Raw genomic sequence first — 55,385 nt, 5'->3', positions numbered from 1 at the left:
CTTCGTCGAGACGGTGGTGCTCAACGGCGGCCCACTCTCCGACCGCAAGGGCGTCAACGTGCCCGGCGTGGTGCTGCCGCTCTCCGCCCTGACCGAGAAGGACCACCGCGACCTGGAGTTCGGCCTGACCCTGGGCGTGGACTGGATCGCGCTGTCCTTCGTGCAGCGTGCCGAGGACATCGTGGAGATCAAGCGCATCGTCCAGGACCGCGCGGGCATCGTGGCCAAGATCGAGAAGCCTGCAGCCGTGGACCGGCTCGACGCCATCCTGGCCGAAACCGACGCGGTGATGGTGGCGCGCGGCGACCTGGGGGTGGAACTGCCGGCGGAGGCCGTGCCCGCGATCCAGAAGCGCATCGTGCGGGCCTGCCGCCGCCTGGGCAAGCCGGTGATCGTGGCCACGCAGATGCTGGAATCGATGGTGAGCGCGCCGGTGCCCACGCGCGCGGAAGCCTCCGACGTAGCCACCGCCATCTACGACGGCGCCGATGCCGTGATGCTGTCCGCGGAGTCGGCCTCGGGCCGCTACCCCGTGGAATCCGTGGCGATGATGGACCGCATCATCGCGCGCACCGAGGCCGATCCGCAGTACCGCGACCTCATCGAGGCCTCGCACACGCAGCCCCAGCCCAACACCGCCGACGCCATCGGCTGGGCGGCGCGCTCGGTGGCCGGGCTGCTGGACGTGGCGGCGATGGTGGCCTACACCAGCTCCGGCGCTTCGGCGCAGCGCATGGCTCGCGAGCGGCCGCGTGCGCGCATCATCGGCATGACCCCGCGGCGTGCCACCGCGCGGCGGCTTTCGCTGGTGTGGGGCGTCAACGCCGTGCTGTGCCATGACGTGGCCGACGTGCCGGAGATGACCGAGGAGGCCGTGGCCACGGCACGCAGGATCGGCCTGGCCCAGGCCGGGCAGACCGTCGTCATCGCCGCCGGCATGCCGTTCGGCACGCCCGGCAGCACGAACCTGCTGCACATCGCGCAGATTGATTGAGCTTTACGCTGCCAGCTTGGGACGGACAGATGGATGAACGTTGAGCGCACGGCACCAGACGGGTTGCCACGGCGTGCACAGGCCGGCACGCTGGTTGTCCGCGTTCACGCCCTCATGGTGCAAGCCATCCTGGGCGGCGAGCTGACGCCGGGCATGCGTCTGCCTGGCCGGCATCCATGCCCCGGCATGCCTGGACCTGGGCTACGTGTAGGTGTTCAGCATGCTGGTCGGTTTCGTGTTCTGGTACCGAGGCTTGGCGCAGGGTGGCGTGGCTGCCGTGTCCCAACTGCAATTGCTGCAGCCCTTGTTCAAGCTGCTGCTGGCATCGCTGCTACTGCACGAGCCGGTGATGTGGCTGATACGGCTGGCCGCGGTGGCCGTCATCGGGTGCGTGGCCGGAGCGCGCCGGTTCACACGCGGAGCGCGGGCCGAGTGCAACCGACTGGACATAATTGGATTGGTGCGCAGATGCATGTGTGGGCGCTGTATGCAGGCCTGTACCTACTCGAACACACAATTCCCATTATGTGAAGTTGCTTCAGCAACTTTTTTGTAGGTCTCCCGACGGTCTGCCAGTGCAACCGCGGCAGTGCTGGCTGATTCATGGGTCAGTTCCTGTCGTGGACAGGCCGTCAGCGCGTGTCGGGCAGTACCTGAGCCACATCCCATACGGGCAGCACGACCACTTTTTCGGAAAGCGGGTATGGCCTGGGCACAGGTGCCAGCACGAAGGCACGCTCCAGTTGCAGGTCCTCGATGGCCTGCCAGAAGCCCCGGCTGGGCTTGGGCGAGGATGAGAACTTGATCTCGATGCCCGTGCGCCTGCCGCGGTGCTCGACAACCAGGTCAAGCTCGGCGCCGGCGGCCGTACGATAGAAGCCCAGTTGCGCATCCATGGGCAGCGCGGACGCCACCTGCTCCACGACGAACCCTTCCCAGGATGCGCCGGCCACCGGGTGCCCCTGCAGGTCGCGCACCGTGGCCAGGCCCAGCAGTGCGTGCAGGATGCCGCTGTCGCGCAGGTAGACCTTCGGCGACTTCACCAGGCGCTTGCCGACGTTGGCCAGGAACGGCTCCAGGCGGCGCACCATCAGCGTGTCCACGAGCAAGTCGAGGTAGCGTGCCACGGTGGTGTGCGCGGCGCCGCCCAGCGCCACGCCAAGCTGCGAGGCATTGAAGAGCTGGCCCTGCACGTGCGCGAGCATCGTCCAGAACCGTCGCAAGGTTTCCGCCGGCACGCGCACACCCATGCCGGGCAAGTCGCGCTGCAGGAAGGTGCGGATGAAGTCCTGGCGCCACGCGTATGCCGCCTCGTCGTCGGCGGCCAGGTGGCTCAGCGGAAAGCCGCCTCGCAGCCACAGCGACTGCAGCGCAGCCAGGTCCGGAGTCGCCGCGTCCAGGACTTCGGCCACGCCCAGCGGCGCCAGCTCCAGGTAGGCGATGCGGCCCGCCAGCGATTCGCTCGTCTGCCGCAGCAACTCGCCGGACGCCGAGCCCAGCAGCAGGAAGCGGCCTGGCCGGCGATCGGCGTCGATCTCCGGACGCAGCGCCGAGAACAGCTCCGGTGCGAACTGCACCTCGTCGATGACGACGAACCGGTCGCGGTGCGCTGCCAGGAACAACTGCGGCTGCGCCAGCGCCGCGCGGTCCGATGTCAGCTCCATGTCGAGTACCAGTGCGTCGGGCCTGTGGGCGGCAAGCGTGCGGGCCAGGGTGGTCTTGCCGACCTGCCGTGGTCCCAGCAGTGCCACGGCTGGCGACTGCTCCAGGCGACGTTCGGCGAGCGCCTGCAGTTTGCGTTCGATCATCCTTGCATTTTGAGCAGACCATGCACAATTTACAAGGTAAAAGGTTTCCGTGCGTGGCTGCCGGCACCAGCTCCGGCACCGGAAAATCCATCTTCAGCCGTAAGGTCGATGGTGAAAGCCGTAGTGGCCCGGCTCCCGCAAGCCCTCTTCGTCCACCGACAGCAGCCGCACGCGCTTGACGAGGGCTGGCATGCGCTGCACGGCCTGCCGTGGACGCTGTCGTTGCACGCCACACGGTACGCGCGCACGTGCAGGCCCCGGGGTCGCGACCTGCTCGACGAAGCGCGGGCTGGCAGCGTGGAACACTGGGTCACCAAGTGACGAAGCGAAGATTGCCTCGCACATCGGTGCGCTACGGCCTCGGCTCGTCGTCGGCGGTCCTCGAGAGCAGCGCCTGCATGGCTGGCATCCAATCCAGACTTGCCGCCGTTGACCCTGGCGGCCGGTACTCCAGCCCCAGCCAGGAAACGGAGTTCCAGGAGACAAGGCGTTGGAGCGCCTGACGCAGACCGGCGTCGGCAAGATCGGGTTGAGTCCGGTGCGGTGCTTGCGCCAATTGAACGTGGTGGATGGCGGCGCGGCATTCATCCAGGACGACAAGCCAGTCCAGACGCTCCCGGGCTGCGTGAAAGAAGTCAAACTGCAACCGGAGATTGGACGCGCCTGCTTGCGTGATCACGTTCAGCGCTTCGCTGGGCAGGTGGTAGGCATAGCCCGGCATGTCGATACGGTTGAGTGCCTCCAGGGTGAGCGTGATGCCATACCCCAGCGCGCGCGAGCTGGCCCATCGCAGGTTGTCCACCAGCACGCGTCTCACATCCTCAGTGCGGAGCAAGGGATCGGGACGGCCGGCCATCACGTGGATGGTGGGACAGCTCGTCTCGCATGCCACATCCAATGCACGCTCCATCGCATCGCGAAAGCCTGGCTGCGCACCATCCACCGCAGCCAACCCCGGTTCTCCTAGCGGACCCAATGGCGTGTTGATGAGCGCCAGCTGCAAGCCGCTGTCTGCCATCAGTCGGCGCAGCGCGGACGCTGGACGGTCGTAAGGAAACAGGATCTCCGCGCCCTCGAATCCCGCTTGGCGCGCTGCAGCAGGACGCTCCTCGAAGGGCAGCTCCGTGAACAGCAGCGAAAGATTGGCAGCAAGTTTCATAAGCAACCCAAGGGCGGTGCATCAGGCGCCCGCCAATGAAAGTTTCCCCCTATTGCCTTCTCGCGGCGGCCAGTCTACGCTGAGTTTTGATCAATGATCAAAAGCCATGAGCGTCGTCGAACATGTATCCATCCACGAGGCGGTCTACCGCAACCTGCGGGATCGCCTCATGCGGGGTGACTTCCTTGCCGGCCAAACGCTGGAACTGCAGGCGTTGGCCGACGAGCTTGGCACCAGCACCATGCCTGTGCGGGAGGCGCTGCGCCGGTTGGCCGAACAGCGTGCGATCGAGCGCACGCGCAGTCGCTCCATGTGCGTGCCGCACCTGTCCCTGGAGCGGCTGGAGGACATCTGCCGCTGCCGCAAGTTGATGGAAGGCGCTCTCACCGAATGGGCAACACCGCACCTGGCGCAGGCCGACATCGCGGAGCTGCGAACCCTGTCGCGCCAGATCACCGCTGCACTGCAGACACCGGCCACGGTGGCCGAGGGCCTGCAGCACAACCAGGCCTTTCACTTCCGGATCTACGGCGCGGCTCGGTCACCCAGCCTGTTGGCGATGGTGGAAGCGCTGTGGCTTCAATCGGGGCCCTACCTGCGCGCCGCACGTGCCCTGATGCATTCCGACTCGCGCCCTGACTCGGATCTGCATGGGGACATCGTGGACGCACTGGCGCTGGGTGACGGCGTTCGCGCCCGCGAGGCCTTGGTCCGCGACGTCTCCTGGGCTTTCGATCGTTTGCGCGCCACACCCCAGGCCTTGTCAGTCGCTGCCTGATTCCTATCGCCGTATCCAAGCCAGCCATGTCCAAGTCATCCTCGTTGCACCGCCACCGATCGCGGGTCGTTACCCAGGGCGTTACCCGCGCGCCGCACCGCGCCTTCCTGCGCGCGACCGGCTTCGACGAGGCTGCCCTGGCCAAGTCCATCGTGGGCATTGTCAGCACCCAGGGCGAGAACACGCCCTGCTCGATGTCGCTGGGCCCGCAGGCCGACCGGGCGCGGCTTGGCGTGAGCGCCGGTGGCGGCGTGCCGGTGCCGTTCAGTACGGTGTCGGTGTCCGATGGCACGTCCATGAACCACGCGGGCATGCGCATGAGCCTGGTGTCGCGCGAGGTGATCGCCGACAGCATCGAGCTTGTCGTGCGCGGCCATGGCTACGACGCCCTGGTGGGCTTCGCGGGCTGCGACAAGACGTTGCCGGCGGTCATGATGGCCATGGTGCGGCTCAACGTTCCCTCGGTCTTCATCTACGGCGGCGCCACGCTGCCAGGCCATGCCCTGGGCAGCGAGGCCACCATCCTGACAACCATCGAGGCGGTCGGCCGGGTACAGACGGGACAGATGTCATCGGAGCAATTGCACCAGTTGGAAAGCACCTGCACGCCCAGCGTCGGCTCCTGTCCTGGCCAGTTCACGGCCAACACCATGGCCATGGTCGGTGAGACGCTGGGGCTGTCGCCACTGGGCTCGGCCATGATGCCGGCCGTCTACAGTGCCCGCCTTGCCCTTGCCCAGCGAGCTGGCGAGACCGTCATGCGACTGATCGAGAATGGCGGGCCCTTGCCGCGCGACCTCGTCACCCGCAAGAGCCTGGAGAACGCCTGTGCCGCGGTGGCCGCCACTGGCGGTTCGACCAACGCGGCGCTGCACATCCCGGCCATTGCCCACGAAGCCGGAGTGCGCTTCACGCTCGCCGACGTGGCCGCCGTTTTCGAGCGCACGCCGCTCATCGCTGACTTGCAGCCAGGAGGCCGCTACCTGGCGCTGGATCTCCACCGCATCGGCGGCGTGCCGGTCGTGCTCAAGGCGCTGCTCGAAGGCGGCCACCTGCACGGCGACACGTTGACCCTCGACGGCCGCACGCTGGCCGAGGCACTGGCCGAAGCACCGGATGCGGACGGCGTCATCGTGCGCACCGCTGACAAGCCGCTGCATCCGACCGGCGGCGTCACGGTGCTGCGCGGAAATTTGGCGCCGGATGGCGCGCTGCTCAAGATTGCCGGGTTGAAGTCCCTGCAATTCGTTGGTCCGGCGCGCGTCTTCGAAAACGAGGAGTCCTGCATGCAGGCCGTCCGTGAGCAGCGCTACGAGGCCGGCGACGTGCTCGTCATCCGCAACGAGGGCCCCAAGGGCGGCCCCGGCATGCGTGAGATGCTCAGCGTGACGGCCGCCCTCTACGGACAAGGCATGGGCGAGCGTGTCGCGCTGCTGACGGACGGCCGATTTTCCGGCGCGACACGCGGGCTGTGCATCGGCTACGTCGGCCCGGAAGCGGCCGAGGGCGGTCCCATCGGCCTGCTGCGCTCGGGTGACGTCATCCGGATCGACGCGCAGGCAGGCGTGCTCTCGGTGGACCTTGACGAGGCAGAACTGGCCGCGCGCCGGCTCGCCTGGCAGCCGCCCCCGGTCCGCCGCCTCGGCGGCGTGCTGGAGAAATATGCGCTGACCGTGCGCGCTGCGAGCCTGGGCGCCGTGACCCATTCCGGTCAGGTGGAGTGGCCTTATGAGCCGCCGGAGGCCGAATGATGACGAGCGATGCGGTCGGCTTTTGCGGCCTGGGCCTGATGGGATCGGCCATGGTGCGGCGCCTGCTGCGGGCCGGCCATGAGGTGGTGGTATGGAACCGCAGTCCAGGCAAATCCGCGGGGCTGGCAGCCGAGGGCGCAACGGTCGCTGCCTCCCCTCAGGACGTGGCCGATCGGTGCGAGCGGGTGCTGCTGTGCCTGACCGACCAGGACGCGGTGGAAGCAACCGTCTTTGGTGAGCGCGGCCTGACTGGCGGCCGTGCGTTGCGGCTGCTGGTTGACCACTCCAGCATCCTGCCCGCTGCCGCACGTGACTTCGCCACCCGGCTGCAGGCCGCCAATGGCGCGCGCTGGATCGACGCGCCGGTGTCCGGCGGCACGGCCGGGGTCGAACAGGGCCGGGCGGTGGTGATGGCGGGGGGCGAACCGCAGGACTTGGAAGGGGTGGTGCAGCTGCTCGCAGCCTATGCGCAGCGCGTGACGCACCTGGGTCCGGTGGGCAGCGGACAAGCGGCCAAGCTGTGCAACCAGACCATCGTCGCCACCACGCTGGCCGGCATTGCCGAGGCCCTGGCGATGGCGCACGCCGCCGGACTGGAGCCCGCGCGTCTGCAGGCCGCACTCAGCGGTGGCTGGGCCGATTCGGTGCTGCTGCAGGTTTTCGTGCCCCGCATGGCCCAGGTACCCAGCGACCGGGTTGGCACCGTGGCCACCATGGCCAAGGACGTGGCCAACGTGCAGACCGCCGCACATGCTGCGGGAGCAAAGATGCCGGTCTTCGAGGCTGTTCACCGGCGCTTCGAAGCAGCGCTGGCGCGTGGACTGGCGCAGCAGGACTTGTCGCAGCTGGTCCACGCCGTGGAACACCTCGATTTCGCAGGGATGGCTTCCGATCGTTCGACCACGAGTGCGTCATGACACACGTCTTGATCACCGGCGCCGACGGCTTCATCGGTCGTGCGCTGACGCGCCGGCTGGCTGCCGCCGGGGTCGCCCTGCACGGCCGCACCGTGCAGCGCCTCACCTTGTGCGATCTGCGGTTGTCAGAGGCACCGTCGGCGCCGCACGTCACCCACGTGGCAGGCAGCGTCGCCGACCCGGAGGTGGTCCGGCGGGCCACGGCCGATCAGCCAGACATCGTGTTCCACCTCGCCAGCGTGCCGAGCGGCCAATCGGAGGCCGACTTCGAGCAGGGACTGAGTGTGAACGTGCAGGGCCTGATCGGCCTGCTGGACACGCTCAGGCGCCAGGGGCACCGGCCGACGGTGGTTTTCACCAGTTCCATCGCCGTCTTCGGCGCGCCGCTGCCTGAACACATCGATGACGACACGCCCTTGCGCCCCACCCTGAGCTACGGCGCTCACAAGCAGATGGCGGAGATCTTCATCGCCGATCTGACACGACGCGGCGCGCTGAGCGGCCGTAGCGTGCGGCTGCCCGGGATAGTGGCGCGCCCGCCGTCCCCCACCGGAGCCTTGTCAGCGTTTTCCAGCGAACTCATCCGAGCGCTCGCCGCTGGGCAGCCGTACACCTGCCCGGTGTCTGCCGATGCAACCCTGTGGCTGCTGTCGCTGCAGGGCTGCGTCGACAACCTCCTGCACGCCGCGGCGCCGCAGCTGGCGCTACCGCCCGGGCTGACGGCCTGGACGCTGCCTGCGCAGCGGCTGCGTGTGGGCCAACTGGTGCAGGCCTTCGAGCAGCGCCGTCCCGGCTGCAGCCAACAACTGACTTTCGCACCCGACGCCACACTCGAAGCTCAGTTCGGACGGCTGCCGCCGCTGGACACCACGGCAGCGCAAGCAGCCGGCTTCTGCCACGACGGTGATGTCGGCACCCTCGTCGAGCGTGCCGTGCAAGCTATCGCCACCTGATCCCGTACTTTCATCCCGGCGCTCAATGCGCCGTGCCTCCACTCAGGAGAACGCCCCATGGCCCTCACCCGCCGCGCCCTCGTAAAGGGCGGAACCGCGAGCATCCTGCTGCCGCCCATCCTGTCGCACGAAGCGATGGCGCAAGCTGTCGTCGACACGCTGAAGATCGTTACCGGCTTCGCCGCCGGCGGCACGTCAGACACGGTGTGCCGGCGCCTGGCCGATGCCCTGCGCAACCAGTACGCACGCACCGCGCTGGTGGAGAACAAGACCGGCGCCGGCGGGCAGATCGCCATCGTTTCCATGAAGACGGCGCCTGCCGATGGCACGGTGCTGCTGCAAACGCCAGCGTCCATGCTGACCATCTACCCGCACATCTACAAGTCGCTGCAGTACGACCCCTTCAAGGACCTGATGCCGGTGTCCCTGGCCTGCAACTTCGAGTTCGCGCTGGGCGTGGGAGCCAAGGTGCCCGCCACGATCAGGACGGTGCCCGAGTTCCTCGCCTGGGCCAAGGATCGGCCGGCGGACGCGAACTTCGGCTCGCCCGCCGCCGGATCGACTCCTCACTTCACCGGCGAGATGATCAGCCGCGCTGGTAACGCCAAACTGCAGCATGTGGCCTACCGGGGCACGCAACCGGCCATCCTGGACCTCATCGGCGGCCAGATCAGCTCGGTGTGCGGACCCATCGGGGACTTCATGCCGCACTTGTCAGGAGGCAAGGTGCGCCTGCTCGGCGTCTCCGGCGCCAAGCGCAGCCGTTTCGTTCCCGATGTCCCTACCTTCGTGGAACAGGGCCTGAAGAACGTCGCGACGGAGGAGTGGTTCGGCCTCTACCTGCCGGCGGGAAGCAGCGCCGAGCGGGTGCAGCAGATGAACGCTGCTGCGCGGACCGCTCTGGCCCGCCAGGACGTGGTCGACGCATTTGCAGTGATGGGACTCGAGGCGAAGTCGTCATCTCCTGCCGAGCTTGCCGAGTTGCAGCGTCGGGATACCTCGCGCTGGGGGCCCATCGTCAAGGCCGTCGGCTTCACGGCGGAGTGAGCGGTTGCGCGGCGAACCCGGTGGCTCACGATACGCCGGTTTCGCTGCTCGTGGCGCCGTGCCTTGCCGTGAAACGCCGGCACCTGTTGACGGCCCAACAAGCAGCCACGCACGCTTTCGTCGGCCGTGACCGGAGCCAGGATGGGGTCCTTCTCGTCTGCGGCGTGAATGATCGCTCCTGGCCGGTCGCTCTCGGCAAACCAGCGCGCTGGCAGCGCAACGGTCAGCCTTGATGTCGTCATGCGAAACCGCGGCTTCAGTCGCCCCAGACCTGTTGCAGTTCAGCCATTGTGCTTCTGGGTTGGACTTGCTGGCCACGTCGGCAAAGCCAGGCAGTGCAGACCGGCCGCGGTGGCGTCGCTCAGGCGCCATGCAGGTGCCACCCGCACCGAGGGAGTCTTGCCTCAAGTTGTCTCATGAGCTTGGCAACTCGGAAATCAGCTGGCCCAGGATCCGGATGCCCGGCTCGATGGCCTTGGGTGCAATGGCCGACCACCCCAGGCGCATGAAGTGGTGCGGTGCGGGTTGAGCTGTGAAGAACACCTCGCCTGGCTCGATGAGCACGCCGTGCTCGCGGGCTCGCGCGGCCAGCGTCGTGGCGTCCAGCCCCCTGGGCAGCGATACCCAGCAGGAACTGCCACCGGATACCGGCGTCACACGGCATTCCGGCGCATGCCGTGCAAGCGCCTCCAGCACGGCGGCGCCTCGCTCGCGCCAGGCGCCGGCCGTACGGCGCAGCAGGGAGTCATGGTGGCCCAGCGACAGAAACAGCGCGAAGGCGCGCTGCACCATGGCGGAAGGATGGCGCAGCTCCAGCCGGCGCAGTGCACGCAGCTCCGAGACGAGCTCGGCAGGCCCGACGACGTAACCCATGCGCAAGCCAGGCGCCACGGTCTTGGAGAGGCTGCCGATGTAGATCACCCGGTCGGCGCGGTCCAGGCTCTTGAGCGCCGGGAAGGGATCTGCATCGAAGCGGTTCTCACTCTCGTAGTCGTCTTCGATGACCACGAAGTCCCGTTCCTGTGCCATGCGCAGCAGCGCCTGCCGGCGCTGCAGCGGCATCGTCACCGTCGTTGGGCACTGATGGCTGGGCGTGGTGTAGACGTAGTCGCAGTCGGCCAGGGCGTCACTCACCGGAAGGCCCTGCTCGTCCACCGGCACCTCCTTTAGCGCGCTGGTGCGGCTGGCGAATATGTTGCGGGCGTCCGGATAGCCGGGTTCTTCCATCGCCACGCGGGTGCCTTCGCGCATGAGCAGGTCGGCAGTCAGGTAGAGAGCGTGCTGCGCTCCCACGGTGACGACGACCTCGTCGGGTGTGGCCCACACGCCGCGGCGCGGCAGCACGCGCGAGCAGATCTGCTGCACCAGCCGCTCGTCGTCGCGCATGATCTGGTCGGGCGCCCAGTCGCGGATGTCCATCACGCTGAGCGCCTTGATGCAGCACTCGCGCCAGTCGGCCGTGGGAAACAGCGCCGCATCAAACTGGCCGTAGAGGAAGGGGTACGGATAGCGTTGCCAGTCCACCGGCTTGACGATGCTGCGCTGGTGCGACGGACGCAGCCGAAACCGGGAGCTCCAGTCCGGTGTCTGCGGTGTCTGGGGTTGCGCAGGCAACCCGAGGCCGTCGCGCACGCGACCGGCCAGGACATCCTGGCTGACGAAGTAGCCGCTGCGCTGGCGCGGCAGGATGAAGCCTTCGTCAGCCAGCTGCTGGTACGCCAGCACGACGGTATTGCGCGCCACGCCCAGCTCATGGGCCAGCTCACGGCTCGACGGCAGCGAATCGCCGGGTGCGAGCTGGCCGCCCAGGATGGCGTCCACGACCATGCTGCGCACGCGCGCCTGCAGACTCTGGTGCTGCTGGGTGCTGCGCTCGAGCAGCTGCTTCCACATGGCGGCGCTGTAGCGCTGGGACATCATGACTCCGCGGGAACGACTGGCCTCAACGATCGTGCCGATCTGGTCCTAACGGCAGCCGCGGCGGCGGCCCACACTGCGACGCCTGCAAGTGTGGACCATTCCGGGACTGCCTCATGAAACCGCTTCTACGCATCATCGAACAGGCGCGCAGCGCGCCGCAGCGCATCGTCCTTTGCGAGGGCGAAGATCCGCGCGTGCTCGACGCCGCCGCGCGCGCGCGCCGCGAAGGCCTCGCGCAGTTGACGTTGGTGGGAGACTCCCGTCGCATCATCGACGCTGCGCGTCGTTGTGGGGTCGATCTCGATGGCATCGACCTCGCCGAGCCGGCGCGCTCGCCGCACGCGCACGCCTTCGCGGCCGAGCTGCACACGCTGCGTGCGGCCAAGGGCATGAGCGCGGAACAGGCGCGCCAGGAGGTGTGCAAGCCGCTGGTCTACGCCAACCTGATGGTGCGCCTGGGCCAGGCGCAGGGCAGCGTTGCCGGCGCCGTGCACACCACCGCCGACGTGGTGCGCAGCGCCATCCAGATCATCGGCACCGATCCGGCGTTCAGTCTGGTGTCGAGCTTCTTTCTGATGATGCTGTGCGAGCCCTTCCACCACCTCAAGGGCGGACTGATCTTCTCGGACTGCGCGCTGGTGGTGGAGCCGGACGCGGCGGGCCTGGCGGACATCGCCGTTGCCGCGGCCGACAGCGCGCGGGCGCTGCTGGGAGTGGATCCGCGGGTGGCGATGCTGTCCTTCTCCACCAACCACAGCGCGCGGCATCCCGCGGTGGACAAGGTCGTGCAGGCCGCGCAGCGTGCCCGCGCGCTGCGGCCCGGGCTGGCCGTCGATGGCGATGTGCAGCTCGATGCCGCCATCGTGGCCGAGATCGCGCAACGCAAGCTGCCGCAGTCTCAGGTGCAGGGACATGCCAACGTGCTGGTGTTTCCCAACCTGGATGCCGGCAACATCGGCTACAAGCTCGCCGAGCGCGTGGGTGGCGCGATGGCCGTCGGCCCGCTGCTGCAGGGCCTGGCCCGGCCGGCCAACGATCTGTCGCGAGGCTGCAGCGCCGAGGACATCTTCCATGTCATCGCCGTCACCGTGGTGCAGGCCCAGGCGGCCGCGGCGCGGGATCGGGCCGCGCGTGCCGCGGCAACGCTGGTGCAGCCCTGCGCCGGCTGACGGCGATGGATGCAGGTTTTGCCGTGCTGCTGGTGCTGGTGGCCGTGGGCAGCTGGTTCCAGACGCTCACCGGTTTCGGGCTGGGAATGATCGTCGTGGGCGCAGCCAGCGCGCTCGGCCTGGCTCCGCTGGCCGCGCTGGCGACGCTGGTCAATCTCGTGTCGCTGCCGCAATACGCCCTGGCCCTGCGGGGCTGCAGCGCGCACATCGCCTGGCGGCTGGCCGTGCCTGCAGTGATCGGCATGCTGCCGTCCATCGCGCTCGGGGTGGCGCTGCTTGACCGGCTGGACGAGCGCGCCGCGCTCGTGCTGCAGGCGTTGCTGGGTGCCGTGATCGTGTATTCGGCCTTCGGTCTGGCGCGGCGGCCTCAGCCGCTGCCGGCGCCGTCTGCGCCCCGCAGCTTCCTGGCCAGCGGCCTGGCCGGCGGCTTGATGAGCGGGCTCTTCGGCATGCCGGGGCCGCCATTGATCTTCCACTTCTACCGCCAGCCCCTGGCGCTGCCGCAGATCCGCAGCATGCTGCTGGCGGTGTTCACGGCGATGTCGCTGTGGCGCACGCTGGCCAGCGCGCTGCAGGGGCAGTTCGATGCGGCCCTGGGCCTGCAGGCTGCGGTGGCCTTGCCGGTGATGGGCGGGGCCACGCTGCTGGCGCGCCGTTTCCCGCCGCCGCTGTCGCCGGTGGCGATGCGGCGGCTGGCCTACGGCGTGCTCACGGCCATCGGGATCGCGCTGGCCGTACAGGCGCTGTGGGGCCTGGCCGCCGTGCAGCGCTGAGCCCGGCCGGGTCGGTGATCCGCTGCGCCTCGCCCGGCGCATGGCCGGCGCGGCCGCGGCGTTTTCACGGGTGCCGGGCCAGTGACCGGGCGATGGCTGCCACCACCCGCTGCGGCAGCTCCTGCGTCAGGCCGTGCCGGAGCTCGGCCGCCACGCTGTGGCGGTACCAGGCGCCCAGGTCCAGCCCCACGCCCACGCCAAGCAGTGCGATGCCGGCTCGCTCCTCGCGGCTGACGACCTGCTGCAAGTGCGCATCGAGATAGCCGGTGTCGTTGGCCTGGGCGGTGGCACTGTCCATCGGTGAGCCGTCCGACACCACCAGCAGGATGCGCCGTGCCTGCGGCCTTGCGCGCAGCCGGGCGCAAGCCCACTCGACCGCCTCGCCGTCAATGCCCTCGCGGAACAGGTCGGCCTTGAGCAGGGCTGCCACGTCCAGGCGGGCGCGGCGCCAGGAGCGCCCGGCGTCCTTGAACACCAGATGGCAGCGCTCGTTGAGTCGCCCCGGGTGCGCCGGCCGCCCGGCCGCGAGCCAGGCCGCCCGGGCGCGGCCGCCGTTCCAGCCGCTCGTGGTGTAGCCCAGCAGTTCTGTCGTGGCGCCGGCGGCCTCCAGCGCGCGCAGCAGCACGTCTGCCAACTGCGCCACGCCTTCGGCATGGCTGCGCATGGAACTGGAGCAGTCCACCAGGATCGTGACGGCCGCGTCGGTGCGTGGCTGCTGAGCCTCCTGTGTGAACAGCCGCCGCTCGGCGGGGCTGCAGGCCAGCTGTGCCAGCCGCCGTCCGTCGATGTGGCCATGCTCCTGCCCGAAATCCCAGCCCTGGACGGCGGGCTGCGCCAGCACCCGTTGCAGCTGGCGCGCCAGCCGACCGTGGTGCAACTGCAGCCGCGCCAGCTGCGCATCGATTCGCTCCCGGTACTCGCGCAGCAGGGCCGGGCGTACCAGCGTCGCGGCCCGCAGCTCGCGGTCGTGAGCACGGGTGAAAACGCGGTAGCCGCCGGATGCGGCTTCGAGCAGCCGGCTGCCCGCGGCCTCGGGCGCAAGCAGGGCCGTGTCGCACTCGCCCGGGGGCAGCAGCCAGGACAGCGCCGCGCCGGCCCGGTTGGCAGGGGTGGCCTGCGGTGCCCTGCCCTGCGCAGCTGCTGCCTCGCGCAGCCGCTGTCCCGTCCACCGGGCCAGCGCCAGCGCGGCCTCAGCGAAAGCGGCCTGGTCGTCCAGGCTGCGCTGCATGCGCGACAGCCAGGGGCCAATGGCCGGCGCGATGCCCGCGCGCGTGGCCTCGATCAGGCCCTCGCTCTCGTCGGGCAGCGCCCGCGCGTTGAAGCGCGACCAGCACAGCTGCGCCAGCGTGAACAGCAGCAGCCCCGATGCGCTCTCGGCCAGGCCGGCGTCCAGCGCCGAGCGCGACCAGTCGGCGAAGCGGCCACGCACGTTGGCGCACACGCCGGGCAGGTGCGCCGGCACGCGACTCTCGCAGCGCAGCTGCTCCAGCAGATCGAACACCAGGCGCTCGATGGCGCCGGCCGGCGCCCCGTGCTCGTGCAGCGCCGCTTGCGAGTGGCACAGCCGCAGCGCCAGCGCGTCGCCGCAGCCGCGCAGCGCGTGCAGCCGCTCTTCGGCCTGCAGGCGCAGGTGCGGCGCGTCCAGGCGCAGCGCCGCGTCGCCATCAAGCAGCCGGCCCGCGCGCCACTGCAGCCGCGGGCGGCCGCTGAGCGCGCGCAGGGCAGCGGCCGCCAGCCGCTGCTCATGCTGAAGGCGCAGGTCCATCTCAGTCCGACAGTGCCGACTCGCGCAGCTCCTGGTCGAAGCAGCGCTGGAAGTACTCGGCCACCACCGGCCGTTCGGCCGGTTCGCACTTGTTGAGAAAGCTCAGCCGGAACGCCAGGGCCGCGTCGCCAAAGATGGCCAGGTTCTCGGCCCAGCTTATGACGGTGCGCGGCGACATCAGCACCCCGAGGTCGCCGGCGGCGAAGCCGCGGCGCGTCAGGCCTGCCACCGCCACCATGCGCTCCACCAGCTCCCGCCCGGCGGCATCGTCGAGCGCAGGTACGCGCGCGCGCACGATCTCGGCCTCGGCCCGCGGCGCCAGGTAGTCCAGCGTGGCCACGATGTTCCAGCGGTCCACCTGTGCGTGGTTGAGCAACTGCGTGCCGTGGTAGAGGCCGTTGAGGTTGCCCAGCCCCAGCGTGTTGGCCGTGGCGAAGAGCCGGAAGCACGGGTGCGGACGCAGCACGCGGTTCTGGTCCAGCAGGGTAAAGGCGCCGTCGCGTTCGAGCAGGCGCTGGATCACGAACATCACGTCCGGCCGCCCCGCGTCGTACTCGTCGAACACCAGCGCCACCGGGCGCTGCAGCGCCCACGGCACGATCCCCTCCTGGAACTCCGTGACCTGCCGCCCCTCGCGCAGCACGATTGCGTCGCGCCCCACCAGGTCCAGCCGGCTCACGTGCCCGTCAAGGTTCACGCGCACGCAGGGCCAGCCCAGCCGCGCGGCCACCTGCTCGATGTGGCTGCTCTTGCCCGTGCCGTGAAGACCCTGCACCAGCACGCGGCGGTTGTGGGCGAAACCGGCCAGCAGCGCCAGCGTCACGTCCGGGTCGAAGCGGAAGGCCGGGTCGATGTCGGGTACATGCTCGTCGCGCTCGGCGAAGGCCGGCACCCGGAGCGGCGAGTCGATGCCGAAGAGGTCGCGCACGGGCAGCAGCAGCTCGGGTCGCATGGCGTCGGGCTCCTTCAGGCCGATTGGCGCGTGTCACCGGGCTCGCCCGACTCGATGGCCGCCAGCGCCGCGGCGGCGCGCCGCAGCGCGGGCAGGTATTGCAGCGCCTTGTCCACGTCCATGCGCATCGCCGGGGCCTGGATCGCGATGCCCATGTTGGAGCGCCCCGCATCGCCCACCAGCACGGCGATGCAGCGCAGCCCGGGCAGGAATTCCTCCTCGTCCAGCGCAAAGCCCTGGGTCTTCACGCGCTCGAGTTCCAGTTCGAGAGAGCCGTACTCCGTGATCGTGTGCGGCGTGAATGCCTCCAGCGGCACGTTGGCCAGCAGCCGCCGGCGCTGCGCCGCGCTCATCTGCGCCAGGAACAGCTTGCCGCTGGCCGAGCAGTGCACAGGCACGCGCGAGCCCGGGTGCAGGTAGAAGCGCAGCGGAGCGGGCGTCTCCACCCGGTCCAGGTACAGCACCTCGCTGCCCGACAACGCCGTGATGTTGCAGCTTTCGCCCACCTCGGCCACCAGCTGGCGCAGCACCGCATGGCGCGCGCCATGGCGGGTGTCGTTGAGCAACAGCTGCTCGGCCAGCCGGCGCAGCCGCAGCCCGGTGCTGTAGTGCCGCCCGTCGCCCTCGCGCTGCAGCATGCCCAGCGACTCCAGCTGCTGGAGCATGCGGTGCAGCGTCGGCTTGGGTACACCGGTCTCCTCCACCAGGTCCTGCAGCGAGAACGCGTCGCTGCGCGCAGCAATGACTTCCAGCAGCACCAGTAGCCGCTGCGTGGGCGTGTCGCCGTCGATGCGGGTCACGTCGTCGGATCCTGCGCTCATGGCATCTCCTCAAAAGTTGAACGAATCGTACCGAAAAACGAGATAAGACGTTGCCATTTTCTAACTCAGCGCCTACATTGCATGCAACGTCTCAAATTTTGGAACGTGGTGTTCCGGAAAGAGGCGAACAATGGAGACCGAGATGAGCGAGCAGCGCAGCGTGGTGGCCGGGCCTCAGAAGATGACGCCCTCCGAGGCCTTCGTCGAAACAATGGTGGCCAACGGCGTGACCGAGATGTTCGGGATCATGGGTTCGGCCTTCATGGATGCCATGGACATCTTTGCCCCCGCAGGCATCCGGCTGATCCCGGTGGTGCACGAGCAGGGTGCCGGCCACATGGCCGACGGCTACGCCCGGGTGTCCGGGCGGCATGGCGTGGTGATCGGGCAGAACGGCCCGGGCATCAGCAACTGCGTCACCGCCATCGCCGCGGCGTACTGGGCGCACACGCCCGTGGTGATCGTCACGCCGGAGGCGGGCACCATGGGCATGGGCCTGGGCGGCTTCCAGGAGGCTCGGCAGCTGCCCATGTTCCAGGAGTTCACCAAATACCAGGGCCATGTGACGCATCCGGCCCGCATGGCCGAGTTCACGGCGCGCTGCTTCGACCGCGCCATGAGCGAGATGGGGCCGACGCAGCTCAACATCCCGCGCGACTACTTCTACGGCCAGATCACGGCTGAGATCCCGCAGCCGCGCCGTCTGGACCGCGGCCCTGGCGGCGAGCACAGCCTCAACGAGGCGGCCGAGCTGCTGGCCACGGCAAGGTTCCCGGTGGTCATCTCCGGCGGCGGCGTGGTGATGGCTGACGGCGTGGAGGCTTGCCAGGCGCTGGCCGAGCGGCTGGGCGCGCCGGTGGTCAACAGCTATCTGCACAACGACAGCTTCCCGGCCAGCCACCCGCTGTGGTGCGGCCCGCTGGGCTACCAGGGTTCCAAGGCGGCGATGAAGCTGATCTCGCGCGCCGACGTGGTGGTGGCGTTGGGCTCGCGCCTGGGGCCTTTCGGCACGCTGCCGCAGCACGGCATGGACTACTGGCCCAAGAACGCCAAGATCATCCAGATCGACGCCGATCACAAGATGCTGGGCCTGGTGAAGAAGATCTCGGTAGGCATCTGCGGCGACGCCAAGGCCGCCGCGCAGGCCCTGGTGCAGCGCCTGGCCGGCCGCACGCTGGCCTGCGACGCCACGCGCGCGCAGCGCGCCGACGAGATCGCCACCGAGAAGGCAGCGTGGGAGAGGGAGCTCGACGAGTGGACGCATGAGCGCGACCCCTACAGCCTGGACATGATCGAGGAGGCCAAGGGCGAGCGCTCGCCCTTCGGCGGCCACTACCTGCATCCGCGCCAGGTGCTGCGCGAGCTGGAGAAGGCCATGCCCGCGGACGTGATGGTGTCCACCGACATCGGCAACATCAACTCGGTGGCCAACAGCTACCTGCGCTTCGAGAAGCCGCGCAGCTTCTTCGCCGCCATGAGCTGGGGCAACTGCGGCTACGCCTTCCCCACGATCATCGGTGCCAAGGTGGCCGCGCCGCACCGCCCGGCCATCTCCTACGCGGGCGACGGCGCCTGGGGCATGAGCCTGATGGAGACGCTGACCTGCGTGCGCCACGACATCCCCGTCACGGCGGTGGTGTTCCACAACCGCCAGTGGGGCGCGGAGAAGAAGAACCAGGTGGACTTCTACAACCGCCGCTTCGTTGCCGGCGAGCTCGACAGCCCCAGCTTCGCTGGCATCGCGCGCGCCATGGGTGCCGAGGGCATCGTGGTGGACCGGCTGGAGGACGTGGGCCCGGCCCTGAAGCGCGCGGTGGACCTGCAGATGAACCACGGCAAGACCTGCATCGTCGAGATCATGTGCACACGCGAGCTCGGCGACCCGTTCCGCCGCGACGCGCTGGCCAAGCCGGTGCGGCTGCTGGAGAAGTACAAGGACTTCGTCTGAAGCCGCCCTTGCCCGCTCCCTTCGGGAGCGGGCGCCGCGGCCGCCCGCCCTGGGAGGCCGCCCCGAACGGGAGACCCCCATGCATGCCTCTTCCCTGCCGGCACCGCCGTTGCTGGCGCAACTGCGCGGCTACCTGCCCGGCCTGCTGCTGTGCGGCACCATCGCGCTGGCGGCCACTTTCGTGTCCGAGCACTACGGCGGCCCGCAGTTCCTCTACGCGCTGCTCATCGGCATCGCGTTCCACTTCCTGGCCGACTCCGACAAGTGCCAGCCTGGCGTGGAGTTGGCGGCCAGGAAGCTGGTGCGCGTGGGCGTGGCGCTGCTGGGCGTGCGCATCGCGGCCAGCGACGTGGCCGACCTGGGGCTGGCCGGGGTCGGGGCGCTGGTCGGCGCGGTGGTGCTGACCATCGGCTTCGGGCTGCTGCTGGCGCGGCTGCTGAAGCTGCCGCCCGCGCTGGGGCTGCTGACGGGTGGGGCCACGGGCATCTGCGGCATCTCGGCGGCAATGGCGATCTCCGCCACGCTGCCGGCCACGCGCGATACCGAGCGCTACACCCTGCTCACGGCCATCGGCGTGGCCGCGTTCTCCACGCTGGCGATGGTGCTGTACCCGCTGGCGGTGGGCGCACTGCAGCTCTCCACCGCCGAGGCCGGGCTGTTCCTGGGCGGCTCGATCCACGACGTGGCGCAGGTGGTGGGCGCGGCTTTCATGGTTTCGCCGCAGGTGGGCGATACCGCCACGCTGGCCAAGATGTTTCGGGTCGCGCTGCTGATGCCGGTGGTGCTGGTGCTCGCGCTGATGCTGCGCACGCGCCGCGGCGGCGCGGGCGCGCGCCAGGGTCCGCTGGTGCCGGTGTTCCTGCTGGTGTTCGCGGCCCTGGCCACCGCAAACAGCCTGGGCTGGCTGCCGGGGTCGGCGGTGGAGCTGGGCTCGGACGTGTCGCGCTGGTGCCTGGTGGTGTCGATCGCCGCGCTGGGCGTGAAGACCGCGCTGGAAAAGCTAGCCGAGCTGGGCTGGCAGCCCGTGGCGCTGCTGCTGGGCGAGGCCGCGTTCGTGGCGGGCTGGATGCTGCTGGCCGTGGCGCTGATGCGCGGACTCGGCGCTTGAGCGCGTGGACCCATCGATTGCCGCCATCTGGCGCTACGGCGCCGGGCCCGCGGCCACTACTCTGAATCCAAGGCCGGCGCCACGAGCCGGCACAACCAAGGAGACGACATGAAGCGAGACCAAGAGGCACTGCCCGGGGTGGAGTTCCTGCAGGCCTTCGGCGATGCCTGGAACCGCCACGACATCGACGCGCTGATGGAGTTCATGGACCGCGACTGCGCCTTCCACGCCGTGGCCGGCCCGGACCTGATGGGCCGCAGCTTCGTCGGTCGCGACGAGGTGCGCCAAGGCTTCATGCTGGCGTGGCAGACGTTTCCCGACGCCGCCTGGCTCGACGCCGACCACTTCGTGCAGGGCGACCGCGGCGTGACCGAGAGCACCTTCTGCGGCACCCGCGCCGACGGCACCTTCGTCGAGGCGCGCATGGTGGACGTATTCACCTTCCGCAACGGCAAGATCGCCATCAAGAACGCATTCCGCAAGGACCGCCAGCCCCCGGCAGGGCGCTGAAGGAGCTGCAGCATGGACGCCGTAGTCTCTCCCGAACTGCTGCTGCGCACGGGTCGCACCACCGAGCCCACGCGGCCCTACGACCCCGCCTACGACCCGCTGGTCGCGCCTACCCCGGGACAGGGGCGCGACTATGCGCCGACCTACTGGATCGGCACCGCCGGTGCGCCGCCCGAGGATGATGGCCCCATCACGCACGACGTGGATGTGGACGTGGCAATCATTGGCTCGGGCTTCACCGGGCTGTCCACCGCCATCCACCTCGCGCGCGACCATGGCATCAAGGCCACGGTGCTGGAGGCCAACCGCGTGAGCTGGGGCTGCAGCACGCGCAACGGCGGCCAGGCGCAGTGCGCCTCGGGGCGGCTCAAGCGCTCGCAGTGGATCGAGCGCTACGGCCTGGACACGGCGTTGCGGCTGCACGAGGAGGTGTGCGACGCGATGCAGACCTTCAAGAGCCTCATCGCCGACATTCCCTGCGACCCGCAGCCCGGCGGCCACCTGTACATCGCCCACCGCGCCAAGGTCATGCCGGCGCTGGAGCGCGAGGCCAAGCTCCTGCGCGAAGTCTTCAACTACGGCGCGCGCATCCTGGATGCCGACACGGTGCGGCGCGAGTACGTGGACGACCGCGAGGCCGCGGGCGCGATGCACGAGCCCGAGGGCATCGGCATCCACGCCGGCAAGCTTGCCTTCGGCTACCTGCGCAAGGCGCGCGCGCTGGGAGCCCAGGTACATCCGGCCAGTCCCGTCACGGGCTGGGAGACGCGTGGCGGCGTGCACCATCTGCGCACGCCCGGCGGCGTGGTGCGCGCGCGCGCCGTGGGACTGTGCACGGGCGGCTACACCTCGCAGGCACTGCACCCGCAACTGCGCAACCGGCTGCTGCCCATCCTGTCGAACTCGATCGTGACGCGGCCGCTCACGCCGCAGGAGATCGAGGCGTGCAACTTCCGCACGCACCAGGTCATCACTGACACGCGGGTGCTGCGCCACTACTACCGGCTCATGCCCGACGGGCGCGTGCAGATCGGCAGCCGCAGCGCCATCACCGGACGAGACGCGCCGCAGGAGAAGTACCGCGAGCTCCTGGAGCGGGACCTGGCGCGCAAGTTTCCGGCGCTGGCGGGCATCCGCATCGACTACTCGTGGTGGGGCTGGGTCGATGTCAGCCACGACATGATGCCCAGGATCCACCAGCCCGATCCGCGCGAATCCATCTACTACGCGCTCGGTTACGGCGGCAACGGCGTCATGTACTCAGCACAGGCCGGGCGGTGGCTGGCGCAGTGGATCGCTGGGCGGGGCCAGGAGCTGAAGCTGCCCATATTCACCTCGAAGCTGCCCTTCCCGAACATCCGCGAGATGGTCGAGTCGCAGGCCTTTGCGCCATTTCGCCGGCTGGGCCAGCGCATGCTCTACCGCTGGTATCACCTCAAGGACGAGGTGCTCTGAGCGTTCACATTCGAGAAAAGGCCGGCCCCAGAAGGCACGTGCCACGGCTGATCCCATCAGTACACAGGAGAGAGACATGAAGATCACGTTCAAGACCTTGCTGCTGCCCGTAGCCGCCGCTTTGCTGGTAGCACCAGTGCAGGCTGCCACCTTCAAGATGGCCATTGGCGACGCCGCCGGCGGTACGCAGTGGGAGCTGGGCCAGGAGTTCGCCAAGCGCTTCAAGGAGAAGACGGGCGGCAAGCACAAGATTTCGCTGTTCCCCAACGGCCAGCTCGGCAGTGAGGAAGACACGGTCAACAACGCCGCGATGGGGTTGCTGGACTTCTCGATCCTGGCGGTCAACAACATCACGCCCTTCAGCCCGACCGTGGGTCTGCTGAGCCTGCCTTACCTGATCCAGAGCGCCGAGGATGCGCGCAAGCTCACGACCGGACCAGTAGGCAAGGAGCTCACCGAAAACACGGTGCGCGACGCCAAGGTGCGCATCGTGGGCTGGGCTTACTCGGGCTTCCGGGTACTGACCAATTCCAAGAAGGCGGTGCGCAACCTGGACGACCTCAAGGGCCTGGTGGTGCGGGTGCCCAAGAACGAGATCATGATCGCTACCTACCAGGCCTGGGGCATCAACCCCACGCCGATGGCCTGGAGCGAGACCTTCACCGGGCTGCAGCAGCGGGTGATCGACGGGCAGGACAACCCCTACATCACCGTCTCGGCGATGAAGTTCTACGAGGTGCAGAAGTACGTCACCAACATCCGCTACCTGTTCTCGCTGGAGCCGCTGATCGTGAGCGAGCAGGTATTCAAGGCACAGAAGCCCGAGGTGCAGCAAGCCATCCTGGAGGCGGGGCACGAGGCCACCGCGCACAGCTTCAAGTTCCTGCAGGACAGCGAGGCCAGGATCCGCCAGGACCTGGCCGCGCGCGGCATGCAGATCGTCGATCCGGACAACGGCGAGAAGGAGTGGATCCAGAAGGCCTCCACCGTGGTGTGGCCCAAGTTCTACAAGTCCGTCGGTGGCAAGGAGAAGGTGGACGTCGCCCTCAAGGCCCTGGGCCGCTGAGTCGCGCCGCCCGCGCGTCTCGTCTTCCGCGGCCCGGCATCCGGGCCGTGTTCCCACTGCCAAGGGAGACCGTCATGTCCATCGTCAAGCTGCTCGACCGTTTCGAGGAGCTGTGCTGCGAGGTGCTGCTTGCCGGCTTCGTGCTGCTGCTGTTCGTGCAGATTCTGCTGCGCCAGTTCTTCCAGTACTCGCTGCCCTGGGGCGACGAACTGGCCACCTACATGTTCGTCTGGTTCGCCTACCTGGGCGCCGTGGTGGCCGCCAAGATGTCGGCGCACAACCGCGTCACGTTCCAGTTCCGCTTCTTCCCGCCCATCGTCAAGAAGGTCAGCGAGACGCTGGCCGATCTGGTGTGGGTTGCCTTCAACCTCTACTTCGTGGCGCTGAGCTACGACTTCGTGTTCCGCCAGATGAACACGTTCTGGAAGTCGCAGACGCTGGGTGTGCCGATGAAGTATTTCTACATGGTGCTGCCGGCGGCCTTCACGCTGATGTCGCTGCGCATCCTCTGGAACAACTGGATCAAATGGACCACCGGCGCCGAGGCCGTGGACCCCGAGGCCGCCGAGATCGAGAAGCTCAAGCGCGGCGCGTCCACGACGCACGCCAACGCCTGAGGAGCCACCCATGGACAGTTCCGTTGCGCTGCTGCTCTTCGGCGGCTTCTTCGTTTTGCTGATCATCGGCGCGCCCATCACGGTGGCGCTGGCCGGGGCGGCGATGCTGGCGTACCTGATGACGGAGGCCAACCCCATCGGCTTCGTGCAGATTGCCTTCACGTCGGTAGGCAGCTTCCCGCTGATGGCGCTGCCGGCCTTCGTCCTTGCCGGTGCGCTCATGGAGTGCGCCGGCATCTCGCGACGGCTGGTGGACATCGCCGAATCCCTGGCCGGCCCGATCACGGGCGGGCTCGGCGCGGCCACCGTGCTGGCCTGCCTGTTCTTCGGTGCCATCTCCGGCTCCGGCCCGGCCACCACTGCCGCGGTGGGCATGCTGATGATCCCGGCAATGACGCAGCGCCGCTACGAGCGCAGCTACGCCTCGGCGGTGACAGCGGCCTCCGGTGGGCTGGGCATCATCATCCCGCCCTCGATCCCCATGGTGATCTTCGGCATCTCGGCGCTGGGTCTGGCGCCGCCACCCGAGGCCATCGAGAAGTACGGTGAGTTCCCCACTCTCTCCATCCCGAAGCTGTTCGTCGCCGGCGTGCTGCCCGGGCTGATCATGGCTGCGAGCCTGTTGGTGGCGAACTATGTGATCTCGCGCAAGCGTGGCTACAAGGGCCTCACCAGCCACTGGTCGCCGCAGCAGATCGGCCAGGCGCTGCGCAGGGGCGTCTGGTCGCTGCTGGCACCGGTGCTGATCCTGGGCGGCATCTACAGCGGGTTGTTCACGCCGACGGAATCAGCGGTGGTGGCCATCTTCTATACGCTGCTGGTGGGCGTGTTCCTGCACCGCGAACTGACGCTGGCGGCGGCCCTCAAGGCGCTGCGCACCACGACCTGGATCACCGGGCGGGTGCTGCTGATCCTCTTCGCTGCCACCGTCTTCGGCCGGCTGCTGGTGGAGCAGGAGGTGCCCTCGACGCTGGCGGCCTCGCTGCTGGCGCTCACCGACAACATGGCCTTGATCTGGACCATGGTGATCGTCTTCCTGCTCTTCGTGGGCATGTTCATGGAAACACTGGCGGCCATCATGATCCTGGTGCCGGTGCTGTTGCCGGTGATGTACATGCTGGGAGCGGATCCGACGCACGTGGGCATCGTCGTCATCTGTGCACTGTCCATCGGCTTCCAGACGCCGCCCCTGGGCGAGAACCTGTTCGTGGCCTCGGGCATCGGTGGTGCCAGCGTGGAGCAGATCGTCGCCCGCATCCATCCCTTCGTGCTTGCTTCAATCACGGGGCTGCTGCTCATCGCCTTCGTTCCGCAGATCAGCCTGTGGCTGCCCAGGGTCATGGGCTATTGAGCAAAGCCCTGCGGAGGCTGCTGCTGCCGGCAGAGCCGGTGGCAGGGGGTGAGCCGGGCTACGGCAACGGGTGGTCGTGGGGACGGCCCGCCGCCGTGAGCAGCACGTCGGTGGGCGAGTTCAGCGCGGTCTCCGCCGAGTCCTGCACGACGCCGATCACGAAGCCGATGGCCACCACCTGCATCGCCACGTCGGTGGAGATGCCGAACAGGAGTGGGCATGAACCAACGCAGCGGTTCCCGGTGCTCCGGAGTCCGGGCCCTGCGCGCTCGTGCCGCGACGTTCCGAGGCCGGGCTGCTTACGCATGAAGGTGGCCTCCATGTGCAGGCTTCGGGTTGCTCGCGAGCCAAGAAGCCCTTTCGTGTGCGCGGGCGGAAGGTCATTGCCATACCGGAGCCTACGGTCCGCCGCGGCCCACCTCAAGGATGGCCGGAAACTGGAAGGCGACGCTGAGTTCCGGCCGCCGTTCAACCACGCTTCGCCGCGATGAGCGGCTGTACCGCCGGAGCTTGCAGCTTCGGGCGGTCGGCGTCGAGCGCGGCCAGCGGCTGCACCTCCCGCATCGAGGCCAGGCTGCGCCGGGTGAGGTCCTGGTACACGCGCGTGCCTTCGAGCTTCCAGGCGATCTCGTCCTCGCCGAGCTCGCGCACCGCCTTGGCCGGCACGCCGGCCACGAGGGTGCGCGGCGGCACCTTCACGCCCGCGCGCACGAAGGCGCAGGCCGCGACGATGGCCTTCTCGCCGATTTCGGCTTCGTCCATCACCACCGCGTTCATGCCCACCATGGCGTCACGGCGCACCACGCAGCTATGCAGCACGGCGCCGTGGCCGATGTGGCCGTTCTCCTCGACCAGCGTTTCCTGCTCGGGGAAGCCGTGGATCACGCAGGTGTCCTGCACGTTGGCGCCGGCGCGCAGCACGATGCGGCCGAAGTCGCCGCGCAGGCAGGCGGCCGGGCCGACGTAGCAGCCGGGGCCCACGATCACGTCGCCGATGAGCACGGCGCTGGGGTGCACGTAGGCGCTTGGGTCCACCACGGGAATCACGCCTTCGAGGCTGTAGCAGGGCATGGGTTTTCCTGGAACGTCTTTGACTTGCGTCACGAAGCGGCGGCAGCTTAGTATCGACCGACCGGTCGGTCAATGGCGGTTCGCCCGCCCTCACAAGTCCGGCCGCACCGATAACGATTGCAACGGAGACAAGGAATGGCCCAGCTGCCCAATGCCTGGATCGTGGACGGCGTGCGCACGCCGTTTGGCCGCTACGGCGGCGCGCTCGCGGGCGTGCGCGCCGACGACCTGGGCGCCGTGCCCATGCGCGCGCTCATGGAGCGCCACCCGCGGCTCGACTGGGCCGCGGTGGACGACGTGCTCTACGGCTGTGCCAACCAGGCCGGCGAGGACAACCGCAACGTCGCCCACATGTCGGCGCTGCTGGCCGGGCTGCCCGTGGACGTGCCCGGCGGCACGCTCAACCGGCTGTGCGGCTCGGGGCTGGATGCCATTGGGCAGGGCGCGCGCAGCATCCGCGCCGGCGAGGCCGACCTCATCGTCGCCGGCGGCGTGGAGAGCATGACGCGCGCGCCCTTCGTCATGGGCAAGGCCGACAGTGCCTTCTCGCGCGCGGCGAAAGTCGAGGATACGACCATCGGCTGGCGCTTCGTGAACCCGAAGATGAAGGCGCAGTACGGCATCGACTCCATGCCGGAGACGGCCGAGAACGTGGCGGCCGAGTTCGGCATCGCGCGCGCCGACCAGGACCTGTTCGCGTGGCGTTCGCAGCAGCGCTGCAAGGCCGCGCAGGACGCGGGCCGCTTCGCCGAGGAGATCGTGCCGGTGCTGATCCCGCAGAAGAAGGGCGACGCGCTGGCGGTGAGCGTGGACGAGCATCCGCGCCGGGAGACGACGCTGGAGCAACTGGGCCGGCTCAAGGGCGTGGTGCGCCCGGACGGCACGGTCACCGCGGGCAATGCCTCCGGTGTTAACGACGGCGCGGTGGCGCTGCTGCTGGCCTCGGACGCGGCGGTGGAGCGCTATGGGCTCAAGGCGCGCGGCCGCGTCGTCGGCATGGCGGTGGCCGGCGTGCCGCCGCGCATCATGGGCATCGGCCCCGCGCCGGCGACGAAGAAGCTGCTGGCACGCCTGGGCTGGTCGCTCGCCGACGTGGACGTGATCGAGCTCAACGAGGCCTTCGCGGCCCAGGGCCTGGCGGTGATGCGCCAGCTGGGGCTGCCCGACGACGCGGCCCACGTCAATCCCAACGGCGGCGCCATCGCGCTGGGCCACCCGCTGGGCGCCTCGGGCGCGCGGCTGGCGCTCACAGCGCTGCACCAGCTGGAGCGCATGGGCGGGCGGCGCGCCATCGCCACCATGTGCATCGGCGTCGGCCAGGGCATCGCGCTGGCGATCGAGCGGCCCTGAATCGCCACGCCGGCACGTCCCGTTTTATTCATTGAGATAGTGAAAGAGCAGGCGTGATGGGAGCAAAATAACCATCTTGATAGACAAGATGGTGTGCGCTTGGACGCCCGAATCGAGATTCACCAGGACGGCGCCTGGCGGCCGGCGGCCGTGCTGCAGTCCTTCGGCATCGACCGGTGCCGCGTGGAGTACCTGCCGGAGTACGTGTTCGGCGACGCGCCGTTTCCCATCGCGCTGAACCTGCCGGTGGGCTTCGCGCCCGAGCGGGCTGGGCCCGACGGCAGCGTGGACCGCAGCGTGCCTGCTTTCCTTTACGACCTGGTGCCGCAGGGACGCGGTCGCCGGCACCTCGTTTCTCTGCTCAAGCTGCAGGAGCAGGACCCGCTGGCCGAGACCATCGAGTTCCTCAAGCGCGACGTGCTCAACCTGGCGCTGCGCAACACCGACAACCATGCGCGCAACAGCGCCGTGCAGCGCCTGCCGAACGGCCGCATCCAGCTCACGCCGGTGTTCGACTTCGCGCCGATGTTCCTGGACCCCGACATGGTGCCGCGCTCCATCCACTGGCGCGACGGCAGCGGCCGGCGACTGGACCGCTGGGCCGACGTGATCGACGCGCTGGCGCTGCCGGAAGCCGAGCGCAACAGCGTCGCCCGTTCCCTGCGCGAGTTCGCCGGCATGGTGGAGCGTCTGCCCGACATGGCGCGGGACTGCGGCGTCGAGGACGCGGTGCTGGAGCCTTGCCGGCGCAGCATCGAGGCCCAGGCACGCGACCTGGGCGCCTTGCCGGTTGCCGAGGCTGTGGCGCCGCCGGCGGACAGGGCGCCAGCCGGACCCGCGGTGAAGCGCAAGCGGGGCCAGCGCCGTGGATAAGCGCTTGAAGCACTTCGACCCGCAGGCCTCGGCCGAGCTGCGCGCGCAACTGTACGAAGGCGTGGCCAGCGGCGCGCTGTCCATCGGCCAGGCCGTGAAGCTCATGCGCCGGGTCAGCCGCATGACGCAGCCGGAGTTCGCCGCCCACCGCGGCATCAGCGTGCAGGCCCTGCGCCAGATCGAGAGCGACACGGGCAACCCGACCGTGGAGACGCTCAACAAGGTGGCCGGCATCTTTTCCTTGCAGGTGGGCTTCGTGCCGGTGCCCCGCGAGCGTTGAGCGCAGTGCGGCCGGCCCGGCCGCGGTCGCGTGTTACCGGTCTTCCTGCCGGAACCGAGCCGGCGCCAGCGCCAGCATCCAGCCGCCCACCGTCTTGCGAAAGCGCGGGCTGTGCAGGCACACGCCGCCGGCCAGGCCCACCAGGCAGCCGAGCAGCGTGTCGAAAAAGCGGGCCTGGATCAGGTGCCCGGGGGAGCCGTGGCCCAGCGTGGCGGCTTCGGCCAGCAGGATGGTCAGCGGCGTGATCAGCATGACCGCCAGCCCGTAGTGCCGCACGACCAGGAGCTCGATCAGGAACGACAGCGCCATCATCAGCAGGCTCACGCTCCACGCGTTGAGCGGCAGCAGCAGCAGCGCGTAGGCCAGCGCCAGGCCGGCCGTGGTGCCCAGCACGCGGTGCAGCTGCCGGCTCCAGACCGCGCGCAGCGTGGCGCCCTGGATGACGGCCAGGCAGCTCACCGGCACCCAGTAGGCCTTCTCCAGCTGCAGCAGCTGCGCCAGCGCGAGCGAGATGCCCACGAAGGCGCCGATGACCACGGCGTCGAAGACGACGAAGTCGAAGGTGGGCGCCGGCAGCGGCGTCACGGGCGAGGGCTTGCGCAGCCGCAGCGTGTGGAGGCTGTACGCGAAGGCCACGAAGCAGGCCAGGAGGCAGCCCAGCGCGAACAGCCCGACGCGCGCGGGCAGCTCGTGCGGCGCGGCCGGGGCATGGGCGCCGATGGCCGCGGCCATGACGAAGAACAGGCTGCCCGGCGGTCCCAGCGCGTAGAAGCGCGCCAGCATCGTGGCCGCCATGGCCACGAACACCAGCACCGGCATCATCAGCACGGGCACCAGCGCGCTGAGCAGCCCGAAGGCGAAGCACGCCGTCATCGCGAAGGCGCAGGCCATGAGCGAGACCATGCGGTGCGACAGCGGCGTGTGGGGCAGGTACAGAAACACCAGGGCGCCCAGCGAGGCCACGAGCGCATCGGCCCTGCGGCCGAGCCAGGCGCCGGCCAGCAGCGGCAGGCCCATGGCCAGCGCCGCGAACAGCGGCATCTGCCACAGCCGGTCGCTCGATTGCACCGTCGCGAGGGCACGCAGCTCGGCCCTCACCCACTCGCCCATCGTCTGCAGCCACTTCATGCGGGCCGATTGTGGCCGCGGCCGCCGGGCATCAGGCCCGGCCCGCCGCCGAAGTGCTCAAGCCTCCACGCTGCCGTCGTGCATCCAGGCCGCGTGCTTCGGCGCGCGCTTCGTCCTGCTCCACTCTTCGAGCATCTCCCACTTCACCGCGTCGAGCCTTTGCATCATCTGCGGCGTGCCGCAGTCGGCGGCCAGCTCCAGGCGGTGGCCGTTGGGGTCGAAGAAGTAAATGCTCTTGAAGATGGTGTGGTTCGTCGGCCCGACCACCTCGATGCCGGCGGCTTCGAGCTTCGCCTTGGTGGCCAGCAGCGTGTCCACCGAGTCCACCTTCAGCGCCAGGTGCTGCACCCAGCTCGGCGTGTTGCGGTCGCGGTCCATGGGCGGCTGGCTGGGCAGCTCGAAGAAGGCCAGGATGTTGCCGTTGCCCGCGTCCAGGAAGACGTGCATGTACGGGTCCGGCGCCTTGGTCGAGGGCACCTCGTTCTCGGCGATGGCCAGCACGAACTTCATGCCCAGGTGCTTGCCGTACCACTCGACGGTTTCCTTCGCATCCTTGCAGCGGTAGGCGACGTGGTGGACTTGCTGGATCAGCATGGGAACTTCCTTGTCTGTGTTCGAAGCTTGTGAATGGGGCGCCGCGGCGCTCACACGCCTTCGCGCGCCAGCGCCATGGCCTCGCGCAGCACGGCGAGGTCGCCGATGTGGTTGCTCAGCAGCAGGATCAGCCGCGCATTGACCAGGGCGCTCTGCTCGTCGCTGAGGTCGCGGTGCGTGTCGATGAGCAGCTGGTAGAAATCGTCGCCGGGCGAGAAGTCGCGGTAGTAGCGCTTGCCGGGTTCGGCGATGTTGGGTTGCAGTTGCAGGCTCATGCGTGTCTCCCCGGAAGTCAGGCGTTGCAGGTGGCGCGGGCGACGGCCTGGCGCACGCGGGCGATGTCGGCGCCGCGCCAGCGGGCGCACACGTGCTGGTCGGGCCGCAGCAGGAAGGCGCTGCCGTCGCGGGCGTCGTAGCGCGCGGCCACCAGGCCCTTGGCGTCCTGCAGCATCGTCACGCCCGGCACGCTGCCCGCCTTGGGCGACACGATGAGCGCCTCCACGGGAATGGGCGCGTCCCGCAGGGCCTGGACCAGGCCGCGGTCCACCCCGGCCGGATCGTCCGCGTAGAGCAGGAGTTGGAAGCGGTTGCCGGCATGGTCGAGCAGCCAGCCGGCCTGGCCGTCGAGCAGCACCGGCGCGTCGGCCATCGGCGCGCCGGGCTCCATGTCGCCGGCGAACGTGTCGGTGTCGGGCGTGTTGAGCGGGGACGCGCTGTAGTACGAGGGCACCGACAGGCGGCCGGAGTTGACCAGCTTGCGCGCGAAGGCGTGCTTCTGCGCCAGTTGCAGCACCGCGTTGCGGAAGGTCTTGCTGGCGTTGCTCTTGGGCGTGATGAAGTCCGTGGAGCGCGTCGAGTTCATGATGTTCTCGTCGGCCGCGAACACGCGCTCCTCGGAGTACGTGTCCAGCAGCCTCGCGGGCGCCAGGCCGTCGAGCACGAGCTTGAGCTTCCACACCAGGTTGTCGGTGTCCTGGATGCCGGAGTTGGCGCCGCGCGCGCCGAAGGGCGAGACCTGGTGCGCGGAGTCGCCGGCAAAGAGCACCCGGCCGTGGTTGAAGCGGCCCATGCGCCGGCACTGGAAGGTGTAGACGCTGACCCACTCCAAGTCGAACTCGCGTTCGTCGCCGAGCATCGCCTTGATGCGGGGAATGACGTTCTCGGGCTTCTTCTCTTCCTCCGGGTCCGCGTCCCAGCCGAGCTGAAAATCGATGCGCCAGACGTCGTCGGCCTCGCGGTGCAGCAGCACGCTCTGGTTGCGGTGGAAGGGCGGGTCGAACCAGAACCAGCGCTCGGCCGGGAACTGCGCCTTCATGACCACGTCGGCGATCAGGAAGCGGTCCATGAAGATCTTGCCGTCGATGTCCAGGCCCAGCATGTTGCGGACGGGGCTGCGCGCGCCGTCGCAGGCGATGAGCCAGTCGGCGTCCAGCGCATAGACGCCGTCGGGCGTTTCGACCTGCAGCGTCACCCGGTCGCTCTCCGGGTTGACCGAGACGACCTTGTTCTTCCAGCGGATCTCCACGCCGGCCTCGTTGCAGCGCTCCACCAGGTACTGCTCCAGGTAGTACTGCTGCAGGTTCACCATGCCCGGGCGCTTGTGGTCCGCTTCGGGCAGCAGGTCGAAGCGGAAGACCTCGCCCTCGCCGAAGAAGGTGCGGCCCACGTGCCAGTTCACGCCCTTCTTCACCACCGCGTCGCCCACGCCGACGCGGTCCAGGATCTCCAGCGCGCGCTTGGCGTAGCACAGGCCGCGCGAGCCGACGGAGACGGTGTTGTCGTCGTCGAGCACCAGCACCGGGATGCCGTGCAGCCGGCAGTCCAGCGCGGCCGTGAGCCCCACCGGGCCGGCACCCACGATCACCACCGGGCGCCGGCCCGGTGCAGCCCCGGACAGCTCGGCTGGCTTGCGGTATTCGAACCTGGGATAGGTATAGGTCTTGAGCATGCCGTCTCCGCGAATTCGTCATTAACAAACGCGTTCGCAGTGTAGGCAGATGCAGATTCCGGTCTCTCAGGGTTTGCACTAAATCAAATCACTTAGACATTCACGAACGTAATGACTAAGATCAACGCCGGTTGTTAAACATTGCCGAAGCCATTCACTGAAAGCCATGACCAAAGCCTTCGCCTCTCAAGCCGACCTCGAAGAAAAGAAAGTCAGCTTCACGCAGATCTCCGAGCACGCCTGGGCCTACACGGCGGAAGGTGACCCGAACACCGGGATCATCATTGGCGACGACGCGGTGCTGGTGGCCGACACGCAGGCCACGCCGGCCATGGCGGCGGACGTGATCCGCCGCATCCGCGAAGTCACCGACAAGCCCATCGAGTACGTCGTGCTCACGCACTACCACGCCGTGCGCGTGCTGGGCGCCTCGGCTTACGAGCCGCAGCAGATCCTGGCCAGCCAGGACACCTACGACCTCATCGTCGAGCGCGGCGAGCAGGACAAGGCCAGCGAGATCGGCCGCTTCCCACGCCTGTTCCGCAACGTCGAGACGGTGCCGCCGGGGCTGACCTGGCCGACCATGACCTTCACCGGGAAGATGACCCTGTGGCTGGGCAAGCTCGAAGTGCAGCTGCTGCAGCTCGGCCGCGGCCACACCAAGGGCGACACGGTGGTGTGGCTGCCGCAGGAGCGCACGCTGCTCTCCGGCGACCTGGTCGAGTTCGACGCCACGCCCTACGCGGGCGACGCCTACTTCAAGGACTGGCCGCAGACGCTGGACAACATCGCCGCGCTGAAGCCGCTGGCGCTGGTGCCGGGTCGCGGCGCGGCGCTGGTGGGCGAGGAGCAGGTGCAGGCCGGGCTGTCGGGCACGCGCGCCTTCGTGTCGGACCTGTACGCCGCCGTGCAGGCCGGCGCCGCCGCCGGCAAGGACCTCAAGAGCACCTACAAGGAGGCCTATGCGCAGCTGGCTCCTAAGTACGGCAGCTGGGTGATCTTCGACCACTGCATGCCCTTCGACGTGACGCGCGCGTACGACGAGGCCACGCAGTACGCCGACCCGCGCGTGTGGACGGCGCAGCGCGACATCGAGATGTGGAAGGCGCTCGAAACCTGAGCGCCCGCCCCTGAGCCGCGGCGCCGCGCCCGCCGGCGCCCCCGCGGCTGTTCCCTGCCCTGAAGCGCCATGCGTTGACCCGCAGGCGCGGCCCTGCCCAAGCGGGGCCCGTGCAGCCGGCGCCCTGGAGACGGCGCCGGCACCGGCACGCGCCGGCCGCCACGACCGACAACGACCGACAACGACCGAAGGAGACCCCATGACCACGACCCGACGCACTGCCATCACCCTGCTGGCGCAGGCCGCCCTGGCCACCGTCCCGCTGCTGGCGTCCGCCCAGGACAAGCCGCTGGAGTGGGTGCTGGGCTACGCCGCCGGCGGCGGCTCGGACATCGTGGCGCGCACGGTGGCCGAGCAGATGGGCAAGACGCTGGGCCGCACCATCGTCGTCAACAACAAGCCGGGCGCCGCCACCAACATCGCCGCGGACTACGCCGCCAAGTCCCGGGACTTCGGCAACATCATGTTCACCGCGGACTTCGCCACGCTGGCCGCCAACCCGTTCCTGTTCTCCAAGCTGTCCTACAGCGCGGAAAGGGACTTCAAGCCCGTGGGCCTGCTCGCGCGCTTCCCGCTGCTGCTGGTGGTCGCGCCCAACGTGCCGGTGACGAGCTGGCAGGAGTTCGTGGCCTGGGCGCAGAAGCAGCCCGAGGGCGTCAACTACGCGTCCGCCGGCGCCGGCAGCCCGCACCACCTGGCGGGAGAGCTGCTGCGCGAGCGCAGCGGCCTGAAGCTCGTGCACGTGCCCTACCGGGGCGCGGCGCCCGCGGTGCAGGACATCATGGGCGGGCAGGTGAGCGTCGGGCTGATCGACACCGCCAGCGTCCAGCAGCACGTCGCCTCCGGGAAGGTGCGCGCCATCGGCGTGGCCAGCCCGGCGCGGCTCAAGACGCTGCCGGAGGTGCCCACGCTGGCCGAGCAGGGCCTCAAGGGCTTCGAGGCCTACGCCTGGCAGGGTCTCGTGGTGCCGTCCGGCACCGGCGACGACGTGGTGGCCAGACTCAACAAGGCCCTCGTCGCCGCGCTCGAATCCACGCCCGTGAAGGCCCGCTTCCAGACCCTGGGCCTGGAGCCGCTGCCGGGCACGCCCGAGCAGATGGCGAGCTACGTCCGTGCCGAGCGCGGGCGCTGGGGGGCGCTGATCCAGGCCAACAACATCCGGCTCGACTGAGCCCCGCCGCATCGCCGGCCCGAAGGAGTTTTTCGATGACAGCAGTACCGACCTACCAGGGCGGCTTCGGCAACCAGTTCTCCACCGAGGCCGTGCCCGGCGCGCTGCCCCAGGGGCGCAACAGCCCGCAGCAGGTGGCGCTAGGCCTGTATGCTGAGCTGGTCTCGGGCAGCGCCTTCACTGCGCCGCGCGCCGAGAACCGCCGCAGCTGGCTCTACCGGCGCCAGCCCTCGGTGGTGACCGGCCCGTACCAGCCCTACGAGCAGCCCTATCTCAAGACCGGCGTGAAGGACGGCGTGGCCGCCCCGCCCGACCCGTTGCGCTGGCATCCGACGCCCATTCCGCAGGGTGACGCGCTGGACTTCGTGGACGGGCTGCGCACCGTGGTCGTCAACGGCGACGCCGATGCGCAGACCGGCATGGCCGCGCACCTGGTGCTCGTCAACCGCAGCATGCAGCGCCGCGCCTTCGTCAATGCCGATGGCGAGATGCTGGTCGTGCCGCAGGAAGGCGCGCTGCGCTTCGTGACCGAGATGGGCGTGCTGGACGCGAAGCCCGGCGAGGTGGTGCTGCTGCCGCGCGGCGTCGCCTTCAAGGTGGAGGTGCAGGGCGCCGCGCGTGCCTACGTGTGCGAGAACTACGGCGCGCCGTTCCGGCTGCCCGAGCTGGGACCGATCGGCTCCAACGGCCTGGCCAACCCGCGCGACTTCCTGGCGCCCGTGGCCGCGTTCGAGGAAACGGGCGGCGCCTACGAGATCGTCAAGAAGTACGGCGGCGCGCTGTGGCGCAACCACCAGGCCGGCACGCCCTTCAACGTCGTGGCCTGGCACGGCAACCTCGCGCCGCTGAAGTACGACACGGCCAACTTCATGACGATCGGCTCGATCAGCTTCGACCACCCGGACCCGTCGATCTTCACCGTGCTGACCTCGCCCAGCGACACGCCGGGCACCGCCAACTGCGACTTCGTGATCTTCCCGCCGCGCTGGCTGGTGGCCGAGGACACCTTCCGCCCGCCCTGGTACCACCGCAACCTCATGAGCGAGTTCATGGGCCTGGTGTACGGCCAGTACGACGCCAAGCCCGAAGGCTTCAGGCCCGGCGGCATGAGCCTGCACAACAGCATGGTGCCGCACGGCCCCGACGCCGAGGCCTTCGAGAAGGCCAGCAGCGCGCCGCTGGCGCCGCACAAGCTCGACCACACGCTGGCCTTCATGTTCGAGAGCCGCTGGCGCTTCCATCCCACGGCCTTCGCGCTGCAGGAGGCGGAAGTGGACCGCGCCTATGCCGACTGCTGGGCCGGCCTGTCCGACCGTTTCAACCAGCCTTGAGAATCGATCCAGGAACTCGACCGATGTCCCTCAACGAGACCCATGACCCGGCGCTGCGCAGCTGGGTCGCGTCGGCCAATGTGGCCGGCACCGATTTCCCGCTGCAGAACCTGCCCTTCGCCGTCTTCCGCCGCAGGGGCGCCGGCGAGGCCTGGCGCGGCGGCGTCGCCATCGGCGACCAGGTCCTCGACCTCGCGGCCGTAGTGGCGTCCGGCATCCTGGACGGTGAGGCCGCAACCGCTGCGCAGGCCGGTGCGCAAGAAAAACTCAACGCGCTGATGGCGATGGGCCCTGCGGCCTGGAGTGCGCTGCGCCTGGCGCTGTCGCGCGCGCTGCGCGAGGGCGCGGCCGAGCAGGACGCGCTGCAGGCCTGCCTGGTGCCGCAAGCCGAGGCCGAGTACGACGTGCCCGCGCGCATCGGGGACTACACGGACTTCTACACCTCCGTGCACCACGCCACCAACATCGGCCGGCTGTTCCGCCCCGACAACCCGCTGCTGCCCAACTACAAGTGGGTGCCCATCGGCTACCACGGCCGGGCGTCGAGCATCGGCATCTCGGGCCAGTCATTCCGCCGCCCGCTGGGCCAGACGCTGCCGCCCGGCGCCACGCAGCCGGCCTTCGGGCCCTGCAAGCGGCTGGACATCGAGCTGGAGCTGGGCATCTTCGTCGGCCCGGGCAACGCGCAGGGCGAGCCGGTGCCCATTGCCGAGGCCGAGGACCACGTCTTCGGCATCTGCCTGTTCAACGACTGGAGCGCGCGCGACATCCAGGCCTGGGAATACCAGCCGCTGGGGCCGTTCCTGTCCAAGAGCTTCGCCAGCACCATCTCGCCGTGGGTCGTGACGCTGGAGGCGCTGGCGCCTTACCGCGTGCCCTTCGAGCGCCCCGAGGGCGACCCGCAGCCGCTGCCCTACCTGGACAGCGAGGCGAACCGGCGCGAGGGCGCGCTCGACATCCAGCTGCAGGTGGACCTGCTCACGCCGCGCCTGCGCGAGTCCGGTGCCGCCGCGGCCACGATCTGCCGCACCAGCTACCGCCACTCCTACTGGACGGTGGCGCAGATGGTGGCGCACCACACCGTCAACGGCTGCAACCTGCAGCCGGGCGACCTGTTCGGCAGCGGCACGCTGTCGGGTCCGACGCTGGACCAGGCCGGTGCCCTGATCGAGCTCACCGCCGGCGGCAAGCAGCCGCTGCAGCTGGCCAATGGCGAGACCCGCACCTTCCTGGAAGACGGCGACAGCGTCGTGATCCGCGGCTGGTGCGAGAAGCCCGGTGCCGCGCGCATCGGCTTCGGCGAGTGCGCGGGCACGGTGCTGCCCGCCGTGGCGGCCGGCGCCTGAAGGGGCACGGCCGCCACCGGGGCGCTTCGTCAGTGACGGTCGGCGCGCGGGGCCCGGACGGTGGGCTGGTCGGTGTTCACGTCCACCGCGCCGCGGGCGTTGCGGCCCACGTCCACGTCGATGCCGGGGACGCCGCGGGCCGTCTCGCTGCGCGCCGGTGCGGCCTCGTTGGCGTTGGCCCGGTTGACGTTGACGTCCACGGCGCCGCTGGCGTTCCTGCCGACGTCCACGTCCACGCCCGGCACGCCCCGGTCCATCTCGCGCTGCGCGGCGGCGGTGCCGGTGCCGGCGTTGGACTGGTCCGCGGCCTGCGCGGTCCCTGCGAGGGCCGTCAGCGTGATGGCGGCCGCGACGAGGCTGTGGCGAATGGCGTTCATGGCGAAGTTCTCCTGTGGTGTTGATGCCTGCAATGGCTGAGTGCGGTCCCGGTGGCGGCGCCGTGCCGGCTGCCGCCGGCGCCGCGCCGCCGCTCGGGCATCACAGCTTGTCGATGCCGCGCTTGACGTGTTCCTTGGCGTCGCCCACGTTCTTGCGCACGTTGCCGCCGACCTGGTCGGCACGGCCTTCCTGCTGCAGTTGGCGGTTGCCGGTGAGGGCACCCGCGGCCTCCTTGAGCTTGCCCTTGGCCTGCTCGGCCACGCCCTTCACTTGATCCTTGTTCATGGTTCTTCCTTTCGTCTCGTTCCAGCGTTTGCCGGTGGTGCCACTGTGCTTGGCGCCGGCGGCTGGCGCAGTCGCACAACGGCCCGTTGGCCCGTCGGATCGGGGCGGATGCACGTGTCGGACAGAGGCGGACCCTGGATGAGGGGGTCACGCTCCTTGAAAAACCGTGGCCCACGGGCTATCGCGAACCGGCAGGGCTTTCAGGAAGGAAACCAATGCGGAATCAACCACCCGTCCCTGCGGGACACGGCGCGTCTCGATGGGCATAGGGATGATTGCTCAACCAAAACGCGCATGCCTTTGGACCGGGCTGCTCGCCCCGGCGCGGGCACGGCCCCAGCCGTCTTCAGCCGCCGTGCGGCCGCACTTGCGCTGCCGGGCGCATGGTGATGGCGTTGAAGGGGCAGCGCCTCTCGCACAGGCTGCAGCCGGTGCAGGGATCGGCTTCGACCAGCACGGCGAACTTGGTCCAGCGCACGGTGTGAAACGACAGCACGTGCACCGGGCAGGCGGCGATGCAGCGCCCGCAGCCGGTGCATCGCGCGGCATCGATGTCGGGCAGCGGCGCACGCGCCGGCCGCGAACGGGCGGCGCCGTCACGCGATGGCGCGGCGCGGGATCCAGGTTCGTCGGGTGTTGGCATGGCACCGAGGCTACTGCACTGCCGCCGGTCGTCCCGAGGCAGAAGGCGGCACCGGGCACCGGTCGTGGACAACATACCAGTTGCACGGCTTGAGCCGCGCTGCCCTCGACTGTTCCTGGCCCGGCCAGCGCCGCGTCCTGGGAAAGCGCTCCTTCCCTTCCTGGAGGCTGCGGGAGCCGTGCAAGTGAGTTGCAGGGAAGGACGGGGGGTTCAGGCAACCGGGCTCCACTGGCAGGTTGGTTGAAACCAACCGGTATGTTGTCACCGGGCTGCTTGGGGGACGCCGGTGCGGCGGCCCTGCCGGTGACCGGCCCAGGCCCGGCCGAGTCGTGGCCGAGCCGTGGCGGCAGTGGGAAGCCGGCGGCCTGGCGCCGCCGGCATGAAGGGCTTAGGCGATGTCCTTGCTGAGGCTGAACAGCGGCAGCAGCTGGCCCACGCGCACGGGCACGCCCTGCCCATCGAGCTCCACGTAGCCGGACACGCCCAGCGACTGCTCGCTGCTGCTCACCGAGATGGACAGCATGGGATGCGCCGACGCCGGCTCGGCAGCGGCGGCCGTGCCAGCGCCGCGCACGACCATGGACTGCTGCGCCAGGTACAGGCTCACGATGATGACCTCGACGCCCGCGCCGGCGGCCTGCATCGCGTCGGCATCGAACCGGTCCTTGGCTTCCAGGATGCCGTCCCGCGGCGGCTCGATGTCGAGCAGTGCCCGCTCCACGCCGCTGCGCAGCTCGGCGGCCTCGAAAGCCAGCCAGCGGCCGGGAAAGTCGGTGAATCGCGTGCCGGCACTGCTGTAGCCGTGGGCAAAACGGTCGAAGATGGCAGTCAGCGACGGGGGCAACTGCGGCGTGGAAGTCATATGCATGTGGCGGCTAATGTGCCACCTTCCGGCGCCTGCGGGCCGGGCAAGGCCTTTCAGAGCCCGCCGCGCGGCAACACGCCACCCGGCGATTGCGGCGCAGCAGCCGGCGTTCGGCCGTGGTGGTTGCATCCTCAACGCCACGGGACGGCGCACGCGATGGCACCGCGCGTGCGTTTTGCCCGGCCGCCGGCCAGGGTCGCGGCACCGGCGCGGGGGCTTGGGACCGCCGCTGCGCGGACAATACCGGCCCCGTTGCTGTGCCGCGCCGTCGCGGCCCGAAGTGTCCGTCCATGTCATTCGATTCCCTGGGCCTGAGCCCTGCCTTGCTTCGCGCCCTTCACGAGCGCGGCCATGCGGCGCCCACGCCGATCCAGGCCGAGGCCATTCCCGCCGCGCTCCAGGGCCGCGACCTGCAGGCGCAGGCGCCCACCGGCTCCGGCAAGACGGTCGCCTTCTCGTTGCCGCTGCTGATGCAGGCGCAGCGGCACGCGCAGCCGGGCGGCCATGCGCTGCTGGGCCTGGTGCTCGTGCCCACGCGCGAGCTGGCCGAGCAGGTCGGCACGGTGCTGCAGGAACTGGCCCGGCCGCTGCAGCCGAGGCTGCGCATTGCCGTGCTCTTCGGCGGCGTGTCGATCAACCCGCAGCTCATGGGCTTGCGCGGCGGCGCCGACATCGTGGTGGCCACGCCGGGCCGGCTGCTCGACGTGGTCGGGCACAACGCGCTGCGGCTCTCGACCGTGCAGACGCTGGTGCTCGACGAGGCCGACCGGCTGCTCGACCTGGGCTTTGCCGAGGAGCTTGCGCGCATCCTGGACCTGCTGCCACGGCGAAGACAGAACCTCTGCTTCAGCGCCACCTACCCCGCGGCGGTGCAGGCGCTGGTGGCCGGGCTGCTGCACGAGCCGCTGCGCATCGAGCTGCCGGCCGAGGCCGAGGCCCGGCCCGCCATCGAGCAGCGCGCCATCGAGGTGGACGCGGCGCGGCGCACGCCGCTGCTGCGCCACCTGATCGAGCAGCACGGCTGGCCGCGGCTGCTGGTGTTCGTGGCCACGCAGTACGCCACGGAGCACGTGGCCGAGAAGCTGCAGCGCGCCGGCATCGCCGCGGCCGCGCTGCACGGGCAGCAGGCACAGGGCCGGCGGCGCATGGTGCTGGGCGACTTCCGCGCCGGCCGGGTCCGGGTGCTGGTGGCCACCGACCTGGCGGCGCGGGGCCTGGACGTCGTCGGCCTGCCCGCGGTGCTGAACTATGACCTGCCGCGCGCGGCGGCCGACTACACGCACCGCATCGGCCGCACCGGCCGCGCCGGGGAGACCGGCGTAGCCGTCAGCTTCGTCACGCCGGAGTCCGAGGGCCATTTCCGGCTCATCGAGAAGCGCCAGCAGCAGCGCGTGCCGCGCGAGCGCATCGCCGGCTTCGAGCCCGACCCGGCGCTGGCGCCCGCCCAGCCCGTGTCGCCTGATGGCGGCGGCATCAAGGGCCGGCGCAAGAGCAGGAAGGACAAGGCGCGCGAGGCCGCCGCAGCCGACGCCGCGGCGTCGGCCGCGGACCCGGCGCCGAAGGCTTAAGTGCGGCGCAGCCGCTGCGCGCGGAAGAAGCGCAGCATCGCCTCGGTGGCTTCCGGGCCGGCGGCGTCGGTGTAGGAGCCGGCACGGTGGCCGCCCGACCACGCATGGCCGGCGCCGTGCACCGTCCAGTGCTCGGCCCGCGGCTGCCCGGCCGCGTCGCGCCAGACGCGCCGGGTGTAGCTGCGGCCGCCGCGGCTGCGTCCGCGCTCCGTGTCCGTCGCGGCCGCGGCGTCGGTGCACGCGTTCAGCGCCCGCTCGCCGTTGGACGGGTGCACGGTGCCGTCCTGGTCGCCGTGGAAGACGATGGTCGGCGGCATTGGGCCGGCGGGCGCGGGCTCCTCGGCGTGGACGGGCTGCCCACCGTCCAGGCCTTCGAGGTCGGCCAGGCCGGGCAGGTCGGCCAGGCGCGACATCCCGGGCAGGTCGGCCAGGCCGTGCAGGTCTTTCAGGCCCGGCATGCCGGCAGGGCCGGCGCCCGGCGCCGCGCCCTGCATCGCCGCCAGCGCCGAGGGCAGATCGCGCGCGGCGCCGGCGGGCAGGCCCGAGTGCACGCCCACGGCGGCGAACAGGTCGGGATAGGTGTCGCCCAGGATGGCCGCCATCGCCCCGCCCGCGGACAGCCCGGCGACGTACACCCGCTGCGGATCGATACCGTGGCGCGCCATCACGGCGCGCGTCATGCCCGCCAGCAGCGCCGGCTCGCCACGGCCGCGCGCCTGGTGGTTGTGCTTGAACCAGTTCCAGCAGCGCTGGGGGTTCGCCTTCTGGGCCTGCGCCGGGTAGAGCACGAAGAAGCCCTGCTCGCGCGCCGCGTCGTTCATGCCGGTGCCGGCGGCGAAGTCGTCGGGATGCTGGGTGCAGCCGTGCAGCATCACCACCAGCGGCAGCCCGGCGCCATGGCGCGCCGGGGGCACGTAGAGCTTGTACTGGCGCGTGAGGCCGGCCTCGGTGTGGGTGCCGTCCACGAAGCTGTCCGGGACGGTGCTCGCAGGCGCTGCCGCCGGCGCCGGGGCCTGGTCCGGCGCCGCATCGGGCTCGCCCGGCGGGCGCTTCGGGCCGCGCGACACCCGGGACAAGGCATCGGCCAGGCGCGACAGCTTCGAGCGGATGCCGCCCTCGGCCCGGCGCGGCGGCGCGGCGGGCGCCGCCACGGCCTCGGCCCGTGCTTCGGGGGCCGGCCGGGCCGGCGCATCCGCGAGCGGCAACGCAAGCGCGCCGTCGTCGAGGACGCGCGCCTCGACGTCGACCACGTCCGCGCCCCGGCTCGGCGCCGTGCGCGCGGCGGCGGGCGGCGCCTGCCCGGCCAGCGCGGATTGAATCAGCGCCGTGGCGCCCTGGAGATCGCCGGCGCGCGTGAGGCGCGTGGCCTCGGCCATGGCCTGCTGAAAGGCAGAGTTCATTGGGAATTCCTGTGGGGAGGGTGGAACGCTGGCTGTCAGCGCATCCGGGAGGCCAGCGCGGCCTTGACCGCGGGACTGGCCTGGAGCACGCCTAGCACCACGAGCGAGTCGATGGTGGCCAGGGCAAGCTCGGGTGAAACGTCGGGGCCGATGCTGGCCAGCCCCAGCACGCGGATCTGCAGCCGCTCGCCGGCCGCCTGCACCGCGCGCAGGTCCTCGGCCGAGAAATGCTGGATGCCCAGCACCAGCGTCTTGCGCGCCACCACCTGCTTCACCGCCTCGGCATGCGCCGCCAGCTGGTTGCGGATGGCCGTGCGGATCAGGTCGGTGCGGTTGGCGTAGAAGCCTTCCTGCACCAGCAGGTCGATCTGTCCCAGATCGACGACGCCGAGGTTGATGGTGATCTTCTCGTCGGTGGACTTCGCGACGGGGACGGCAGTGGCGCTTCGGGCTGGCATGCGGCCATCCTATGCCTTCCCCATGCCATCCGCTCACCATCCAAGTGGATGGCAATGCTTAATGCAGGGCCATCGCGGCGCGGTGAAGCCCGCGCGCCCCCGCCTCCTCAGGACACGGCGATCCACTCCCCCCGGCACCACTGCTCGACGCAGCGCGCCTCGGGGTCCAGCCGTAGCAGGTGCAGCCAGCCGTGGCTCACCAGGTCGCGCACGCCGGCGTGGTCCGCCAGCACGGCCTCGATGCGCCCACGCGGCGCCTCGATGAACACAGCCAGGCGCAGCGGCTCGTGGCGCAGCCCCTGCGCGTCCTGCAGCGACTGCAGCGGCAGCCCGATGCGCAGGTCGCCACCATTGCCCTCGAACACGCCGATGCCGCCGCCCACCACGTTGTGCAGCGTCTTGTTGCCGCTGCCCCAGCGCCGGTTGTCGACGGTGCTGGCGTAGTACTGCAGGTTGATCCAGCCGGCCACGACCATGGGCGCGGTCATGATCAGCGCGAGCGTCGTGCCATCGGCGTCCTGGTCGGGGTCGTAGTCGTGCAGGAAGCAGCGCCCGCCCAGGTGCAGCCCGCGGCTGCGCTCGCGCGGCGCGACGATCAGCGCCGCGTTGCCCGCCAGCCCCCACTCCGGGCGCGGTTGCGACCAGTCGTTGGCGCGGCGGCGCATGGCCTGCGCCAGCGCCTCGGGCTTGTCCGCGAGCGCCTGCAGCCCCAGCGCCGCGGCGCGCTCGGCGCGCACCTGGTGCCCGGCCTGCGCCAGCCAGTGGCGCAGCGCCGGCAGCACGCCCTGGCGCGCTTCGGGCAAGGCCTCGGTGTCGAACAGCACCACGTCCTCGGTGGTGGTGTTGTGCAGCGCCGGCAGGACATGGGTTTCCGCCGGGATGTCGATGGCGTACTGCTCGCGCAGCGCCTGGCGCACGGCCGGCGCATTGAGCAGCGCGGCCAGCACCCGGGCATTGACCTCGCCGGCATGGCCGCCGCAGGCGCCGCAGTCCAGCCCGGCCGCGTGGGCGTTGTTGGCGCTCTGGCTGCCGTGGCCCACCAGCAGCACGAGCGGCGCGAAGTCCCGGGTCAGGCCCATCGCGCGCAGGATGCCCGCCGCCAGCCCCGCGGCCGCCCCAGGGTCGCGATCCGCCAGCGCCAGGCGCGGCAGCCGTCCGCGGGCCTCGCGCGGCAGCCCGGTGTCTTCCCAGCGCTCGGCCGCGGCGGTGGACGGCAGGCTGTCGGCCAGCAGCCGCGCGCCGTAGAGCAGCCCGCAGGCCTCGACGAAGCTGAAGCCGCTGGCCGGCGCGGCACGCAGCTCGTCCCAGCGCCGCTGCCCGGCCAGCACCGACTGCCGGTGCCGGCGCCACGCCTGGGCCAGCGGCGCGGGCTCGTCGGCCTCGCTGACCACGTGCGCGGGCGCCAGCAAGCCCGGCAGTTGCGGCCGCACCAGCGCCGAGCCCACGGGCTGGTAGGCGATGGGCAGGCCGAAGAAGCCGGCAAAGCCGCGCGTGTGCAGCGCCGGCGACAGCGACTCGAAGGCGCGGCGCAGCGGCTCGGAGCGCACGTCGATGCAGAACACCGCCTGCACCAGCGGCGCCATCTCGCAGCGCGGCGGTGCGGACAGCAGCAGCGCGCCCAGGCGCCGCTGCTGCGCCAGCTCCAGGGCCTCCTGCAGCGCCCAGTCGATGCGAGCGGCCGTGGCCTGGCGCTCGACATGCTCCCTCACGTCGGCCCAGCCGGCGGCCCAGGCCAGGCAGGGCACGCCGCCCAGCGCGTCCTCGTGCAGCAGCCACTCCCAGGCCAGGCGCAGCGCCAGCAGCTGCTCGACGTGGTCGTCGACGGCGCCGGCGAGCCGGGCGCGCCAGCGCAGCCCGGCACACCAGGCAGCCCAGCCGTTGACGTTCAGCAGCAGCGCCGTGAGGTAGGCCGTGCGGCCGGCCTCGGGCAAGCCCAGCGCGGCCAGCGCCTCGGCGATGAGCGTGCGCGCATCGGCCGGCAGCGCCCGCAGCCGCGCCGCCACGGCGCGCCGGCCCTGCCGCCACGGGATGCCGCGGTCCGCGGCCAGCGCGCGGCGCCAGCTCGCGTACAGGCCTTCTTCAGCGGCATCCAGCCGCCAGCGCGCCTGGCCGGCATCGAAGAACGCCGCGCAATGCTGGCCGAGCTGGTGCGTCAGCAGCTCGGTCCAGGTAAGGCCGCCCGGCGGCGGCTCGCCGGTGTCGCACAGGTCGCTCATCAGCGCGACGCGCTCGACCGGCGCCGCCGTGTCGTCGAGCGCGGCCGCCAGCTGCGCGGCCGTGAAGCCGGCGTCGCCGCGGGCGGCCACCGCTTCCAGGTGCTCGGTGCCGAAGCGGCGCTGCATGAACTGCTCCCGGTACCAGCGCCGCTGCATCGTCAGCCGGGTGCCGCACAGCACGCCCAGCTCGGCCGCGGCGCGCGGCATGGGCAGGTCGCTCCAGCCCAGGAAGGGATTGACGGCGATGAACTGGTCCAGCGGCCAGGTCGGCGCGATGCGCGCGCAGGCGGCGGCGACGTGGCCGGCCAGCGCATCGGCCTGCTGCACTTCGGAATGGGACTGGTGCTCCATCAGCGGCCTCCGGTGGTGGTGGCGGGCTTGAGCGCCCTCACGGGCCGCGGGCGCGGCGGCGCGATGCGCGCGGCACGCGCCGGCCACAGCCAGCGGCTCAGTGCCTCGTCCAGGAACAGCCCGCCCCAGCACCACGGGTACAGCCGGCGCGCCAGCGCGCCCCGCGGCCAGGCCGCGAGCACGCACTGCAGCGCGAACAGGCCCGCCATCGCCAGCGCCACGCCGGCCCACAGCGGCGCGGCGGCCGGCGCGCCGGACGGCATCCAGGCGCCCAGCAGGTGGTGCAGCCCGAAACCGGCGATGGCCAGCGCCAGCGCGCCCAGCGCGGAGACGGCCCAGCGCCAGCCCTGGGCCGCCTGCGGCTGCAGCAGCGGCGTGAGCGCCAGCGCCAGGATGCCGGCCATCACCCACTGCGCCGGCGGCGAGCCGGCGTCCATGCCGGCCACCCAGCCCGCGGCCGCGGCCAGGCCCAGGCCCAGCGCCGCGCCCATGAACAGCCGCGCCGGGCTGGCCGGCGCATCGGCCGGGCCCAGGCGCCGCAGCTGCACCGCCTGCACCACGCTGCCGGTGCGCAGGAAGGCATGCGCCTTGTAGAGCGAATGCGCCACCAGGTGCAGCAGCGCCAGCGGCCACAGCCCCAGGCCGCACTGCAGCAGCATGAAGCCCATCTGCGCGCAGGTGGACCAGGCCAGCGCCACCTTGATGCTCACGCGCGTGCTCATCACCAGCGCCGCAAGCACGGCCGTGAGCGTGCCGGCCGCCACCAGCAGCGCCTGAGCCGCCAGCGTCTGCTCCACCAGCGGCGCCAGGCGGATGAGCACCAGGCCGCCGAGGTTGACCACCCCGGCATGCAGCAGCGCCGACACCGGCGTGGGCGCCTCCATCACCTGGATCAGCCAGCCGTGGAAGGGCATCAGCGCGCAGCGCAGCACGGCCGCCAGCGCCACCAGCACCACGGCCGCCTGCACTTCGCCGGGCAGCGTGCCGGACTGCGCGGCCCAGGCCTGCAGCTCGCCGATGCGCCAGCCGCCCGGCGACAGCGCCAGCAGCAGCAGCGCGCCGGCCATGCACAGGTCCGCCGCGCGCGCCATCACGAAATGCTTGGCCGCCGCGCGGCGCGCCGCGGGCCGCTCGGCGTAGAAGCCCAGCAGCCCCTGCATGGCCAGGCCGCAGCCGGCCCAGGCCAGCGCCAGCAGCAGCAGGTGGTCGGCCACGGCCACCACCAGCGCCGCGGCCAGCACCGCCAGCAGCCGCCGCGCCGCCCCGGTCTCGCCGCGCTCGCCGGCCAGGTAGGCCGGGCAGAAGCGCACGATCACCGCGCCGACGCAGCACACCAGCAGCGCCACCAGCACCCCGGGCAGATCCGCCCGCAGGCCCCATCCGGTCCCCCCGCCATGCAGCGCCAGCGCGCCCAGCGCCAGCACCGCGCCCACCAGCGCGGCCAGCAGGCTGCCCTGCGCCACGCGCCAGGCCGCCTGCGGCGACACGGTGCGCCGGCCCGCGGCCAGCGCCAGCGCGCCCAGCGCCGCGGCCAGCGCCGGCAGCAGCACCAGCAGCACGTGCCAGCCAGCCAGGGAGACAACTTCGGTCGATGCCGTGGTCATTGCGCTTCTCCTCGCATTTCGGCCTTCGGTTCCAACACCGCGACCGTGACTCTGCCCAGGAGCAAGCCTTCCGTAAAATTCATTGTTCTTGCGCTGGCGTTAATAAAAACAGAACAATCCCCGGCCATGCAGCGCCTGAACTTCCACCACCTGCACTACTTCTGGGCCGTCGCCAAGGAGGGCAACCTCACGCGCGCGGCGCAGGGCCTGCACGTGTCGCAGTCGGCCCTGTCCACGCAGATCCGCCAGCTGGAGGAGCAACTCGGCCAGGCGCTGTTCGAGCGCAGGGGCCGCGCGCTGGAGCTCACCGAGGCCGGGCGCCTGGCGCTGTCCTATGCCGAATCGATCTTCGCCTCGGGCTCGGAGCTGATGGCGCTGCTGCGCGACGGGCGCCGCCACGAGCACCAGGTGCTGCGCCTGGGCGCGGTGGCGACGCTGTCGCGCAACTTCCAGGAGAACTTCCTGCGCCCGCTGCTGGAGCGCGAGGACGTGGAGTTGATCCTGCAGTCGGGCAGCCTCGACGAGCTGCTGGCGCGGCTGAAGGTGCACAAGCTCGACCTGGTGCTGTCCAACCGCGCGGTGCAGGCCACCGCCGAGGCGCACTGGCGCTGCCGCCGCATCGCGCGCCAGCCGGTGAGCCTGGTGGGGCGGCCGCGCCCGGCGGGCCAGCCCTTTCGCTTCCCGCAGGACCTGGCCGACGTGCCGCTGCTGCTGCCCGGGCGCGACAACGACATCCGCGCCGGCTTCGAGATGCTGTGCGAGCAGCTGGGCATCCGCTACCGGCTGCGCGCCGAGGTGGACGACATGGCGCTGCTGCGGCTGCTGGCGCGCGATTGCGGCAGCGTCGCGCTGCTGCCCTCCGTGGTAGTGCAGGACGAGCTGCGCGACGGCGTGCTGGTGGAGTACGCGGTGGTGCCGCAGCTCCACGAGTCGTTCTACGGGATCACGGTGCAGCGGCACTTCGAGCCGCCGCTGCTCAGGTCGCTGCTCAGGCGCCCGCAGGGCGAGGTGCTGGCGCCGGTGCCGCCGGCGTGAGCGGCGCCGCGCCGGCAGCGTCGGCCACCGGCAGCTCGACCGTGAAGGTGCTGCCGCAACCGGGCCCGGCGCTGTCGGCGCTGATGTGGCCGCCGTGCAGCTCCACCAGCCGCCGCGCCAGCGACAGCCCGATGCCCAGGCCGCCCTGCGCGCGCTCCAGCGCGCTGCCCACCTGCGTGAATAGGCCGAACACCTGGCCCAGCATCGGCGCCGGGATGCCAATGCCGTTGTCGCTGACGGCAATGGCCACGCGCGCATCCGGCCGGCATCGCGCGGACAGCACGATGCGCCCGCCATCGGGCGTGTACTTGGCGGCGTTGTTGAGCAGGTTGCCCAGCACCTGCGCCAGCCGCGTGGCGTCGGCGTGCAGCGTCACGGGCTCGGGTGGAAGCGTCACCGTGAGCGCGTGGCGCCCGGCCTCGATGAGCGGACGGCTGGTCTCCAGCGCCAGGTCCACCACCGCGTGCAGCGGCACGAGCGCCTTGCGCAGCTCGACCTTGCCCTGGCTCACGCGCGAGACGTCGAGCAGGTCGTCCACCAGGCGCACCAGCTGCGCCAGCTGGCGCTCCATGAGCGCGCGGGCGCGCAGGCCCGCCGGGCTGGCGGTGTCGGCGTGGCGCAGGATCGCCAGCCCGTTGGAGATCGGCGCCAGCGGGTTGCGCAGCTCGTGCGCCAGCGTGGCCAGGAACTCGTCCTTGCGCACGTCGGCCTCGCGCAGCGCCTGCTCCGCGTGCTTGCGCTGCGTGATGTCGCTGAACAGCAGCGCCACCTTGCGCTCCTCGGCCGGGCCGACGCGGAAGGCGAAGACGTCGAACCAGCGCCCCATGGAAGGCGCGTGCTCCTCGAAGCGCAGGGCCTCGCCGCTGCGCGCCACGTGGCCGTAGGTCTCGGCCCAGGAGGGCTCCAGGCCCGGCACCAGCTCGCGCGCCGTGCGCCCCAGCGCGCCCACCATGCCGGTGTGGCGCTCGAAGGCCGGGTTCGTCTCCAGGAAGCGGTAGTCGTGCGGTTGGCCCGCCTCATCGAAGATGACCTGCAGGATGCAGAAGCCCTCGTCGATCGACTCGAACAGCGTGCGGTAGCGCGCCTCGCTGGCGCGCAGGCTCTCCTCGGCCAGCTTGCGGTCGTGGATGTCCACCGACGAGCCGTACCACTGCGTCACCTGGCCGCTGGCCGGATCGACGTAGGGCTCGGCGCGCACCAGGAACCAGCGGTACTGGCCCGACGCGCCGCGGATGCGGTGCTCGACCGCGAAGGCCGTGCCCGTGGCGCGGGCCTGGTTGAAGCGCGCCATGGTCAGCTCGCGGTCCTGCGGGTGCACGACCGTGGCGGCCACGTCGGCGGCGTTGCCGGGATAGCCCGTCAGCCCGGTGTAGGCGTACCAGTGGCGGTTGAAGAACTCGGTGCGCCCGTCGGCGTCGGTGATCCAGACGATCTGCGGCACCGCGTCGGCCATAAGCCGGAAGCGCTTCTCGCTGAGCACCAGCGCGGTTTCGGCCGCCTTGCGCTGCGTGATCTCCAGGAACAGCACCGAGAACTGGTCGTGGCCGATGGCGCGTGCCCGGGCCTCGTACCAGCGGTCGTTGAGCGCGGCGATGCGCACCTCGAACTCCGCGGGCTCGCCCGTGTCCACGACCCGCGCGTAGGCGGCGATGAGCTCGTCTTGCACGCCGGGAATGGCCTCGCGCACCGAGCGGCCGAGTGCCTGCGTCACGGGAATGCCGGTCAGCCGCTCGAAGGCCGGATTGGCCTCGACGAAGCGGAAGTCGGTCATGCGCCCGGCCGCGTCGCGCAGCGCCTGGCCCACGAAGAAGCCCTCGACCATGCGCTCGAACAGCCCGCGCCAGCGCGCCTCGCTCTCGCGCAGGGCGTCGAGCTGCTCGCGCATCGGGGGTGTGCCGTCAGGCGGGGTGGGCGGGGTCGGCGGGGCTGGAGGCGTCGTGGGATCTGGCATCGCCGCCGCAGTGTCGCTCCAACGCTCGGGCAGGCGCGTTGCGCGCGTGCCATGTACCGGTGAATCCGCAGCCCGGCGGCGACGTTGCCGCGCTGCGCCCGCTTCACCGCGCTGAAAATGGCCTACGAATTGCGATTATGGAATGTCCGCAATCCATCACGGTTCGGGCAGCCCCAAAAAATTCAGGCATCTGCATTTCCACTGCGGGCAAAACCCGCCGAGGGCTGCGCCGTTCAATATTCGATGGTGCCGCTCAGCGCGGCATGATGTTCTTGCAATCCGCCGGCGGATTCGTGGCCAGGCAGGCGCCGAAATCCGCGATCACGTCTTCCGACTGCGCGTAGATCTGGCTGCCCGAGGCCGCCAGGCCCAGGGCCAGGACCAGGAAATACACGTTGGACTTGAGTTGTTTCAGCATCGTTTGCTCCTGCTGTCCAGCAGCCCGGCATTCATCGTTTTGAATGCCGATACTTTTGCTGAACGATTGGGGATATTTTCCCGGCCGATGCCCAGGAGCACAAAAAGACGATGGCCGCTTTGCCGGACGGAAGAAGGCGCGCGGCCGTGTAGGTGCCCTCCGACACGGCCCGGTGGCGCCTCTCGCCTCACTGCCGCTCGATCTTCGCCTCCGCGATCACGCCGGCCCAGCGCTTGATCTCCGAGGCCAGCAGCGCCTGCAGCTCCTGCGGCGTGCCGCCCTGGGCGCGCACGCCCAGCTTTTGCAGCTGCTGCCGCACCTCGGCCTGCCGGAGCGCGTCGTTGGCGGCGGCATTCAGGCGCTCGACGACAGCCGGCGGCGTCTTCGCCGGCACCGCCAGCGCATTCCACGAGGCCACGTCGTAACCGCGCACGCCCGCCTCCTGCACCGTGGGCACCTCCGGCAGCGACGGGAAGCGCCTGCTGGAAGTCACGGCCAGTGCGCGCAGCGTGCTGCCGGAGAGCTGCGACAGGAACGGGCCCAGGATCTCGAAGCCCAGGTCGATCTCGCCGGCGCGCAGCGCGGTCAGCACCGCGCCGGAAGCCTTGTACGGGACGATCACCGCGTCGATGCCCGCGGCGGTCTTGAACAGCTCGGCCGCCAGGTGCTGGGTGCTGCCGATGGAGATGGTGCCGATGGTGAGCTTGCCCGGATTGGCGCGGGCGTAGGCGATCACCTCGGCCAGGCTCCTGAAGCGCGAGCCGTGGTCCACGAACGCCGCCAGGTCGAAGAAGCCCAGCGTCCCGACGGGCGCGAAGTCGCGCACGGCATTGAAGGGCAGCTTCCTGAACAGCCCTTCGCTGACGGCGTTGGCGTTGCTCATCAGCAGCACCGTGTAGCCGTCGGGCGCGGCCTGGGCCACGGCCTGCGAGGCGACGATGCTGCCGGCGCTGGGCTTGTTGTCGATGACGATGGCCTGGCCCAGCGTCCTGGCCATGGCCTGCGCCACGGCGCGCGCCGTGAGGTCGGCGATGCCGCCGGGACCGAAGGGCACCACCAGCGTGATGGGTCTGCTCGGCCAGGCCTGGGCCCGCGCCAGCGGCGCGGCGGCCAGGGCCAGCGCGGCGGCGAGGAGGTCGCGGCGGGAAGGTGACGGTGAACGGCGGTGGGAGCGGGTCATGCGTCCATTCTCCAGGGCCGGCCGGGGCGTCAGCCGGATGCAGAACAGCCGGCAAGGCGCCGGCCACCACGGCACGGGGCCAGGAGGCCGGGACGGCGGATTCGTCGCCCGCCTCGGCTGCACCCCCATGCCGCTTCACAATCCCCCCCGAGAAAGGTATAAATCGTTTATACCAATTCGGAAGGGATGAAGATGGGACGCAAGATCGAACCCGACGTGCTGGCCACCGCAACCGAGCAGGCCGTGCCGGTCGCGCCCGCGACACCGGTCGCCGCAACGGCGGCCAGCCCGGGGGCCGAGCCCGCCGCGGCGGTCAAGCCGGTGGCGGCCGCGGCTGCAGCCGCCCTGGCCGACGCGGGCGCCGCCGCGGCCAAGGCCCCGAGGAAGAGCAGGCCCCCGCGCGCGGCAACCGGCACGGCAGCCCCCGCAGCAGCGGTGAAACCCGCCGCAGGCCTCGGCGCGGGGCAAGCTGCAAAGGACGCCAAGGCACCCAGGCCGGAAGCCGCCGCCGAGCCGGTGAAGCAGGAGAAGCAGGACAAGGCCCACGCCAAGCCCAAGCTCGTGCGCGACAGCTTCACCATGCCGCGCGCCGACTTCGCCCTCATCGCGGTGCTCAAGGACCGGGCGCTGGGCTTCAAGCGGCCGGTCAAGAAGAGCGAGCTGCTGCGCGCCGGGCTGCATGCCCTGGCGGCGCTCGACGACGTGAAGCTGCAGGCCGCGCTGGCCGAGCTGACGCCGCTGAAGGCCGGGCGCCCGAAAAAGGGCTGACGCGCTCCTGCGGGCGCACCGCCTGCCCCAGCCGCGCCCGGGGTGTGCCGGCCGGCATGCCGTCATCGAAGAGGTCGCCTTGGATGCCCGCGAACCCGCCGAGCTGATCGAGCTGCAGCAGTTGCTGGACGGCGCCTCGCCGCAGCTGCAGGTGCGCAGCGTGTGCGAGGTCGAATCGGGCGGGCGCCGGCTGCCGGTGCTGGCTTTGAGCCTGGGCAACCCGGCGCCGGACGTGCCGGCCGCGGGCTTCTTCGGCGGCGTGCATGGCCTGGAGCGCATCGGCGCCGCCGTGGTGCTGTGCTTCCTGCGCAGCGTGCTGACGCGGCTGCGCTGGGACGCGCTGCTGCAGCAGCAGCTGGAGCGCATGCGGCTGGTGTTCATGCCCGTGGTCAACCCGGGCGGGCTGCTGGCCGGCACCCGCGCCAACCCGCAGGGCGTGGACCTGATGCGCAACGCGCCGGCGGATGCGCTGGAGCCCGTGGCGCCGCTGGTGGGCGGCCAGCGCCTCACGCGCCGCCTGCCCTGGTACCGCGGCCCGCGCCACGCGCCGCTGCAGCCCGAGAGCCAGGCGCTGTGCGCGGTGGTCGAGCGCGAGCTGCTGAGCCACGAGTTCAGCCTCGCCGTGGACTGCCACTCCGGCTTCGGCCTGTGCGACCGGCTGTGGTTTCCCTACGCCGGCACGCGCGCGCCGGTGCCGCACCTGCCGGAGCTGCACGCGCTCTCGGGTCTGCTCGACGACGCCCTGCCGCGGCACCGTTACGTGTTCGAGCCGCAAAGCCGCCACTACCTGGCGCATGGCGACCTGTGGGACTTCCTCTACCGCCGCGCCTGCGCCGAACCCGGCCGCACCTTCCTGCCGCTGACGCTGGAGATGGGCTCGTGGCTGTGGGTGCGCAAGAACCCGCGCCAGCTGCTGTCGGCGCAAGGGCTGTTCAACCCGCTGCCGGACCACCGCCACGCGCGCGTGCTGCGCCGCCACCTGGCCTGGCTGGAGCTGGCCGCGCGCGCCGCCTTCAGCCACCACGCCTGGCGCCCGGCCGGGGCCGAGCGCGAGCGGCAGCTGCACCTGGCGCTGCGGCGCTGGTACGCGGCGTGAGCGCCGCCGCGCGGCCGCTTCGAAGGCGGCGCGCGGTCCCGCTCGGCGGGACCGCGCACGGCGCGAGGGGGCCCCAATGAGCGCGCTGCCGCAACCCGGCGGGGCCGGCGCCGCGGCGCGCACCTGGGTGCTGCTGCGCGGGCTCACACGCGAGGCCGGCCACTGGGGAGACTTCCCCGAGCTCCTGGCGCGGCAGCTGCCCGGGCGCGTGTTCATGCCGGACCTGCCGGGCAGCGGCGTGCTGCACCGGCAGCGCAGCTCCCTGCGCATCGAGTCCATGGTGGCCGAGTGCCGGGCGCAATTGCGCGCGCAACGAGCGGCCGGCCCCTTCCACGTGGTGGCGATGTCGCTGGGCGCGATGGCGGCGCTGGCGTGGGCTCGCGCCTGTCCTGAGGACATCGCCGCCGCCGTGCTGATCAACACCAGCCTGCGCGGCCTGAGCCCCTGGTGGTGGCGGCTGCGCCCGGCCGGCCTGGCGGCACTGCCCGCGCTGCTGCTGGGCCGTGACGACGCGGCCCGCGAGGCCGCCATCCTGCGCCTGACCAGCCGCTGCCGCACCGAGGTGCCGCCGCACTGGCTGGCGCTGCGGCGCGAGCGGCCGGTGTCGCGGCTCAACGCCCTGCGCCAGCTTGCCGCCGCGGCCGCCTTCCGTGCGCCGGCCGCGGCACCGGCGATGCCGATGCTGCTGCTGGCCGCGGCCCGGGATGCGCTGGTGGACGCGCGCTGCTCCGCGGCGCTGGCGGCGCACTGGCGCCTGCCGCTGCAGCTGCACCCCGATGCCGGGCACGACCTGCCGCTGGACGACGCCGACTGGGTCGTGGCGCGCATCGCCCACTGGCTGCAGCGCGGCACCGCCGCGCACGGCGCCTGACGCGGGCTGCCGCCGTCATCGCTCGGTCACGGCTCCTTCACGGGCTTGTCATCGGCGCTGCCGAGCATGGCAGGCCATGGAAACGACGCTCATCCTCCCCGCCGCCGCGACGACCGCGCCCCACGACGCAGTACCCTCGGAGCGGGAGCGTCCCGCGCGCCTGGAAGCCGTCTGGGCCCGCTACGAGGACGAGGTGGAACAGGCCCAGCGCCTGCGCCACCAGGTGTTCGCCAAGGAAATGGGCGCGCGGCTGCGCCCGCCCGCGGGCACGCCCGAAGGCGTCGATGCCGACCTCTTCGACCGCTACTGCGAGCACCTGCTGGTGCGCACCCAGGCCACGGTTGACGCGCCCGCGCAGGTGGTGGGCACCTACCGCGTGCTCACGCCCGAAGGCGCGCGCATGGCCGGCGGCTTCTACAGCGACCTGGAGTTCGACCTGGTGCGCCTGCGCCCGATGCGCGCGCGCATGGCCGAGCTCGGCCGCTCCTGCATCGACAGCCGCTGGCGCAGCGGCGGCGTGATCCTGCTGCTGTGGTCGGCGCTGGCCGCGTTCATGCAGCGCAACGGCTTCGAGACCGTCATCGGCTGCGGCAGCCTGTCCATGCGCGACGGCGGCCACGCCGCGGCCAGCCTGTGGGAGCAGCTGCGCCGCACGCACCTGGCGCCGGTGGACATGCAGGTGCGCCCGCGCCTGCCGCTGCCGCTGGCGTCGTTGCGCGCGGGCCTGAGTGTCGAAGCCCCGCCGCTGATCCGCGGCTACCTGCGCTGCGGCGCGCGCGTGCTGGGTGCGCCGGCCTGGGACCCGGACTTCAACACCGCCGACCTGCCGCTGATGCTGCGCCTGCAGGACCTGCCCGACAGCTACCGGCGCCATTTCACGGGCACGACGGGCGCGACGGGCGCGACGGGCGCGGCCTGAGCCCGGGCGGCTGCACGGGCCGTCACGCCATCGTCGCGGCCAGGACCCGGCCCCTGCCCGTCACCCCTGGTACAGGCCCATCAGCGCCGGCTGCGCGCCCGCGCCGCCGGCCACGGCCAGGCTGCGCCAGCTGCCGTCGCCCTGCAGCGCCCAGGCGTCGCGCGCGTCGTGCAGGTAAGGCACCAGGCACTCGTCGATGACGCGCTGGCGCTGCGCCGGCTCGTCCACCGGCCAGGCCACCTCCACGCGGCGCAGCATGTTGCGGCTCATCCAGTCGGCGCTGCTCAGGTACAGCGCCTCGTCCG

At 70.8% G+C, this 55,385-nt stretch carries 50 protein-coding genes and 3 pseudogenes (1 of these 53 running past the window's edge); 29 read left to right on the top strand and 24 right to left on the bottom strand.

All coding sequences use genetic code 11. The annotated features are described in order from the left end of the window. Positions 1-994 carry the 3' portion of a pyruvate kinase gene (pyk, locus tag FJ694_RS22885; protein WP_157269633.1) on the top strand. The gene continues 425 nt to the left of window position 1, outside the view, so the window shows 994 of its 1,419 coding nt (coding positions 426-1,419); its start codon lies beyond the left edge, outside the window; its stop codon occupies positions 992-994. A gap of 169 nt (positions 995-1,163) precedes the next feature. Beyond that, positions 1,164-1,415, top strand: a pseudogene (locus tag FJ694_RS37245) (EamA family transporter); the annotation flags it as partial. A gap of 211 nt (positions 1,416-1,626) precedes the next feature. Here the strand turns inward: FJ694_RS37245 and FJ694_RS22875 are convergent. Together FJ694_RS22875 and FJ694_RS22870 are read right to left on the bottom strand one after the other, a co-directional pair. Continuing rightward, entirely contained in the window at positions 1,627-2,802 is a 1,176-nt protein-coding gene (locus FJ694_RS22875) for an ATP-binding protein (protein WP_157269631.1), read from the bottom strand. A gap of 352 nt (positions 2,803-3,154) precedes the next feature. Next, positions 3,155-3,961 carry a hydroxypyruvate isomerase family protein gene (locus FJ694_RS22870; RefSeq protein WP_157269630.1) on the bottom strand — a complete coding sequence of 269 codons (807 nt, stop codon included), beginning with the start codon at positions 3,959-3,961 and terminating at the stop codon, positions 3,155-3,157. Between the two features lie 106 nt (positions 3,962-4,067). On the opposite strand from FJ694_RS22870, the gene FJ694_RS22865 reads away from it, so the two are divergent. The 5 genes from FJ694_RS22865 to FJ694_RS22845 are packed head-to-tail and all read left to right on the top strand — an operon-like array spanning position 4,068 to position 9,407. Further along, positions 4,068-4,739 (top strand): GntR family transcriptional regulator, encoded by a 672-nt coding sequence (locus FJ694_RS22865; protein ID WP_157269629.1) that lies wholly within the window; start codon positions 4,068-4,070, stop codon positions 4,737-4,739. 26 nt (positions 4,740-4,765) lie between these two features. Then, entirely contained in the window at positions 4,766-6,490 is a 1,725-nt protein-coding gene (gene ilvD / locus FJ694_RS22860; protein WP_157269628.1) for a dihydroxy-acid dehydratase, read from the top strand. Beyond that, positions 6,487-7,407, top strand: coding sequence for an NAD(P)-dependent oxidoreductase (locus tag FJ694_RS22855; protein ID WP_232540181.1), 921 nt, complete (start codon positions 6,487-6,489; stop codon positions 7,405-7,407). Before ilvD ends, FJ694_RS22855 begins: the two co-directional genes overlap by 4 nt. Beyond that, positions 7,404-8,360 carry an NAD-dependent epimerase/dehydratase family protein gene (locus FJ694_RS22850; RefSeq protein WP_157269627.1) on the top strand — a complete coding sequence of 319 codons (957 nt, stop codon included), beginning with the start codon at positions 7,404-7,406 and terminating at the stop codon, positions 8,358-8,360. Before FJ694_RS22855 ends, FJ694_RS22850 begins: the two co-directional genes overlap by 4 nt. A gap of 57 nt (positions 8,361-8,417) precedes the next feature. After that, positions 8,418-9,407 carry a Bug family tripartite tricarboxylate transporter substrate binding protein gene (locus FJ694_RS22845; RefSeq protein WP_157269626.1) on the top strand — a complete coding sequence of 330 codons (990 nt, stop codon included), beginning with the start codon at positions 8,418-8,420 and terminating at the stop codon, positions 9,405-9,407. Between the two features lie 414 nt (positions 9,408-9,821). Here FJ694_RS22845 and pdxR read toward each other — a convergent pair whose 3' ends face one another. Then, positions 9,822-11,324, bottom strand: coding sequence for a MocR-like pyridoxine biosynthesis transcription factor PdxR (gene pdxR / locus FJ694_RS22840; RefSeq protein WP_157269625.1), 1,503 nt, complete (start codon positions 11,322-11,324; stop codon positions 9,822-9,824). A gap of 116 nt (positions 11,325-11,440) precedes the next feature. On the opposite strand from pdxR, the gene pta reads away from it, so the two are divergent. Both pta and FJ694_RS22830 read left to right on the top strand, forming a co-directional pair. Continuing rightward, positions 11,441-12,496: a phosphate acetyltransferase gene (gene pta / locus FJ694_RS22835; protein ID WP_157269624.1), complete on the top strand. Its 1,056-nt coding sequence runs from the start codon at positions 11,441-11,443 to the stop codon at positions 12,494-12,496. A 5-nt stretch (positions 12,497-12,501) separates the two neighbouring features. Next, entirely contained in the window at positions 12,502-13,269 is a 768-nt protein-coding gene (locus FJ694_RS22830) for a sulfite exporter TauE/SafE family protein (protein WP_157269623.1), read from the top strand. Between the two features lie 64 nt (positions 13,270-13,333). Here FJ694_RS22830 and FJ694_RS22825 read toward each other — a convergent pair whose 3' ends face one another. The 3 genes from FJ694_RS22825 to FJ694_RS22815 are packed head-to-tail and all read right to left on the bottom strand — an operon-like array spanning position 13,334 to position 16,807. After that, the gene (locus tag FJ694_RS22825) at positions 13,334-15,034 is read right to left on the bottom strand and encodes a cobaltochelatase CobT-related protein (RefSeq protein ID WP_157269622.1); all 1,701 of its coding nucleotides are present in this window, start codon (positions 15,032-15,034) and stop codon (positions 13,334-13,336) included. A gap of 1 nt (position 15,035) precedes the next feature. Then, complete coding sequence (locus FJ694_RS22820) at positions 15,036-15,986, bottom strand: AAA family ATPase (protein WP_198320947.1); 951 nt, start codon at positions 15,984-15,986, stop codon at positions 15,036-15,038. Positions 15,987-16,000: 14 nt separating this feature from the next. Beyond that, complete coding sequence (locus FJ694_RS22815) at positions 16,001-16,807, bottom strand: IclR family transcriptional regulator (RefSeq protein ID WP_157269621.1); 807 nt, start codon at positions 16,805-16,807, stop codon at positions 16,001-16,003. A gap of 142 nt (positions 16,808-16,949) precedes the next feature. On the opposite strand from FJ694_RS22815, the gene xsc reads away from it, so the two are divergent. From xsc to FJ694_RS22780, 7 genes are all read left to right on the top strand, one after another. Next, on the top strand, positions 16,950-18,755 hold the full coding sequence (gene xsc, locus FJ694_RS22810; protein ID WP_232540180.1) for a sulfoacetaldehyde acetyltransferase: 1,806 nt from the start codon (positions 16,950-16,952) through the stop codon (positions 18,753-18,755). Positions 18,756-18,834: 79 nt separating this feature from the next. Continuing rightward, a complete protein-coding gene (locus FJ694_RS22805) occupies positions 18,835-19,863 on the top strand; it encodes a YeiH family protein (RefSeq protein WP_157269620.1) in 1,029 nt (342 codons plus the stop codon). 108 nt (positions 19,864-19,971) lie between these two features. After that, positions 19,972-20,373 (top strand): nuclear transport factor 2 family protein, encoded by a 402-nt coding sequence (locus FJ694_RS22800; protein WP_157269619.1) that lies wholly within the window; start codon positions 19,972-19,974, stop codon positions 20,371-20,373. Positions 20,374-20,385: 12 nt separating this feature from the next. Next, positions 20,386-21,828, top strand: coding sequence for an NAD(P)/FAD-dependent oxidoreductase (locus FJ694_RS22795; RefSeq protein ID WP_157269618.1), 1,443 nt, complete (start codon positions 20,386-20,388; stop codon positions 21,826-21,828). A 76-nt stretch (positions 21,829-21,904) separates the two neighbouring features. Further along, positions 21,905-22,894, top strand: a complete 990-nt coding sequence (locus tag FJ694_RS22790; protein ID WP_157269617.1) for a TRAP transporter substrate-binding protein — start codon at positions 21,905-21,907, stop codon at positions 22,892-22,894. A 74-nt stretch (positions 22,895-22,968) separates the two neighbouring features. Next, entirely contained in the window at positions 22,969-23,511 is a 543-nt protein-coding gene (locus FJ694_RS22785) for a TRAP transporter small permease (RefSeq protein WP_157269616.1), read from the top strand. Between the two features lie 10 nt (positions 23,512-23,521). Then, positions 23,522-24,862: a TRAP transporter large permease gene (locus FJ694_RS22780; protein ID WP_157269615.1), complete on the top strand. Its 1,341-nt coding sequence runs from the start codon at positions 23,522-23,524 to the stop codon at positions 24,860-24,862. Between the two features lie 58 nt (positions 24,863-24,920). On the opposite strand, the pseudogene FJ694_RS22775 reads toward FJ694_RS22780, so the two are convergent. Together FJ694_RS22775 and FJ694_RS22770 are read right to left on the bottom strand one after the other, a co-directional pair. Then, positions 24,921-25,073: pseudogene (locus FJ694_RS22775) on the bottom strand (serine/threonine transporter SstT); the annotation flags it as partial. A 257-nt stretch (positions 25,074-25,330) separates the two neighbouring features. After that, positions 25,331-25,933 (bottom strand): phenylacetic acid degradation protein PaaY, encoded by a 603-nt coding sequence (locus FJ694_RS22770; protein WP_157269614.1) that lies wholly within the window; start codon positions 25,931-25,933, stop codon positions 25,331-25,333. 135 nt (positions 25,934-26,068) lie between these two features. On the opposite strand from FJ694_RS22770, the gene pcaF reads away from it, so the two are divergent. The 3 genes from pcaF to FJ694_RS22755 all read left to right on the top strand — a co-directional run bounded on the left by pcaF (position 26,069) and on the right by FJ694_RS22755 (position 28,436). Further along, positions 26,069-27,283 carry a 3-oxoadipyl-CoA thiolase gene (gene pcaF, locus FJ694_RS22765; protein WP_157269613.1) on the top strand — a complete coding sequence of 405 codons (1,215 nt, stop codon included), beginning with the start codon at positions 26,069-26,071 and terminating at the stop codon, positions 27,281-27,283. 99 nt (positions 27,284-27,382) lie between these two features. Further along, a complete protein-coding gene (locus FJ694_RS22760; protein WP_232540179.1) occupies positions 27,383-28,156 on the top strand; it encodes a HipA domain-containing protein in 774 nt (257 codons plus the stop codon). Positions 28,157-28,160: 4 nt separating this feature from the next. Then, positions 28,161-28,436, top strand: a complete 276-nt coding sequence (locus FJ694_RS22755) for a helix-turn-helix domain-containing protein (protein WP_232540178.1) — start codon at positions 28,161-28,163, stop codon at positions 28,434-28,436. 33 nt (positions 28,437-28,469) lie between these two features. Here the strand turns inward: FJ694_RS22755 and FJ694_RS22750 are convergent, their stop codons facing one another. Genes FJ694_RS22750 through FJ694_RS22735 form a run of 4 tightly spaced genes read right to left on the bottom strand, consistent with a single transcriptional unit; the run spans position 28,470 to position 32,106 of the window. After that, on the bottom strand, positions 28,470-29,564 hold the full coding sequence (locus tag FJ694_RS22750) for an FUSC family protein (RefSeq protein ID WP_157269610.1): 1,095 nt from the start codon (positions 29,562-29,564) through the stop codon (positions 28,470-28,472). Between the two features lie 57 nt (positions 29,565-29,621). Continuing rightward, on the bottom strand, positions 29,622-30,158 hold the full coding sequence (locus FJ694_RS22745; protein ID WP_157269609.1) for a VOC family protein: 537 nt from the start codon (positions 30,156-30,158) through the stop codon (positions 29,622-29,624). Positions 30,159-30,208: 50 nt separating this feature from the next. Then, complete coding sequence (locus tag FJ694_RS22740; protein WP_157269608.1) at positions 30,209-30,433, bottom strand: DUF2783 domain-containing protein; 225 nt, start codon at positions 30,431-30,433, stop codon at positions 30,209-30,211. Positions 30,434-30,450: 17 nt separating this feature from the next. Further along, complete coding sequence (locus FJ694_RS22735) at positions 30,451-32,106, bottom strand: FAD-dependent oxidoreductase (protein WP_157269607.1); 1,656 nt, start codon at positions 32,104-32,106, stop codon at positions 30,451-30,453. A gap of 166 nt (positions 32,107-32,272) precedes the next feature. Between FJ694_RS22735 and FJ694_RS22730 the strand changes: the two genes are divergently transcribed. From FJ694_RS22730 to fahA, 4 genes are all read left to right on the top strand, one after another. Then, positions 32,273-33,226: an MBL fold metallo-hydrolase gene (locus tag FJ694_RS22730; protein ID WP_157269606.1), complete on the top strand. Its 954-nt coding sequence runs from the start codon at positions 32,273-32,275 to the stop codon at positions 33,224-33,226. Between the two features lie 199 nt (positions 33,227-33,425). Next, entirely contained in the window at positions 33,426-34,397 is a 972-nt protein-coding gene (locus tag FJ694_RS22725; protein ID WP_157269605.1) for a Bug family tripartite tricarboxylate transporter substrate binding protein, read from the top strand. 35 nt (positions 34,398-34,432) lie between these two features. Further along, complete coding sequence (gene hmgA, locus FJ694_RS22720; protein ID WP_157269604.1) at positions 34,433-35,728, top strand: homogentisate 1,2-dioxygenase; 1,296 nt, start codon at positions 34,433-34,435, stop codon at positions 35,726-35,728. A gap of 23 nt (positions 35,729-35,751) precedes the next feature. Next, positions 35,752-37,074, top strand: a complete 1,323-nt coding sequence (fahA, locus tag FJ694_RS22715; RefSeq protein ID WP_157269603.1) for a fumarylacetoacetase — start codon at positions 35,752-35,754, stop codon at positions 37,072-37,074. A gap of 29 nt (positions 37,075-37,103) precedes the next feature. Here fahA and FJ694_RS22710 read toward each other — a convergent pair whose 3' ends face one another. The 4 genes from FJ694_RS22710 to FJ694_RS22695 form a co-directional block, all read right to left on the bottom strand. Then, the gene (locus tag FJ694_RS22710) at positions 37,104-37,451 is read right to left on the bottom strand and encodes a hypothetical protein (protein ID WP_157269602.1); all 348 of its coding nucleotides are present in this window, start codon (positions 37,449-37,451) and stop codon (positions 37,104-37,106) included. 100 nt (positions 37,452-37,551) lie between these two features. Then, positions 37,552-37,737: a CsbD family protein gene (locus tag FJ694_RS22705; protein ID WP_157269601.1), complete on the bottom strand. Its 186-nt coding sequence runs from the start codon at positions 37,735-37,737 to the stop codon at positions 37,552-37,554. Positions 37,738-38,083: 346 nt separating this feature from the next. Then, positions 38,084-38,380 (bottom strand): ATP-binding protein, encoded by a 297-nt coding sequence (locus FJ694_RS22700; protein ID WP_157269600.1) that lies wholly within the window; start codon positions 38,378-38,380, stop codon positions 38,084-38,086. 388 nt (positions 38,381-38,768) lie between these two features. After that, entirely contained in the window at positions 38,769-39,248 is a 480-nt protein-coding gene (locus tag FJ694_RS22695) for a hypothetical protein (protein WP_157269599.1), read from the bottom strand. A gap of 287 nt (positions 39,249-39,535) precedes the next feature. Here FJ694_RS22695 and FJ694_RS22690 point away from each other — a divergent pair, with 287 nt between their 5' ends. Further along, positions 39,536-40,813, top strand: a complete 1,278-nt coding sequence (locus FJ694_RS22690; protein WP_157269598.1) for a DEAD/DEAH box helicase — start codon at positions 39,536-39,538, stop codon at positions 40,811-40,813. Here the strand turns inward: FJ694_RS22690 and FJ694_RS22685 are convergent. From FJ694_RS22685 to FJ694_RS22670, 4 genes are all read right to left on the bottom strand, one after another. Next, on the bottom strand, positions 40,810-42,213 hold the full coding sequence (locus tag FJ694_RS22685; RefSeq protein ID WP_232540177.1) for an extracellular catalytic domain type 1 short-chain-length polyhydroxyalkanoate depolymerase: 1,404 nt from the start codon (positions 42,211-42,213) through the stop codon (positions 40,810-40,812). The two genes, FJ694_RS22690 and FJ694_RS22685, sit on opposite strands and share 4 nt — an antisense overlap. 35 nt (positions 42,214-42,248) lie before the next feature. Beyond that, entirely contained in the window at positions 42,249-42,671 is a 423-nt protein-coding gene (locus FJ694_RS22680) for a ribbon-helix-helix domain-containing protein (protein WP_157269597.1), read from the bottom strand. A 107-nt stretch (positions 42,672-42,778) separates the two neighbouring features. Then, positions 42,779-45,238 (bottom strand): YbcC family protein, encoded by a 2,460-nt coding sequence (locus FJ694_RS22675; RefSeq protein WP_157269596.1) that lies wholly within the window; start codon positions 45,236-45,238, stop codon positions 42,779-42,781. Beyond that, a complete protein-coding gene (locus FJ694_RS22670) occupies positions 45,238-46,842 on the bottom strand; it encodes an NADH-quinone oxidoreductase subunit L (RefSeq protein ID WP_157269595.1) in 1,605 nt (534 codons plus the stop codon). Before FJ694_RS22670 ends, FJ694_RS22675 begins: the two co-directional genes overlap by 1 nt. Before the next feature lie 126 nt (positions 46,843-46,968). Between FJ694_RS22670 and FJ694_RS22665 the strand changes: the two genes are divergently transcribed. Next, positions 46,969-47,877, top strand: coding sequence for a LysR family transcriptional regulator (locus FJ694_RS22665; protein ID WP_157269594.1), 909 nt, complete (start codon positions 46,969-46,971; stop codon positions 47,875-47,877). On the opposite strand, the gene FJ694_RS22660 is transcribed toward FJ694_RS22665, so the two are convergent. From FJ694_RS22660 to FJ694_RS22650, 3 genes are all read right to left on the bottom strand, one after another. Further along, positions 47,831-49,762: a sensor histidine kinase gene (locus FJ694_RS22660; protein WP_198320945.1), complete on the bottom strand. Its 1,932-nt coding sequence runs from the start codon at positions 49,760-49,762 to the stop codon at positions 47,831-47,833. The genes FJ694_RS22665 and FJ694_RS22660 overlap by 47 nt on opposite strands. A gap of 319 nt (positions 49,763-50,081) precedes the next feature. Continuing rightward, positions 50,082-50,246 (bottom strand): hypothetical protein, encoded by a 165-nt coding sequence (locus FJ694_RS22655; RefSeq protein ID WP_157269592.1) that lies wholly within the window; start codon positions 50,244-50,246, stop codon positions 50,082-50,084. Between the two features lie 187 nt (positions 50,247-50,433). Then, positions 50,434-51,426: a tripartite tricarboxylate transporter substrate binding protein gene (locus FJ694_RS22650; protein WP_157269591.1), complete on the bottom strand. Its 993-nt coding sequence runs from the start codon at positions 51,424-51,426 to the stop codon at positions 50,434-50,436. 192 nt (positions 51,427-51,618) lie between these two features. Here FJ694_RS22650 and FJ694_RS22645 point away from each other — a divergent pair, with 192 nt between their 5' ends. The 4 genes from FJ694_RS22645 to FJ694_RS22630 all read left to right on the top strand — a co-directional run bounded on the left by FJ694_RS22645 (position 51,619) and on the right by FJ694_RS22630 (position 55,080). Then, on the top strand, positions 51,619-52,194 hold the full coding sequence (locus tag FJ694_RS22645; RefSeq protein WP_198320944.1) for a hypothetical protein: 576 nt from the start codon (positions 51,619-51,621) through the stop codon (positions 52,192-52,194). A 79-nt stretch (positions 52,195-52,273) separates the two neighbouring features. Then, positions 52,274-53,290 carry a M14 family zinc carboxypeptidase gene (locus FJ694_RS22640; protein WP_157269590.1) on the top strand — a complete coding sequence of 339 codons (1,017 nt, stop codon included), beginning with the start codon at positions 52,274-52,276 and terminating at the stop codon, positions 53,288-53,290. A 76-nt stretch (positions 53,291-53,366) separates the two neighbouring features. After that, positions 53,367-54,161, top strand: a complete 795-nt coding sequence (locus tag FJ694_RS22635; RefSeq protein ID WP_157269589.1) for an alpha/beta fold hydrolase — start codon at positions 53,367-53,369, stop codon at positions 54,159-54,161. Between the two features lie 76 nt (positions 54,162-54,237). Then, on the top strand, positions 54,238-55,080 hold the full coding sequence (locus tag FJ694_RS22630; RefSeq protein ID WP_157269588.1) for a GNAT family N-acetyltransferase: 843 nt from the start codon (positions 54,238-54,240) through the stop codon (positions 55,078-55,080). 60 nt (positions 55,081-55,140) lie between these two features. Here the strand turns inward: FJ694_RS22630 and FJ694_RS22625 are convergent. Beyond that, a pseudogene (locus FJ694_RS22625) lies at positions 55,141-55,385 on the bottom strand (polyphosphate kinase 1); the annotation flags it as partial.

The organism is Azohydromonas aeria (assembly GCF_009760915.1).
Taxonomy (GTDB): domain Bacteria; phylum Pseudomonadota; class Gammaproteobacteria; order Burkholderiales; family Burkholderiaceae_C; genus Azohydromonas; species Azohydromonas aeria.
The sequence above is the reverse complement of the archived record's forward strand: the minus strand, read 5'-3'. Positions and strand labels throughout refer to the sequence as shown.

Excerpts from the sequence above, each read along its gene's own strand:
- pdxR (WP_157269625.1), bottom strand. The coding sequence starts at position 11,324 with ATGTCCCAGCGCTACAGCGCCGCCATGTGGAAGCAGCTGCTCGAGCGC.
- FJ694_RS22690 (WP_157269598.1), top strand. The coding sequence starts at position 39,536 with ATGTCATTCGATTCCCTGGGCCTGAGCCCTGCCTTGCTTCGCGCCCTT.
- xsc (WP_232540180.1), top strand. The coding sequence starts at position 16,950 with ATGAGCGAGCAGCGCAGCGTGGTGGCCGGGCCTCAGAAGATGACGCCC.
- FJ694_RS22825 (WP_157269622.1), bottom strand. The coding sequence starts at position 15,034 with ATGGACCTGCGCCTTCAGCATGAGCAGCGGCTGGCGGCCGCTGCCCTG.
- ilvD (WP_157269628.1), top strand. The coding sequence starts at position 4,766 with ATGTCCAAGTCATCCTCGTTGCACCGCCACCGATCGCGGGTCGTTACC.
- FJ694_RS22695 (WP_157269599.1), bottom strand. The coding sequence starts at position 39,248 with ATGCATATGACTTCCACGCCGCAGTTGCCCCCGTCGCTGACTGCCATC.
- FJ694_RS22735 (WP_157269607.1), bottom strand. The coding sequence starts at position 32,106 with ATGCTCAAGACCTATACCTATCCCAGGTTCGAATACCGCAAGCCAGCC.
- hmgA (WP_157269604.1), top strand. The coding sequence starts at position 34,433 with ATGACAGCAGTACCGACCTACCAGGGCGGCTTCGGCAACCAGTTCTCC.
- FJ694_RS22705 (WP_157269601.1), bottom strand. The coding sequence starts at position 37,737 with ATGAACAAGGATCAAGTGAAGGGCGTGGCCGAGCAGGCCAAGGGCAAG.
- FJ694_RS22875 (WP_157269631.1), bottom strand. The coding sequence starts at position 2,802 with ATGATCGAACGCAAACTGCAGGCGCTCGCCGAACGTCGCCTGGAGCAG.
- FJ694_RS22700 (WP_157269600.1), bottom strand. The coding sequence starts at position 38,380 with ATGCCAACACCCGACGAACCTGGATCCCGCGCCGCGCCATCGCGTGAC.
- FJ694_RS22790 (WP_157269617.1), top strand. The coding sequence starts at position 21,905 with ATGAAGATCACGTTCAAGACCTTGCTGCTGCCCGTAGCCGCCGCTTTG.
- FJ694_RS22630 (WP_157269588.1), top strand. The coding sequence starts at position 54,238 with ATGGAAACGACGCTCATCCTCCCCGCCGCCGCGACGACCGCGCCCCAC.
- FJ694_RS22670 (WP_157269595.1), bottom strand. The coding sequence starts at position 46,842 with ATGACCACGGCATCGACCGAAGTTGTCTCCCTGGCTGGCTGGCACGTG.
- FJ694_RS22850 (WP_157269627.1), top strand. The coding sequence starts at position 7,404 with ATGACACACGTCTTGATCACCGGCGCCGACGGCTTCATCGGTCGTGCG.
- FJ694_RS22725 (WP_157269605.1), top strand. The coding sequence starts at position 33,426 with ATGACCACGACCCGACGCACTGCCATCACCCTGCTGGCGCAGGCCGCC.
- FJ694_RS22675 (WP_157269596.1), bottom strand. The coding sequence starts at position 45,238 with ATGGAGCACCAGTCCCATTCCGAAGTGCAGCAGGCCGATGCGCTGGCC.
- FJ694_RS22635 (WP_157269589.1), top strand. The coding sequence starts at position 53,367 with ATGAGCGCGCTGCCGCAACCCGGCGGGGCCGGCGCCGCGGCGCGCACC.
- pcaF (WP_157269613.1), top strand. The coding sequence starts at position 26,069 with ATGGCCCAGCTGCCCAATGCCTGGATCGTGGACGGCGTGCGCACGCCG.
- FJ694_RS22820 (WP_198320947.1), bottom strand. The coding sequence starts at position 15,986 with ATGCGACCCGAGCTGCTGCTGCCCGTGCGCGACCTCTTCGGCATCGAC.
- FJ694_RS22770 (WP_157269614.1), bottom strand. The coding sequence starts at position 25,933 with ATGCCCTGCTACAGCCTCGAAGGCGTGATTCCCGTGGTGGACCCAAGC.
- FJ694_RS22870 (WP_157269630.1), bottom strand. The coding sequence starts at position 3,961 with ATGAAACTTGCTGCCAATCTTTCGCTGCTGTTCACGGAGCTGCCCTTC.
- FJ694_RS22660 (WP_198320945.1), bottom strand. The coding sequence starts at position 49,762 with ATGCGCGAGCAGCTCGACGCCCTGCGCGAGAGCGAGGCGCGCTGGCGC.
- FJ694_RS22680 (WP_157269597.1), bottom strand. The coding sequence starts at position 42,671 with ATGCCAGCCCGAAGCGCCACTGCCGTCCCCGTCGCGAAGTCCACCGAC.
- FJ694_RS22865 (WP_157269629.1), top strand. The coding sequence starts at position 4,068 with ATGAGCGTCGTCGAACATGTATCCATCCACGAGGCGGTCTACCGCAAC.
- FJ694_RS22750 (WP_157269610.1), bottom strand. The coding sequence starts at position 29,564 with ATGAAGTGGCTGCAGACGATGGGCGAGTGGGTGAGGGCCGAGCTGCGT.
- FJ694_RS22795 (WP_157269618.1), top strand. The coding sequence starts at position 20,386 with ATGGACGCCGTAGTCTCTCCCGAACTGCTGCTGCGCACGGGTCGCACC.
- FJ694_RS22745 (WP_157269609.1), bottom strand. The coding sequence starts at position 30,158 with ATGCTGATCCAGCAAGTCCACCACGTCGCCTACCGCTGCAAGGATGCG.
- FJ694_RS22800 (WP_157269619.1), top strand. The coding sequence starts at position 19,972 with ATGAAGCGAGACCAAGAGGCACTGCCCGGGGTGGAGTTCCTGCAGGCC.
- FJ694_RS22655 (WP_157269592.1), bottom strand. The coding sequence starts at position 50,246 with ATGCTGAAACAACTCAAGTCCAACGTGTATTTCCTGGTCCTGGCCCTG.
- FJ694_RS22830 (WP_157269623.1), top strand. The coding sequence starts at position 12,502 with ATGGATGCAGGTTTTGCCGTGCTGCTGGTGCTGGTGGCCGTGGGCAGC.
- FJ694_RS22780 (WP_157269615.1), top strand. The coding sequence starts at position 23,522 with ATGGACAGTTCCGTTGCGCTGCTGCTCTTCGGCGGCTTCTTCGTTTTG.
- FJ694_RS22855 (WP_232540181.1), top strand. The coding sequence starts at position 6,487 with ATGATGACGAGCGATGCGGTCGGCTTTTGCGGCCTGGGCCTGATGGGA.
- FJ694_RS22665 (WP_157269594.1), top strand. The coding sequence starts at position 46,969 with ATGCAGCGCCTGAACTTCCACCACCTGCACTACTTCTGGGCCGTCGCC.
- FJ694_RS22805 (WP_157269620.1), top strand. The coding sequence starts at position 18,835 with ATGCATGCCTCTTCCCTGCCGGCACCGCCGTTGCTGGCGCAACTGCGC.
- FJ694_RS22730 (WP_157269606.1), top strand. The coding sequence starts at position 32,273 with ATGACCAAAGCCTTCGCCTCTCAAGCCGACCTCGAAGAAAAGAAAGTC.
- FJ694_RS22845 (WP_157269626.1), top strand. The coding sequence starts at position 8,418 with ATGGCCCTCACCCGCCGCGCCCTCGTAAAGGGCGGAACCGCGAGCATC.
- FJ694_RS22710 (WP_157269602.1), bottom strand. The coding sequence starts at position 37,451 with ATGAACGCCATTCGCCACAGCCTCGTCGCGGCCGCCATCACGCTGACG.
- pta (WP_157269624.1), top strand. The coding sequence starts at position 11,441 with ATGAAACCGCTTCTACGCATCATCGAACAGGCGCGCAGCGCGCCGCAG.
- FJ694_RS22650 (WP_157269591.1), bottom strand. The coding sequence starts at position 51,426 with ATGACCCGCTCCCACCGCCGTTCACCGTCACCTTCCCGCCGCGACCTC.
- FJ694_RS22740 (WP_157269608.1), bottom strand. The coding sequence starts at position 30,433 with ATGAGCCTGCAACTGCAACCCAACATCGCCGAACCCGGCAAGCGCTAC.
- fahA (WP_157269603.1), top strand. The coding sequence starts at position 35,752 with ATGTCCCTCAACGAGACCCATGACCCGGCGCTGCGCAGCTGGGTCGCG.
- FJ694_RS22815 (WP_157269621.1), bottom strand. The coding sequence starts at position 16,807 with ATGAGCGCAGGATCCGACGACGTGACCCGCATCGACGGCGACACGCCC.
- FJ694_RS22785 (WP_157269616.1), top strand. The coding sequence starts at position 22,969 with ATGTCCATCGTCAAGCTGCTCGACCGTTTCGAGGAGCTGTGCTGCGAG.
- FJ694_RS22645 (WP_198320944.1), top strand. The coding sequence starts at position 51,619 with ATGGGACGCAAGATCGAACCCGACGTGCTGGCCACCGCAACCGAGCAG.
- FJ694_RS22685 (WP_232540177.1), bottom strand. The coding sequence starts at position 42,213 with ATGAACTCTGCCTTTCAGCAGGCCATGGCCGAGGCCACGCGCCTCACG.